Here is a 54627-nt window from a genome sequence, read left to right as displayed (position 1 = left end):
TGGTCCGGAGTTTCGCGGCGCAGCGCCCGGCGGCCCGGACGCGGGGGAGCGGGCGGCTCGGCCTGGGCGGCGGGCTGGGGTGCCGGCGGCTCCGGCACCGGCAGCACGCCGGGCACCTCGGGCTGGGTGATCATGGTCGGCGGCCCGGGGTCGAACGCGGCCTGCTCCCGCCGGGGCGGCTGGAACGGGGGCTCACCGTCCGGCCGGCCGGGCTGGCCCGGGGGCTGGAAGGCGTGCTCGTCCTCGTGCCGCGGCGGCTGGAAGGCGGCGTGCGACGGCTCCTCGTCGCGCTGCGGCCGGTCGGCTTGGAAGGCGTGCGAGGGCTCGTCGTCCTGGTGCGGCGGCAGGCCGGCCTGGAAGGCGTGCGACAGCTCGTCGTCATGCCGCGGCGATTGGCCCGATGAGAAGTCGGGTTCGTCCTCGTTGCCCGGTGGCTGGAAGGCGGCGTGCGACGGCTCGTCCTGGTGCGGCCGGCCCGTGTCGAACCCGTGCCCCGCCTCGTCGTCCGGCCCGGGCGGACCGGAGTCGAACGCCGCGTGCGCCGGCTCGTCCTCCCGGTGGTCCGCCGGTTCCTCGTCGTGCCGGGCCTGACCCGGCTCGAACGCCTGCTCGGCCGGGAAGGCGTGCTCGTCTTCCCGCGGGGGCTGGAAGGCGGCGTGCTCGTCGTCGCGCCGCGGGAAGGGCTCGCCGTCCCGCGGCGGCTGCTGTTCCTGCCCGATCGGCTGGTCGGGGACGTATTCCGCGGTCTCTTCCAGGTCGGGTACCCGGCCCGCTTCCGGCGACGAGCCGTTCGCCCCGGCCGCGTGCTCGGGCTGCTGCGCGTACTCCTCGTCGCCGTACTGGTGGTCCTCTTCGGCGAAGCGGTCTTCGAACTCCTGCTCGTCGAAGCCCTCTTCGGCGTATTCGTGCTCTTCGGCCGGCGCCTCCGGTTCGGCCGGCGCGTGCACCGAGAGCGGTGCTTCCACCGGCGGGGGCGGTTCCTGGGGCTGCTGCTGCGCGACGGGCGGGGGCGCGACGGGCGGCGGGCCCGCGGGCGCCTGCTGCTGCGGGGAGCCCTGGGGCGGCGGCCCCTGCGGGGGCGGTCCCTGGGGCGGCGGCCCGGCCGGGCGCTGCTGCTGCGGTGGCGGCTGGTTGCCCCGGGTGAGGTACGCGGCGGCGGCCTGCAGCGTCGGCTCGTCCACCGGCGGCAGCGCGAAGCCGACCGCGCGGACGTGCTCGACCAGGTCCGGTTCGGGCGAAACGCCGTACTTGTGGAGGTAGAAGTTGACGGCGGCGGGCCAGATCCACTGGCCGTCGCTGTGGAAGGCGACCGGGACGGTCGCTTCCGGCGTCGCGGCCAGCCGGTCGATGTCGTAGCCGCGCTCGGGCACCACCAGCGGGGCGTGCTCGAGGTACTCCAGCAGCCGGTCCTGCTCGTCGACCTCGAGGTCGGGCCGGTTGATCACCGGCCGGCCGGCCGGGCCGACGGTGTCGAAGATCCGGGCGATCCGGAAGTGCGGCCCCGGCTGCTCCGGGCCGAGCCCGGACATCCGCCGGATCAGCCATTCGGGGACGTTCTCCTCGGTGCGCGGGAACATCCGCAGCTCGTCGGAGTAGGCCTGCGGCGGCGGCGCGAGGTTCCACACCGGTTCGTCGCGGTTGTACTCGAGGTTGTAGCTGGACGGGTGGTCGAGCTGGTAGCGCGCGTTGAACCACGTTCCGCGTCCGTCGCGGTACATGCCACCGCGGAGCCTGCCGAACAGGGTCGCGATGTCGTGGGTGGCGAGCCACTCGTGCACCGTGCCGTCCTCGGTGACGATCTCGCCGGTCAGCTCGTGGTACCTGCCGACCGCTCGGTACTCCGCGGTGACCTTGCGCCAGTCGCGCGGGGCGGCACGGAGCAGGGCAAGTCCGATCTGCTTGACCAGGGTGTCCTGCTCGGTCGCGTTCAGCTGCGTCGTCGGTTGTGCCACCCGCACATTTTGACTGCTCGCGCGCGTGAGTGCACCCCGCATGTGGGTTTTGCCGCCCGGCAACCCGGCGGCACCGGGCCTGACCTCGGGTGATGCGACGTGCGGTACATCACAGCTTGATCGCGGTGATCGTCGCGAGTGGACCGTGTGGGGTAGCGATCACTCTACGGGCTGCGACCACCCGCGCCTGGAAGCGACGCGCGGGGGCCGCTTTGCCAGAATGGGGCCCGTGACGGCGAAGATTCTCGACGGCAAGGCCACCAAGAACGCCATTTTCGCGGAGCTCGAGCCCCGCGTCGCGGCCCTCGCCGCGAAGGGGGTGACGCCCGGTCTCGGCACCGTCCTGGTCGGCGACGACCCGGGGTCGCACTCGTACGTGCGGATGAAGCACGCCGACAGCGGCAAGATCGGGATCAACTCGATCCGCCGCGACCTGCCGGCCGACATCACCCAGGAGAAGCTGGAAGCCGTCATCGACGAGCTGAACGCCGACCCGGCCTGCCACGGCTACATCGTGCAGCTGCCGCTGCCGAAGCACCTCGACGCGAACCGCGTGCTCGAGCGGATCGACCCGGAGAAAGACGCCGACGGCCTCGCGCCGGTCAGCCTCGGCCGGCTAGTGCTGGGCCAGCGGGGCGCGCTGCCGTGCACGCCGTACGGGATCATCGAGCTGCTCAAGCGGCACGGCGTCGAGCTGAACGGCGCGCGGGTCACCGTGGTCGGCCGCGGCATCACCGTCGGCCGCACGCTGGGCCTGCTGCTGACCCGCCGCAGCGAGAACGCCACCGTGACCCTGTGCCACACCGGCACCCGCGACCTCGCCGCCGAGGTCCGCCGCGCCGACGTCGTGGTGGCCGCGGCCGGGGTGCCGGGGATCATCACGCCGGACATGGTGGCGCCGGGCGCCGCGGTGCTCGACGTCGGCGTGTCCCACGTGGACGGCAAGCTCACCGGCGATGTTCACCCGGACGTGGCCGAGGTGGCCGGCTGGATTTCGCCCAACCCGGGCGGAGTCGGCCCGATGACGCGGGCGATGCTCGTCAGCAACGTCGTCGAGGCGGCGGAACGCTCGGTTCAAGGCTGATGACCATGACCGAAGACCGGCGGGACATCGGCGACCGCCGGAGCGGGCGAGGCCGGTTCAGCCAGCTGCCGTTCGCGGTGGTGCTGCTGGTGGTGGCCGTCGCGGCGCTGCGGATCTTCCAGTACCACTGGCGGGAGGGCGCGGCGCTGATCGGCGCCGCGCTCCTCCTCGCCGCGGTGTTGCGGGTGGCGCTGCCGACGGCCAGGGCGGGCCTCCTGGCGATCCGGGGCAAGCTCGTCGACGTCGTGACGTTCACATGCTTGGCGGTGGCGGTGCTGTACGTCGCCCTGACGATCATCGGCGGCCCGCTCGGCTCCTCTTAGGACGCCAGGGCGAGTTCCCGCCGTTCGGCGCGGGCTTCCCGGCGGTCCAACGTGCCCGAAACGATCGCCAGCGTGAGCCCGAAGACCGCGAGCAGCGCGCCGACCCAGTTGGGAGCGACCAAGCCGAGCCCGCCGGCGATCACCAGGCCGCCGAGGTAGGCGCCGATCGAGTTGGCGATGTTGAACGCGGACTGGACGGCGGCCGACACCAGGGACGGAGTGCCGCCCGCCTTTTCCATGATCCGCGCCTGCATCATCGGGCCGATCATGAACCCGGCGACGCCGACGAAGAAGATCGTGATCGCCGCGCCGACCTTGCCCTGCGCGGTGATGGTGAAGATGCCCAGCACCGACGCCAGCGCCAGCAGGGCGATGTACAGGCTCGGCATCAGCGCGCGGTCGGCCAGCCGGCCGCCGAGCAGGTTGCCGATCGTCATACCGACCCCGGCCAGCGACAGCAGCAGGGTGACGTTCGACGGTGAGTAGCCGGCGACGTCGGTCAGCATCGGCGTGATGTACGACAGGCAGGCGAACACGCCGCCCAGCCCGAACGTGACGATCGCCAGCGCCAAGTGCACCTGCGGGCGCTTGAAGGCGCTGATTTCGTTCTTGAGCGACGCATCGGCGGTGGGCTTGCCCTGGTGCGGGACGAGCTTCGCGATGGCGGCGATCGCGGCCAGCCCGATCACGGCGACGACGCCGAAGGTGGCGCGCCAGCCGACCTGCTGGCCGAGCAGCGTGCCCAGCGGCACGCCGATGACGTTCGCCAGGGTCAGGCCGAGGAACATCAGCGACACGGCCTTGGCGCGCTCGCCCTGGCCGACGAGGCTGGAGGCGACCACGGCCCCGGCGCCGAAGAACGCGCCGTGGGGCAGGCCGGCCAGGAACCGGAACGCGATGCCGAACTCCTGGTTCGGGGACAGCGCGAAGAGGGCGTTGCCCACCGTGAACAGGCCCATCATGGCCAGCAGCATGGTCTTGCGCGGCAGCCGGACGGCGACCGCGGTGAGCAGGGGGGCGCCGACTACGACGCCGAGGGCGTAAGCGGAGATGAGGTGGCCGGCGGTCGGGATGTCGACGCCGAAGTCGGCGGCCGCCTGGGGCAGCACGCCCATCATGACGAACTCGGTGGTCCCGATGCCGAAAGCTCCGATGGCGAGCGCGAGCAGCGCGACGGGCACGGCACTCCTTCCAGGGTGGGTAAACGATTACCGAGCCGATCTCTGGATCGGTTCAGTACGGGGGCATAAAGAGAGGCAGCCATTCGGCCCCAGCGCCGTGAGCTGCCTACGCCCCAGTCCAACAAGGGAGGGGGTCCGTTGTCATCCCGATATCGGGTGACGATCCGCACTCCTGGCGCGGTGATCAGCGCGGAGCGGCCAGAACGCCGTCCAGCAGGCCCGGGAACAGGGCGTCAAGATCGTTGCGGCGCAACGAATTGAGCCTGGTGGTGCCTTCCTGGCGGCCGGCCACGACCCCGGCCTGGCGCAGGATGCTCAGGTGGTGGGTGAGTGTGGACTTCGTCACCGGCACGGTCAGGCCGCTGCACGAGATCTCCTGATCGGTCGCCGCCAGCTGGCGGACGATGGCCAGTCGCACCGGGTCGGCGAGGGCGCGGAGCACGCCTTCGACGGTCATCTCTTCCCGCGCCGGGTAGTGGAGCGGCGGCAGGGTCGCGTGCTTGGCCATGGGCCCATTGTACGACGCCGGTCGAAATTGGTGGCCGAGTCGTAGTACGGTGACTGTCGAACTACGACGTTCGTCGAACCAATCCCTGCTTCGCTTGGGGGCTCAACCCATGTCCGCACCTGCTCCTTCGAGGATCTCCGTCCTCGCCTTCGGCGCGTTCGGCGTCGGGACCAGCGGTTACATCGTCGCCGGGCTGCTGCCCGCGCTGACCGGCGAGCTGCACGTCTCGGCCACGGCCGCCGCGCAGCTCGTGACCGCCTTCGCCATCGCGTACGCGATCGGCTCGCCGCTGTTCGCCGCCGCCACCGGCACCTGGGAACGCCGCACGCTGCTGGTCGCCGCGCTCGCCGTCACCGGCGCCGGCAACCTGTTCGCCGCGCTCGCGCCCGGCTACGGCTCGCTGCTGGTCGCCCGGGTGGTGACCGCGGTCGGCGCCGCGGTGTTCACCCCGGCGGCGAGCGCCGTGGCGGCCGAGCTGACCGTCCCCGAGCGCCGGGGGCGTGCCGTCGCGCTGGTGTTCGGCGGCCTGACCGTCGCGCTCATCTTCGGCGTCCCGCTCGGCAGTCTCATCTCCCAGCACCTCGGCTACCGGGCGGCGTTCGCGCTGGTCGCCGCGTTCTCGCTGGCGAGCGCACTGGCCGTGCGGATCGCGCTGCCCGTGGTCGCCGCCCCGCCGCGGGTCGGCCTGGCCGAGCGCTTCGCCGCGGGCCGGGACCCTCGGGTGCTCGTCATGCTGGCCACGACGGTGCTCGCCTGCTTGGCCGCGTTCATGGTCTACACGTTCGTCTCGCCGCTGCTGGCGGCGACCGCGGGCGTGCACGGCACGACCGTGACGGTGCTGCTCTTCTGCTACGGCGTCGGCGGCGCGATCGGCAACTTCGCGGGCGGCCGGGCGACCGACCGCTGGGGCTCGCGGAAGCCGTTGCTCGTGGTCACCGTGGCCATCACCGCGGTGATGGCGCTGCTGCCGCTGACGACGGCGACGCCGGTCGCGGCCGGCATCTCGCTGTTCGTCTGGGGGCTGGCGACGTGGTCGTTCAACCCGCCGGTGCAGCACCGCCTGATCGAGCTGTCACCGGGCCACGCCGGGCTGGTGCTCTCGCTCAACGCCTCGGCGATCTACCTCGGCGTCGGCCTGTCCGGCGTGGTCGGCGGAGCGGTGCTCGCGTCGGGCGGGCCGCTGCTGCTGCCCGAGGTCGCGGCCGCGCTGACCCTCGTCGCCCTGCTGCTGGTGGGCGCGGCGTGGGGGCGGGTCCGCGAGCCTCGGGAACAGGTCGCCGTCGGCTAGTCGGCGTGCGCCTGGACCTCGCAGTCGGGCCCGGGGTAGACGAGCCCTTCGTGCCCGTCGGCGAACCGCACCAGATAGGGCGGGGCGCCGTCGGGGCCACGGACTTCGAGGATCTCGCCGCGCTGCTCGGCCGCTCCCACCGTCCGGCCGTGCACCTGGATTTCGTCTCCCACTCCTGCGTGCATGGGGCTTCACCTCCAGGTCCAGGGTAGGAGCGGAAACTCCGCCCGTGGACCCCGCGAACGGGTTAGAATCCGCGTCATGATCAGTGGATTCGGAGGCGCCGCGCCTCGGCGCCGGTGAGCCCTTCGGTCCGGGTCCGCACGCCTCGAGAGCTGCGGAAGACCCGGCGGAGCAAGGCCCATTCCTGTTGGGGGCACCTGGTGGCCGCCCCGCTGTGGCCGTTGCACGGCGTGAACCTCGGCACTCTCCTGCGCACCTGTGACGCCGTCGGGGCGTGTCTCGCCGTCCCGCGGTTCCCGTGGGTGCCGGAAGCGCTGCGGAGGGGAAACACGTTGCGGCGTCCGGCCTGTGTGCACTGGGTGCACGACCCACCGGGCTGGCTGGCCCGCGAACGGGCGGCGGGCACCCGGGTGGTCGGCGTCGAACTGGCGGAGGAAGCCGTCCGGCTGGCCGACCTGCCCGCCGCCCGCGGCCGCACGATCGCCGTGCTCGGCCACGAGCAGACCGGGATCCCGCCGGAGGTCCTCGACCTGCTCGACAGCGTCGTCGAAATCCCGATGGTCGGCACCGGCGCCAGCCTGAACGTGGCGGTGGCGGGCAGTCTGGTGCTGTACAAACTGGCCGGCCTGCTGTGACAGGTCTGGAGTGGACGGTCGCGGAAAACGCGGCGTGGTGCGATCTGGTGTGCGGCGGGGAGTTCGGCCCGCGGGCGTGGACGAGCCCGCGCCGCACCCCGGAGTACTACCCGGACGCGGTGACGCTGACCCCGGACGCCACCGTCGCCGACATCCTCCCGTTCGTCGACGGCTCCGCGGGGTGCTCCGTCAAGGACAGCTTCGCGACCCTGGACCTGCCGGGCTTCTCGGTCCTGTTCGAAGCGACGTGGATCGCGTGCGGCCCGGGTGTGCCCCAGCCGGGCTGGCGGCGAGTGGCCGGCCACGGCTTCCCGAGCGACGACTCGGTGGCGGTGCTGTCCCGCGGCTCGGCGGTGGTCGTCGCCCACCGCGGCGACGGGGTGGTGGGGCTGTCCAACTTCTCGGGCGCGGACGACGCCTGGCCGGGTGCGGTCGCCGCGGTGGCCGGCGCCTTCCCGGGTCTTCCGGTGGTCGGCTACGAACACGGCGAGGCGCTCGGCAACGCCATGGCCCACGGCGCGGAGCCGCTGGGCCCGCTGCGCGTGTGGGTGCGTTAGCCCGCCTTGGCCGCGGCCTTGGCGGCCTTCTTGAACGCGCGGACTTCGGCGAGGGTTTCGGCGCTCGTGACGTCGGCGATCGACCGGCGCGCGCCGCGGTCGCCGTACGCGCCGGCCGTCTCGCGCCAGCCCTTCGGCTGGATGCCGCGCTGCTTTCCCAGCAGGGCCAGGAAGATCTTCGCCTTCTGCTCACCGAAGCCGGGCAGGGCCCTCAGCCGCTTGAGGACCTCCGGACCGTCCGGCTTCGGGCGGCCGTCGAGCCAGATGCCCTCGGTGCGGCCGTCGTAGGTCTCGATGATGTGCTGGGCGAGCGCGTGGACGCGGCGGGCCATCGAACCGCCGTAGCGGTGGATGGCGGGCGGGATCACGCAGAGCTCGACGAACGTCTCGACGTCGGTCGCGGCGATCTTCGCCAGGGAGAAGCCGTCCATCCGGTCGGCGATCTTCCGCGGGCCGGCGAAGGCGTGCTCCATGGGGAACTGCTGGTCCAGGAGCATCCCGACGAGCAGGGCGAACGGGTCGTCGTTCAGCAGCTTGTCGGCGGCCGGGTCGCCGGTCAGGTGCAGTTCGCGCAGCATGCGGTCATCTTGACACAGCCTGCTTCTCCGGCAGGTGGGCGACGACCAGCGCCACCGTCGCGATGAGGAAGTTCTGCAGCGCCGGCTGCAGCCCGTTCCACTTCTCCGACTGCCACATCTGGAACCACTCGCCGCCGATGGCGAGGAAGCCGACGCCGAACAGCAGCACCCACATCACCCAACCGAGCGTCGACAGTGTTCGTCCGGCGGAAACACTCCCGCGAAGCCACGCCACGAACGCGGCGATCAGCACCACCGCGGTCAGCACCTCCCACGCGATGATCACGACGTAGGCGGTGTTCAGCAGCCCCGGACTGGTGATCGCGCGCCACATCATGTCCGGTGAGCGGAACGTCGTGTCCATCGCGAGCACGTGCTGGACGAACGCCTGGTTCGTGCCGAAGTCGGTGATGTTGCCGAACGCGATGAGCGCCATCTGGAGCGCGGTCATGCCGGTGAGGACGGTGACCGCGAACCGCAGGCCGCCGATCCTGGCGAGGAACCCCATGTCCGGATCGTAACGACGCCGTCACCGGGTTTTCGCGTAGCGCGACGGCGTCGTGCCCAGGTACCGCTTGAAGTGCCGCGTCAGGTGGGCCTGGTCGGTAAACCCGGCCGCCGTCGCGACCTCGGCGGCCGGGGTGCCGCCGAGCAGCAGCCGGCGGGCCCGGTCCACCCGGCGGCCGGTCAGGTAGCGGTGCGGCGGCAGGCCGAACCGCGCCCCGAAGCAGCGCACGAGGTACGCCGGGTGCGCGCCGAGCGTCTCGCCCGCTTCGGCGAGCGTGAGCGCTTCCGGCAGCTGAGCGTCCAGCAGGTCCCGGAGATCGTCGGCGAGGCCGCGTTTCGGCTCGGGCGATGCCGGTTTCCCCAGGTGGGTGCGCAGGCGGTCGGCCACCAGCACCAGCCGGCTCTCGGCCTCGAGCGTGTCGCCGGGCTCGGCGAGGGACTCGTGGAGCTGGTGGATGCGGGTGCGCAGGAGGCCGTCGGCGAGGCTGGGCCGGTCGACCGCCGCACCGATCAGGTCCTCGCCCAGCACCGGCGTGTCCAGGTAGAGCACGCGCTTGCGGAAGCCGTGGCTGGTCGCGGCGCGGCCGTCGTGGGCGACGTTCGGCGGCAGCAGCGTCACCGCCGGGCCGAGCGCGCCGTGGTGGTGGCGGTCGAGGTCGTAGCGGATGACGCCGTCGTCGACGATCAGCAGCGTCCACGTGTCGTGCGTGTGCAGCGGGTAGGCGTGCGTGGTGAAGCGCGCGTGGAAGACCTCGGCGATCCCCGGGACCGCCGGCCGCCAAGCTTCGACGTGCGCCATGTCAAGAACGTACAAGACGCGGGCGTCGCGCCCGGGCGAGTCTTCGGGGCATGAGTTCCTTCGACACGAAGATCGCCGTCCTGCTCCGCGACGACCTGGCGTCCTGGCAGCGGCTGAACGTCACCGCGTTCCTGGTGAGCGGCATCGCCCACGTGACCCCCGAGCTGATGGGCGAGCCGTACGCCGACGCCGACGGCACCGAGTACCTGCCGATGTTCGGCCAGCCGGTGCTGGTCTTCTCCGGCACGGCGGACGTCCTGACCGCGGCGCACGGCCGTGCGCTGGGCCGCGGCCTGCGGTTTTCGATCTTCACCGACGAGCTGTTCCACACCGGCAACGACGCCGACAACCGCGCGGCGGTCCGCGAGGTGCCGGGTGAGAAGCTGGCGCTGGCCGGGCTGGCGGTGCACGGGCCGAAGAACGCCGTGGACAAGATCCTCAAGGGCGCGTCACTGCACCGCTGAGTAAAACTCCTCTATCCCCCGGCCGGGTGAGCTGGCAGCATGATCGGCAGCGCCGCGGAGAGCGGCTCGGGATGGGGAGGTTCCGTGAATTCACTTCGTCGTGCGTGTGTGGTCCTGACGGCGGCGGCCGGGCTGGGCTTTGCGCTCGTGCCGGTCGCTTCGGCGGACTCGCTGCAGACGGTCGACTACACCTCGGAGGACGGCGCCTGGCCGCTGCAGGGCAGCGCGCACTACGCGGGTCCGGGGGACGAGGTTCGCGTGTGGGTCAGCAGGGAAATCCTGAAGGTCGACGTCCAGTCCGGGTTCAGGGACCTGCGGGTGGAGATGAGCCCGCCGGCCGGCGAAACCCTGCACACGGGCACCTACTCCGGCGCGCGCTACCGCTGGAGCGAGGACCCGGCCACGGACGTGCCGGGTTTCCTGGTGGTCAGCGGGAGCTTTGGCTGCGGTGACGACTACGCCGAGTTCACCCTGGACCGGCTGGACCGCGCGGCGGACGGCAGCGTCACCGGCCTCGACGCGACGTTCGTCCAGCGCTGCGGTGCCCCGGACGGCCCGGCCACGCGCGGCGAGGTGCACTTCGACGCCTGAGTCACGGTGCCGTTGCGTGCACCAGGAACACGCTGCGGATCCGGTCGCCGCCGTCGACGGTGAACGTCCGCGCCGAAGCGTCCACGAAACCCGCCGACGAGGCCAGCGCCGCGGCGCCGGCCACGTCGACCGGGAAGGTCAGGTCCTTCGGCACGAAGTCCCCGAACGGCCCGGACGGCTTGAACCGCGCCCCCGACACGATCGAGAACGCCAGCCGGCCGCCGGGGCGCAGCACACGGAGCCAGTCGGCGAACGCGGCGGCCCCCAGGAAGTGCAGCGAAGAGGCGCACAGCACGACGTCGGCCGAGTGGTCCTCGGCCGGCATCGGCACCGCCGGCCCGACCCGCCACTCGATCCGCCCGTCCGGATCCTGCGCGGGCGCCTTCGCCTCGGCCCGCGCGAGCATGGCCGGCGACAAGTCGACAGCGAGCACGCGCGCGGGCTTCAGCCGTAACGCCGCGTACGCCGCGAAGCCCGTTCCCGTGGCGACGTCGAGAACGAGTCCCGGAGCGTCGGGGAGCGGCTCGACCAGGGCCTCCGCCACCGAGACGTGGAACGTGTCGTCGTCGTAGTGCTCAGCTGTGCCGTCGAAGAAGGCGGCCCGGGATTCGTCGCTCACGAACCCAACCTAGCCGGGACCACCAGCGGTTTTCAGCGGACGACGACCGGCGAACCCGAGGTCGGCGCGGTGGTACCAGCCCAGCTCGCGGTCACCTTCGAGCCAGCACAGGAGGACGTCGGTGCCGTCCAGCTCGGCCGGGAAGTCGACCAGCAGCGGCGCGAACCCCTTGAGCTCGGCGCCGGTGCGCTGCACCGTCGTCATCAGGTCGTCGAGGCGGGCCTGGGCGGCCTTCCACTCGGGCAGCCCGCCCAGCTCGGTGCCGCGGCCGCCCGGCCGCAGCGACGCCGCGAGCTCGGCGGCGTCGGCCCGCACGCGCACCAGTTCGTCGAGGACCGGCCGCAGGCGCGCCAGTTCGTCGCGCGCTTCCGCGACGGTGAACAGTCCCATTCGCCGATGATGCCACCGGCGTGCGTCAGGCTTCGCGCCGCCGCCGGACCAGTGCGTTGGCCAGTCCGCTGCCGACCAGCAGGAAGCCCACGCCGAGCAGGCCGCCGATGAAGAGGAAGTCCATGACGCCGTACGCGATGTCGCTCTTCGGCATCAGGTTGACCAGCCGGAACCCCCATTCGGGTACGGCCATCGCGGCGACGCCGGGCAGCACGCCGTAGATCAGGCCGCCGAGGATCGGGCCGACCGCCGACAGGGCGCCGAGCGCGGCGACGACCAGCAGCAGGATCGCCCCGCCGGCCAGCAGCGCGATGCCCAGCGGGTCGCGGTTGGTGCTCAGCGTGGCCTGGATCAGCTGCTGCTGGCGCAGCCCGCCCCAGCTCAGCAGGCCCAGGGCGACCGGCGTCAACACGAGCCCGCCGAGTGCGCTGACGACGTGCGCGGCGCCGCGGCGGGGCCGCTCGTCGAGCACGTCGGCGGGTTCGTCCTGCTCCTCGTAGTCGTTCTCGTAGTCGACTTCGTAGCCGGCGTACCGATGGGTCGACATGGGCGTCACCTCTCGCATCGAATCACGGGTGGCATCGTGCCCTGGTTCACCGCCGAACACCTACGGTCGCTCGGCGAGCGGTCGGATCGGGTTCCCGCCCGGTGATCCGGGCCACAAAGCGCGGGTGGAGACTTGATGCCGACCACTACTTGAACCATCCAGGTGCGTCAAGCAGTACGCTTGTACCGCTACCGGCGAGACGTATCGAAGAACGCGAAGATCCGCGGAAGGAGCACCGCTGCTCATGGCCAAGATCAAGGTCCAGGGCACCGTCGTCGAACTCGACGGCGATGAGATGACCCGCATCATCTGGCAGTTCATCAAGGACAAGCTGATCCACCCGTACCTGGACGTGAACCTGGACTACTACGACCTGGGTATCGAGGAGCGGGACCGCACCGACGACCAGGTCACGGTCGACTCCGCGAACGCGATCAAGAAGCACGGCGTGGGCGTCAAGTGCGCCACGATCACCCCGGACGAGGCACGCGTCGAAGAGTTCGGCCTCAAGAAGATGTGGCTGTCCCCGAACGGGACGATCCGCAACATCCTCGGCGGCGTGATCTTCCGCGAGCCGATCGTCATCCAGAACATCCCGCGGCTGGTGCCGACGTGGACGAAGCCGATCATCATCGGCCGCCACGCCCACGGTGACCAGTACAAGGCGACCAACTTCAAGGTCCCCGGCCCGGGCAAGCTGACCATCAGCTACACCCCGGACGACGGCTCCGAGCCGATGGAGTTCCAGGTCGCGCAGTTCCCCGAGGGCGGCGGCGTCGCCATGGGGATGTACAACTTCAAGAAGTCGATCGAGGACTTCGCGCGCGCGTCCCTGCAGTACGGCTTGGACCGCGGCCTGCCGGTCTACCTCTCCACCAAGAACACGATCCTCAAGGCCTACGACGGCCAGTTCAAGGACGTGTTCGAGGAGATCTTCCAAAACGAGTTCAAGGCCGACTTCGACGCCAAGGGCATTTCCTACGAGCACCGCCTGATCGACGACATGGTCGCCGCGGCGATGAAGTGGGAGGGCGGCTACGTCTGGGCGTGCAAGAACTACGACGGTGACGTCCAGTCCGACACGGTCGCGCAGGGCTTCGGCTCGCTGGGCCTGATGACGTCGGTGCTGCGCACGCCGGACGGCCGGACCGTCGAGGCCGAGGCCGCGCACGGCACGGTCACCCGGCACTACCGCCAGCACCAGCAGGGCAAGCCGACGTCGACCAACCCGATCGCGTCGATCTACGCCTGGACCCGCGGCCTCGAGCACCGCGGCAAGCTGGACGGCAACCAGGAGCTGATCGGCTTCGCGAACACGCTGGAGCAGGTCGTCGTCGAGACCGTCGAGAGCGGTCAGATGACGAAGGACCTCGCGCTGCTCATCAGCAAGGACCAGCCGTGGCAGACGACCGAGGAGTTCCTCGCGACGCTGGACGACAACCTGGCGAAGAAGATCGCCCAGGGCTGAGTTTTTTGCTTCGAAAAGCCCCTTCCCGGTTCGCCGGGAAGGGGCTTTTCCGGTTGATCACGCGGTGTCACCTCGCGCGGGCGCCGCTGGCGCCTCCGGGTGGTTGCGACGTCCGGCGCTGCCGTCCGGGTAAAGGATTGCCTACCCTTGGCGTGGGGACGGGCTCGCGAGTTGGAGGAAGGCATGTCGAAGAAGACTCTGCTCATCTTGGGCGCGCTCGTCCTGGTCGTCATCGTCTACGCCATGAACACGGGCAAGCAGGCGTCGGGGGCGTCGGCCACCGGCTGCAAGGTGACGGTGACCGCGGACGTCCTGAACGCCCGCGAGACGGCCGACGGCAACGCGAAGATCGTCGGCAAGTACCTGCGTGACGCCCAGTTCGACGCGATGCCGGGCGTGCAGAACGGCTTCCGCAAGGTGGCCGACGACAAGTGGGTGGCGGCCGAGTTCACCCAGCCCGTCGCCGGCTCCGCCTGCTGAGTCTTCAGAGACCGATCAGGTCGGCCGCGAGCGTGACGACGCCGAAGGCCGCGGCCGACAGGCCGAGCGTCCTCGCGCGTTTCGGATCGCGTTTCGCGGCGGCGCGCCAGTAAAGGCCGATACCGATCGCGAGCATCAGCAGTTCGACGACGGCCGAGACGGCGGGCAGCCGCCAGAGCCCGAAGCCGAAGACGGGCAGGTCGCCGGCGTTGCCGGGCAGGATCGGCAGGTCGGCGCGGTGCACGACGAGGTCGAGCAGCCAGTGCGAGAACACGACGCCGCCGAGGACGAGCCCGGCTTGCCGGCCGAGCCAGTGGGCGGCGACCGCGCCGAAGAGCGCGGCGAGCACGAGCGCGCCGACGAGGGAGTGCGTGTAGTCGGCGTGGATGACGCCGCCACCGTAGCCCTCGCCGTCGATCGTTTCGACACCGCTCAGGTAGAGCGGCACGAAGACGACGTCGAGCCAGGCGGTGGCGAGCATGAGCGTCCAGACGGGGATGGCGGGCCGGCCCGCTTTGACGGCGGCGGCCAGCCCGAAGTGCCCGGCGATCATCTGCGGGCCTCCGTCCAGGGGAAGCGGGCGTCGAGCACGCCGAGCCCGACGGTGAAGAGCAGTACGGCGAGGATGAAGGTCATCGGTCTGCTTTCCGTGCGTAGATCGTGAGGCCTTGGACGAGCATGGTTTTGAGGACTTCGAAGCTCTTGTCGACGTCTTCCGGGCGGCCGAACCCGCCGGAGGCTTCGAGCCCGGCGAAGCCCTGCACGGCGGCGCGGAGGCAGCGGGTCCCGTGCACGGCCTGGGCGTGGTCGAAGCCGAACGGCCTCAGCACCGCGAAGACGACTTCCGCGACGGCGTGGGTGGCCCTGCTGAGTTCGGTGTCGGTTTCGTCCGGAGCGGTGACGAGCGCGTGGCTGCGGTGCGGGTGGGCTTGCAGGTAGTGGCGGTAGGCGTCGGCGAGCGCGGCGACGGCGTCTCCCCCCTCGCGCCCGGTGGCGGCGGCGCGCAGGGTGTCGGCCATTTCCCGGACGACTTTCAGGTCGATCAGCCGCCGGAGATCGGCGAGGTTCTTGACGTGCTTGTAGAGCGAGGGCGCGGCGACCCCGGCGCGTTCGGCGATCTTGGCCAGGGTCAGCGCGTCCGGGCCGGATTCGTCGATGAGGGCCAGGGCCAGGTCGACCACGGCTTCGGTGGTCAGCCCGACTCTAGGGGACATCGTTCTGGTGGCTACTGGTCATAGCTTTAAAGCTATCGGGAGTAGCTTGTGGCGTCAAGGCGCCGTTTTTGTCGGTGGTGGGTGCTAGAACTGATCAGGTCCGAAAGCACAGGTCGGCGGGGTTGGCCGCCGGAGAGGAGGGCACGTCCGGGGGCGGGCGACAACTGAATCGCGGTCTCAGCCGAAGTGTCCGCGGGGTCTCCAGGGGGAGTCTCGCGGGCTGGTTGGGCTCGGTCGGGCGGGCATGGCGGTTGGTGGGGCATCGAGCCTGGGACCGCGCTTGGACGGGGGTCGGAGCGCGGGGCCGGGTTGAACCGGGGGACGGTTCAGCGGCGGATCTGCTCGGCGGGACCGAGGTGGTCAAGCGAGGTGCTGCGTTGCGGAGCCCGTCCCGAGCGTTGGTAGCGGCGCGCGGGACCGGGTCGGGCGTGCAGCCGGCCAGGGTCTGCGCTCCACCCGCCGTCAGAGCTCGATCGCGAAGTCCTCTTCCGCGACCAGCACCTCGCCGCCGAACCCCGCGCGGGCCTCTTCGGCGGCGGCGGTCCGGTCGGTGCCCGGCCAGAAGTGGGTGAGCAGGAGCCGGCGGGCGTTGGCGCTCTGGGCCCATTGGCCCGCCTCGGCCGCCGTCATCAGGTAGCGGGGCTCTCCCTCCTGCGGTGGGGTGCGGAGGGTGGCGTCGCAGATGAACAGGTCGGCGTCGCGGCCGAGGTCGGCCAGCAGGGGCGATGGTCCCGTGTCGCCGGTGTACGCCACCGTCAGCCCGGGTGCCGTGAGGCGCACGCCGAAGTTCGGCTGGTGGTGCGGCAGCGGGTACGGCGTCATGCGGAACGGCCCGATATCGCGCTGCTCGGCGAGGTCGTGCACCTCGAACAGCGTGTCCGGGTGCGGCCGGGGCTCCATCGCCTCGAGCCGGCGGACCGTGCCGGGCGTGCAGTGCAGCGGCAGCCGTGCCGCGGGCGCGCCGGCCTGGACGGTGTAGTGCCACGCCCGCCCGAGCGCGCTCACGTCCGCGCAGTGGTCGGGGTGCTCGTGCGTCACGACGACCGCGTCGGGCAACCCGTCGCGGCAGTGCGTGAACAGGCGTGGCGCGGCGCCGTACCCGAGGTCGAGGACCACGCGGAAGCCGTTGTGCACGAGCAGGAATCCGGCGCAGGCGCGGCCGGGCTCCGGCCACGCGCCGCAACTGCCCAGCACCGTCAACCGGCTCGCCGCTTCGCCCATGCGCGGCAGTCTGGCAGAGCGAGCCCGGCGCACCGCACCGGTTTTCCGGCTCCGCCAACGCCGCCGCGCCCGGGCCTGAGGCCGCGGCATCCCGGCCGGTAGCGTGCACGGCGTGCTGACCGTCTCCACCGTGAACGTCAACGGCCTTCGCGCCGCCGCCAAGAAGGGCTTCGTCGAGTGGCTTGCCGCCACGAAGGCCGACGTTGTCGCCTGCCAGGAGGTGCGGGCCGAAGCCAGTCAGCTGCCCGCCGCCGTTGTCGACCCCGACGGGTGGTTCTCCGTGCACGCGCCTTCAGCCGCCAAGGGGCGCAATGGCGTTGCCGTCTACAGCCGTGTCGAGCCCGAAGAGGTCCGGATCGGCTTCGGCGAGCCCGAATTCGAAGACAGCGGGCGGTACCTCGAGGTGCACCTGCCGAACGTCGTCGTCGCGAGCCTCTACCTGCCCAGCGGGGACGTCGGCACCGAACGGCAGGACGAAAAGGAACGCTTCATGGCCGCGTTCCTGCCCTACCTCGCCGAACTGCGGGGGAAGGCCGCCGCGGCCGGGCGCGAAGCCGTCGTCGTCGGGGACTGGAACATCGCCTACGACACCGTCGACCTCAAGAACTGGCGCGGCAACCGCAAGAACTCCGGCTTCCTGCCCGAAGAACGCGCCTGGCTCGGCCGCGTCTACACCGAGGCCGGCTACACCGACGTCCAGCGCCGGCTCGACCCCGAGGGCCCCGGCCCGTACACCTGGTGGTCCTACCGGGGCCAGGCCTTCGACAACGACTCCGGCTGGCGCATCGACTGCCAGCTCGCGACGCCCGGGCTCGCCGAGAAGGTCGTCGACGTCGTGGTCGAACGGGCAGCCGCCTACGACCAGCGCTGGTCCGACCACGCGCCGGTCACCGCGACCTACGACATCGACTTTCCCCGCGAGGTGTAGACCACTCACGGTCCGGCGAACAGTCCTCCCGATCGTGGCGACGCGTCCACATCGAGGGGCGACGGCGAAGACTGCGGAGAACGGGTGACGCCGATCGGGCACACTCCGAGCACGATCTACTGCGGGTAGTAGCGAGGTCACCCGGCTGAGTGGTCGAAGTGAACCCGGGGGGCGCTCGGAGCGTATCAATGGTAGAGCGCTACCCTCGCTTTCGAGTTGATCAGAACCGGCAGGTCTTGACACGCTCGGTAGTTTTCTGACCAGTAGCACGCAACGTCTCACTCGGATGGGTGAGCGTTAGTCGCGGGAGGCACTCCGGTGCGCAACCCAGGTCGAACCCTGTTGCGGTCCACCCTGCGCGGTTTCCGCGCGGCCGTGGTGGTCGCGCTCGTCCCGGCCGGCCTGCTCCTGGCCGGCGGCGGCAGCGCGTTCGCCGCCGTCACGACGACAGCGCAGGCCGACGCCAACGCCGCGAGCTTCGGCGTGCTCGGCCCCGTCGGACTGGTTGCCGTCGCGCTCGGCATCATCGGTATGACGCTGGGTGTGCTGCGCCAGCGCCGCAAGACCCGCCTGGCCGAGGCCGCCCCGGCCGTGCCGGAAGTTCCCGACCCGGTCACGGCGATGGCCGAAGCCGTCCTCGGCGAGCCCGACATGACGCCGACTCGGCCGTTCTTGACCCAGCGCCCGAACGCCTGAGGGCCCTCGGCGCCCGGCACTCGTCCCGGCCTGGAAGAATCCTGACGTGTCCGAAGAGCAGACCGTCGCAGAGCGCCGCCCGCGGGTCCTGTCCGGGATCCAGCCCACCGCCGACTCGTTCCACCTCGGCAACTACCTCGGCGCGCTGCGCCAGTGGGTGCGGCTGCAGGACACGCACGAGACGTTCTACAGCGTGGTCGACCTGCACGCGATCACCGTCGAGCAGGACCCGAAGGTGCTGCGGCAGCGCACCCGCGTCTCGGCCGCCCAGCTGCTCGCCATCGGCATCGACCCGCAGCGCAGTGCCCTGTTCGTGCAGAGCCACGTCCCGGAGCACGCCCAGCTGAGCTGGGTGCTGGAGTGCCAGACCGGCTTCGGCGAGGCCGGCCGGATGACGCAGTTCAAGGACAAGTCGGCGAAGCGGGGCTCGGACCGCTCCAGCGTCGGCCTGTTCACCTACCCGGTCCTGCAGGCGGCGGACATCCTGCTGTACCGGGCGGACGCGGTCCCGGTCGGCGAGGACCAGCGCCAGCACCTGGAGCTGACGCGCGACCTCGCGCAGCGCTTCAACAACCGGCTGGGCAAGACGTTCGTGGTGCCGGAGCCGTACATCATCAAGGACACCGCGAAGATCTACGACCTGCAGGAACCGACGGCCAAGATGAGCAAGTCGGCGTCGAACGTCAACGGGATCATCGAGCTGCTCGAAGACCCGAAGCGCTCGGCGAAGAAGATCCGCTCGGCGGTCACCGACACGGGCCGCGAGGTCCGGTTCGACACCGAGAACAAGGCGGGCGTCTCGAACCTGCTGACGATCTACTCGGCCCTGACCGACCGCACGATCCCGGACCTCGAAGCGGCGTACGAGGGCAAGGGCTACGGCGACCTGAAGAAGGACCTCGGTGAGGTGTTCATCGAGTGGGTGACGCCCATCCAGGACCGCGCGAAGTCCTATTTGGACGATGTGGCGGAGCTGGACAAGGTCCTCGCCGCGGGTGCCGAACGCGCCCGCGAGGTGGCGTCGAAGACGCTCGCGAAGACCTACCAGCGGATCGGGTTCCTGCCGCCGGTGCGGTGAAGCTGATCCTGCTCAACGGCCCGCCGGGCAGCGGCAAGTCGACGCTCGCCCGGCGCTACGCCGACAGCCACCCGCCGGCACTGGCGCTGGACGTGGACCGCATCCGCGCCATGCTCGGCGGCTGGCGCGCGTCCCCGGGCGAAGCCGGACTCCTGGCGCGGGACATCGCACTGGCGGCGGCGCGCACCCATCTCGGCGCCGGGCACGATGTGGTGGTGCCGCAATTGGTGGTTCGCGCGGGCTTTCCCGAACGCCTCGAAGCGTTGGCGAGCGAATGCGGGGCGAGCTTCCACGAGGTCGTGTTGCTGCCGGGGCGCGAGGTGGCCCGGCGCCGGTTCGCCGCCCGTGGTTCGTCGGAGGTCGAGGCCGCGGCTGCGCTGACCGAGCCGGAGCTGGATCAGGCGTACGACGCGGTCGCCGCCTTCGCCGCGAGCCGCGGGACGCCGGTGCTCACCGCGGCGGACGCCTACCCCGCCTTGGTGGCTGCCCTGGCCTGAGCTGCCCCGCGGCGGCTCGGAGGCGCGGGCAACGACAAGCGGACCACGCAAGGAAGCCGACCTCCCCCGTGCACACCGCTCGCGTTGCGGGGTTCACCAAGCGTGGTTAGCGTTTCACGGTGGCGAACGAAGAGAAGGAAAAGCTCCTGCCGCGGTTGCGGCGGAAGTACCCGTGGCTCGATCACCTCATCCGGGCCAACGACGCCTTCACCGAGCGGTACGGCAACCACTACGCCGCGGCCATCACCTACTTCAGCGTGCTGTCCGTCTTCCCGCTGTTCATGGTGGCCTTCGCCGTGGTCGGGCTGGTCGTCAACCACGACCAGACGATCATCACGAAGATCACCGACGGCATCAACAGTTCCGTGCCGGAAGGCCTCAAGGACCTGGTCAACGGCATCGTCAAGGGTGCGCTCGACTCCGGTGGCGGCATCGGGATCTTCGGTCTGCTCATCGCCCTCTACTCCGGCATCGGCTGGATGTCGAACCTGCGGGACGCGCTGACCGCGCAGTGGGGCCAGGAAAAGCAGCCGCAGCCGTTCGTCAAGCAGACGCTCAAGGACTTCGTCGCGCTGATCGGGCTCGGGGTCGCGCTCGTCGTCTCCTTCGCGCTGACCGCGGTCGGCGGCGGGGTCGGGCAGTTCCTGCTCGAACTCGTCGGGCTCGAGCACGCCACCTGGGCGATCGTCCTGCTCCGCGGGGCGACCATCGTGCTCGGACTGGTTGCGAACACCCTGGTCTTCATCTGGGTCATCGCCCGCCTGCCCCGGGAGCGGGTCGCGCTGCGCAGTGCCGTCAAGGGCGCCGTGGTCGCCGCCGTCGGGTTCGTCATCCTGCAGCAGGTCGGCTCGCTCTACCTGGCCAGTGTCACGAAGTCGCCGTCGGCCGCGCTGTTCGGGCCGGTCATCGGCCTGCTCGTGTTCGCGAACCTCGTCTCGCGCTTCCTGCTGCTCATCACGGCGTGGACGGCCACGGCGAAGGAGAACGAGCGCAAGGTCGTCGCGCCCCCGCCGCCGGTGCGGCTCGAGCAGAGCGTCACCGTGCAGCGCGGGCCGGGTCTCGGCACCGTCGCGGGTGCCTTCGGTGCCGGTGCGCTGCTGGCGTGGCTGGGTGGCCGCCGCAAGTCTTGACAGCCGGCCGGCCAGTAAAGAAACTGCACCGGTAAGAAATCTGAACCGGAGGGTTTCGTGCTGCTGGACGCCGCCCGCGAGTGTGCCGACCTCGCCAAGACCCTCGCACCCGTCACCGAACGGCAGCGTGCCTTGCCACCCGAGCTGGTCGCGAAGCTGACCGACGCCCAGCTGTTCCGCACCGGCGTCCCCGGCCACCTCGGTGGCCCCGAAGCCCCTCCCGCCATCAGCCTCGAAACCGCGGAGACGGTCGCGCGCGGGGACGCCTCGGCCGGCTGGTGCGTCTCGATCGCCGTCACGAGCAGCCTGCTCTCGGCCTACGCTCCGCGGAAGTGCGCCGAGGAAGTCTTCGGGGACCCGCGCACGGTCGCCGCCGGGGTCTGGGCACCGCGCGGGACCGGCCGGAAGGTCGACGGCGGGTACGTCGTGAACGGCCGGTGGGCGTTCTGCAGCGGCATCCCGCACGCGGACTGGCTCTTCGCCGGGTTCGTCCACGAGAAAGCGCTCTACGTCGCCGCGTTGCCGAAGGCCGAGATCGAAGTGCTCGACACGTGGCACACCAACGGCCTGCGCGGGACCGGCAGCCACGACTGCGTCGCAAGTGAACTGTTCGTCCCGGACCACCGCGTCTTCTCGGTGATGGCCGGTCCGCCGCCGGAAGCCGTTGCGCTGCACAGGTTTCCGCTCTTCGGCTTCTTCGCGCTGTCGGTCGCGGCCGCCGCGCTGGGCAACGCGCGCGGCGCGATCGACGACCTCGTCGAGCTCGCCTCGACGCGCAAACCGCTCGGTTCCAGCCGGTCGCTGGCCGAGCGGTCGGCGACCCAGGCCGCCGTCGCGGAGGCCGAGGCGGCCCTGCGCGCGGCACGGCTTCTGTTCTACAGCAGCATCGACGACGCCTGGCAGGCCGCGCAGGGCACCGAACCGGTGCCGGACGCCCTCAAGCTCGGCCTCCGGCTGGCCGCGACGCACGTGACGCGCACGGCCGCGAAGGTCGCCGCCGGCATGTACGACCTCGGCGGCGGCGCGGCGATCTACGAGACTTCGCCGTTGCAGCGCCGGTTCCGCGACGCGCACACCGCGACCGCGCACTTCCAGGTCAACCCGGCCAGCTACGAACTTTCCGGCAAACTGCTGCTGGGCGTCCCGGCCCGGACGGAGCAGCTGTGACCGGCCTCGGCCACCGGTTCACGGCGGACTCGGTCGGCCGAGCGCTCGACCTGGTCGGCGAGCGGTGGAGCCTGCTCATCCTGCGCGAGACCTTCTTCGGTGTGCGCCGCTACGGCGAGTTCGCGCGCAACCTGTCCATCCCGCGCCCGACGTTGTCCGCGCGGCTGAAGACCCTCGTCGACGCCGGTGTGCTCGAGCGCGTCGGCTCCGTGCCGGAGTACGTGCTGACCTCCGCCGGGCGGGACCTCTTCGGCGCCGTCGTCACGCTCATGCAGTGGGGCGACAAGCACCTCGCCGGACCGGAGGGACCGCCGATTCTCCTGCGGCACAACGACTGCGGCGAAATCGCCGGGACGTTCGTGGCCTGCGGGCACTGCGGTGGCGCGATCGCCACCGACCGGGTCACCCCGGAGCCGGGGCCCGGTTTCCGCTAGCTCGCGGCCCTCTTGCGCTGGTGCCCGACCACGAACCCGCCGAGGATGATCAGGAACACCACCAGCGTGATGATCCAGCCGGTGACGCCGAACGGGTCTTCCTTCGCCGCCGGGGCGGCCGCCGACGTGCCACCGTGGCCGGTGCCGCCGTCGGCGAGCACGGAGGGGTCGCCGTCCGCCGGAGTCGTGGCGGGCGGCTGGTAGGTGATCTGGCCGACCGGCACGGCGCGGTCGTCCTCCAGCGCGAAGCCGTAGTCGAGCAGCTTCGCCGCCTGGTCGACCACCTTGGTCGGCTTCTGCTCCGCGCGCAGCATGACCACCGCGAGGCGCTTGCCCTTGCGCTGCGCCGCGCCGACGTAGGTGTGGCGCGCGTCGTCGGTGAAGCCGGTCTTGCCGCCGAGGAAACCGGGGTAGACGCCGAGCAGCTTGTTGTCGTTGAAGATCGGGATGGCCGGCTTCCCGCCGGCCGGCGGGAACTCGAAGTTCTTCGTCGCGACGACCTTCGCGAATTCCGGCTGCTTCATCGCGTAGTTGAAGATCAGGCTGAGGTCGTAGGCCGAGGTCGACATGCCCGGCCCGTCCAGGCCCGACGGCGTCGCGGCGCGCGTGTCGAGCGCGCCGATCTTCGCGGCCAGCGCGTTCATCTTCGCCACCGCGGAGTCGGCCCCGCCGAGCGCCGTGGCGAACGCGTGTGCGACATCGTTGCCCGAGTGCATCAGCAGTCCGTGCAGCAGTTGGTCGACGGTGTACTGGCCGCCGGCGACGAGGCCGACGCAGGTGCACTCCTGCTCCGCGTCCTCCTTCGTCGCGACGACCGGCTGCTGCGGGTCCAGCTGGGTGACGACGACCAGCGCGAGCAGCGTCTTGATCAGCGACGCAGGCCGCTGCCGGGCGTGCGGGTCCTTCGCCGCGACGACCGCGCCGGTGTCGAGGTCCTGCACCAGCCACGACGCCGCGGTGTTGCCGTCCGGCGGGTTGAGCGCGCCGTCCGGGGTGACCAGGCCGCACTCGGCCATCCGGTTGCCGCCGACCGGGACCGCGGGCACGGCCAGCGGTGCCGGGACCTGCTTGCCCGGCGCGGGCTTCTCCGACGTGTCGACCGGCGGCGGGGGAGCCTGGCGGTTCGCGCACTGGCCCTGCTGCGGCGCGGCGGCCACCAGCGCCGGGGTGCTCAGGGCCAGCAGGGCGGCGGCGAGCGTCGTCGTGAAGACCTTGAGCGACCGGGAGACAACAGAGTGCACCCACGCAATCTAGCGCCGCGGCCCGCGTCGCATACTCAGGGGCATGCGCATGTCACGCGGCACCTCGCTGTTCCTGCTGGCCTTCGGTGTGTGGTCGTGGATCATCTGGATCACCTTCGCCAAGAACCTGTGGGACAGCGACCGGGCCTGGACCCCCGACGGCTCGCCCACGGCGTACTTCGTGGTGCACGCCGTGCTGACGGTCGTGTCGTTCGTGCTCGGCACGATCATCGGCGTGCTCGGCTGGCGCGGCGTGCGGGCCGGTTCGCGCGTCGACGCCTGAATCCCCCTCCTTGGTCGGTGGCGCGGCCCGGCAGCCCGGTTTAGGTTGGCGCCACCGAACCTGGAGGTGGAATGTCCCGTTTACGTCGAATGGCGGCCCCGCTCGTGCTGGCCGTCGGGAGCGGCCTGTTCGCGGCGGCCCCGGCCGCGGAGGCCGCGCCGGTCGCCTGCGACACGACGAGCACGCCGTACACCTACGTCGTGACGTACCAGCCGGGCACCCGCGCGTCGGCCGTCGACAAGGAGCTGGCCGCCAAGTGCGGCACGAAGGTCGCCTACTACGCCCCGATCGGCGTGGCGATCGCCAGCTCGCGCAACGCGGACTTCCAGCAGAAGATCGGCGTCTACCGGGCCTACTCCGGCGGCAAGGACGTGGCTTCCCAGGGCGCCGCGGCCTCGGCCCGCTCGCTGGGTGCGGTGCGGACCCTGGAGGACACGCGGTCCGTCGCCGCCGCGGGTGACCTGTCCGCGCAGCAGTGGGACATGAAGGCGATCCACGCGCCCGAAGCGAACAAGATCTACCAGGGCAGCCGCGCGGTGACGGTCGGCGTGCTCGACTCGGGCATCGAGGCGACCCACCCGGCGCTGAAGGCGGCCGTCGACGCTCGCTCCTCGGCGGGCTGCGTGACGGGCGCGCCGGACCTTTCCCCGGCGTCCTGGGCGCCCACGACGTCGGACCACGGCACGCACGTGGCGGGCACGATCGCCGGCAAGGACAAGGCGACGGGCTTCACGGGCGTCGCGCCGGGCGTGCGGCTGGCCTCGGTGAAGGTCGTCAACGACGCCGGCTACATCTTCCCGGAGTCGGCGGTCTGCGGGTTCGTCTGGGCGGCCGAGCACGGGTTCGCGGTGACGAACAACAGCTACTACATCGACCCGGGGATGTTCTACTGCCCGAAGCAGCCGGGCGACGCGGCGGCGTTCGAAGCGGTCCGCCGGGCGGTGGAGTTCTCGACGCACCGCGGCGTGCTGAACGTGGCGGCGGCGGGCAACTCCGGCTTCGACACGACCAAGCAGACGACGGACCCCAACCGCCCGCACCCGGTGGATTCGACGTGCGGCATCCTCCCGAAGGCGATCGACGGCGTCGTGAAGGTGTCGTCGGTCGGCTACGCGGGCACGAAGTCGTCGTTCAGCAACTACGGCGAGATCGACGTGACGGCACCCGGCGGCGACTTCGGCCAGACCCCGCCGGACGGCGCGGGCCCGTCGTGCCCGCTGTCGACGGTGGTCGGCGGCCAGTACGGCTCGAAGTGCGGCACGTCGATGGCCTCCCCGCACGCGGCGGGCGTGGCGGCGCTGATCGCGTCCCGGTTCCGCGGGATCCCGCCGCAGCTGCTGGCCAAGTTCCTGGAGGGCGAAGCCGACGTGGTGAAGTGCGCGGCCACGGAGACCGAGTGCACGGGCCCGGCGAAGAACAATTCGTACTACGGCCACGGCCTGGTCGACGCCTTGGACGCGGTGCGTTAGGAGTCATGGAAAAGGCCTCCCCGTTCGGTGAACGGGGAGGCCTTCACCGTGTCGGAGCAACGTTCCGGAGCGTTCACTTGACCGGGTGTACAGAAGAAGACGCGGGCCATGCGCCGGTGTAGCCTGACCGGACCAACAGGCCCCAAGCACAGAGCCGCGGATCTCCGCGGCTCGGGAATGGATCTCCATGTCAGGCGGCTCCGAGACGGGTGGCAACTGATCGCACGATCAGCCACCTCCGCCCGGACCGCCGTTGGGGGTCCGGGCGGTTTTTCGTCAGCTCAGCTCTGCGAGTAGTCGGCGATGAAGCCCATCCGGGTTTCCCTTTCCGGGGCCTCCGCCGAGAACTCGACCACGATGTCCTGACCGACCCGGTGTCGTTGCAGGTTCTGGGCGTTCTGGTTGCGCACCTTGAAGGCGGCGGGGGACCGGACGTTCCGGAAGACGACCCGGTGCTCGAACTTGCCGATTTCCTTGTTGAACAGCACGTCGAAACTTTCCGGGGCGGTGCCGTTCATCAGGTCGGCCGAATAGCCCGGCCAATCCCATTCGACGGTGATGAGGTCGCCGGCCTGGACCACCGTGCCCAGGTGGATGTAGATGTCCAGCTTCGGCTTTCCGTCCGCGGTGAACGTCCAGACCGACGTGCCGTCGGCCCGGGTCCGCTGGTCGACGTCGTCCTCGCCCGCGTGGTAGGCGTGGCACCGGACCTTGCGCCGGTCGCGGTTCGTCAGGCGGGTGGTGCCGTAGTAGACGAGGTTGACCGAGACGTACCGCAAGGTGCCGTTGGCGGCCGCGTCGAGCACCAGGTCGCGGCGGCAGTGCGCGTCGCCGTTTTCCTCGACGGTCACTTCCTGCCGCCATTCCCGCACCGACAACGGCGAGGTCGAATGCATGTGGTCGGCGTAGGTGTGCAGGAGCTCTTCGATGTGCTTGAGCTTGCCACGCAGCCGCTGGGTGCCCGCGAAGGAAAGCGCGCTCACCAACACGAAGAGGCCGGCGGCCGCGGTGGCGAACGTGATCCGCAGCCAGGTGAGCCCGAGGACCTGGCCGAGGAGGCCGACGGTGCCGAGTGAAGCGAGTGTCCCGGTCAGGGTGCGGAAATAGCCGTAGCGGAAGACGTGTTCTTCGAGGTCTGCGACGAGGGGGGCCAGTCTGCGGGAAACAATGCGGCGAAGATCCGAACCAGCACCCATACGCTCGCATCCTGTGATCGGTGTCGACCCTTCAGGCTAGCCGAGCCCCACACCGTTGCCCAGGACAAAAGAATGGCGAAAGGCCCTCCGGCAGAAGTCGCCGGAGGGCCTTCGGGTGGTGAGAGAAACTCAGACGCGCTTGAACAGCAGGGCGCGCTTCACTTCCTGGATCGCCTTGGTCACCTGGATCCCGCGCGGGCAGGCGTCCGTGCAGTTGAACGTCGTGCGGCAGCGCCAGACGCCCTCGCCGTCGTTCAGGATGTCCAGGCGCTCCTCGGCCCCCTCGTCGCGGGAGTCGAAGATGAACCGGTGGGCGTTGACGATCGCCGCCGGGCCGAAGTACGAGCCGTCGTTCCAGTACACCGGGCACGACGACGTGCAGCACGCGCACAGGATGCACTTCGTGGTGTCGTCGAAGCGGTCACGGTCCGCCTGGGACTGGATGCGCTCGCGCGTCGGCTCGTTCCCGTAGGTGATCAGGTACGGCTTGATCGCGCGGTACGCCTCGAAGAACGGGTCCATGTCGACGTAGAGGTCCTTCAACGTCGTCAGGCCCTTGATCGGGGCGATCGTGATCGTGGTCTTCTTGCCGCCGGACTCCAGCAGGTCCTTCATGAGGACCTTGCACGCCAGGCGGTTGATGCCGTTGATCTGCATCGCGTCGGACCCGCACACGCCGTGCGCGCAGGACCGGCGGAACGAGAACGTCCCGTCGATGTAGTCCTTGACGTAGAACAGCAGGTTCAGCAGCCGGTCGGTGCGCTGGGCCGGGACGTCGTAGGACTCCCAGTGCGGTTCGTTGTCGACCTCGGGGTTGAACCGGAGGATCTTCAGCGTGACCGTGATCGGGGTGTGTTCGTCCGAAGCGGCCGGAGCGTCTTCAGTGGTTGCCGCAGTCATCAGTACTTCCGCTCCATCGGCTCGTAGCGGGTGAAGGTGACCGGCTTGTAGTCCAGCCGGATGTCGGACGACAGACCCGAGCCCTGCTTGTAGGCCATGGTGTGCCGCATGAAGTTCGTGTCGTCGCGGGTCGGGTAGTCCTCGCGGGCGTGGCCGCCGCGGGACTCCTTGCGCGCCAGCGCGCCCACGATCAGGACCTCGGCCAGCTCCAGCAGGAAGCCGAGCTCGACGGCCTCGAGCAGGTCGGTGTTGTACCGCTTGCCCTTGTCCGACACGGTGATCCGCTGGTACCGCTCCTTGAGCGCCTGGACGTCGGTCAGCGCCTGCTTCAGCGTGTCCTCGGTCCGGTACACCGAAGCGTGCGAGTCCATCGTCTGCTGCATTTCCTTGCGGATGTCGGCGACGCGCTCGTCGCCGTGCTCCGACAGCAGACCCGAAAGCTGCTCCTCGACCAGCGCGGTCGGGTTCTCCGGCAGCTCGACGTGCTCGTGCGCCAGCGCGTACTCCGCGGCCGCGATGCCGGCGCGGCGGCCGAACACGTTGATGTCGAGCAGCGAGTTCGTGCCAAGCCGGTTCGAACCGTGCACCGACACGCACGCGACCTCGCCCGCGGCGTACAGGCCGGGGATGACGTTCTCGTTGTCCCGCAGCGCTTCGCCGTGGATGTTGGTCGGGATGCCGCCCATCACGTAGTGGCAGGTCGGGAAGACCGGCACCGGCTCCTTCACCGGGTCGACGCCCAGGTAGGTGCGGGAGAACTCCATGATGTCCGGGAGCTTCGCGTTCAGCGTCTCCTCGGGGATGTGCGTGACGTCCAGGACGACGTAGTCCTTGTTCGGGCCGCACCCGCGGCCCTGCAGCACTTCCTGCACCATCGAGCGCGCCACGATGTCGCGGGGCGCGAGGTCCTTGATGGTGGGGGCGTAGCGCTCCATGAACCGCTCGCCGGAGGCGTTGCGCAGGATCCCGCCCTCGCCGCGGACGGCTTCGGAAATGAGGATGCCCAGGCCCGCGAGGCCGGTCGGGTGGAACTGGAAGAACTCCATGTCCTCCAGGGGGAGGCCCTTGCGGAAGATGATGCCGAGGCCGTCACCCGTGAGGGTGTGCGCGTTCGACGTCGTCTTGAAGATCTTGCCCGCGCCGCCGGTGGCGAACACGATCGACTTCGCCTGGAAGACGTGCAGCTCGCCGGTGGCCAGCTCGTAGGCGACGACGCCGGAGGCGACCGGGTTGCCGTTCTCGTCCGGGGTGGTGACGAGGTCGAGCACGTAGAACTCGTTGAAGAACTCCGTGCCGTACTTGACGCAGTTCTGGTACAGCGTCTGCAGGATCATGTGCCCGGTGCGGTCCGCGGCGTAGCAGGCGCGGCGCACGGCCGCCTTGCCGTGATCACGCGTGTGCCCGCCGAAGCGGCGCTGGTCGATCTTGCCTTCGGGCGTGCGGTTGAACGGCAGGCCCATCTTCTCGAGGTCGAGGACGGCGTCGATGGCCTCCTTCGCCATGATCTCGGCGGCGTCCTGGTCGACCAGGTAGTCACCGCCCTTGATCGTGTCGAAGGTGTGCCACTCCCAGTTGTCCTCTTCGACGTTCGCCAGCGCGGCGCACATGCCGCCCTGGGCCGCGCCGGTGTGGGACCGGGTCGGGTAGAGCTTGGTGAGGACCGCGGTGCGGGCGCGCTGGCCGGACTCGATGGCCGCGCGCATCCCGGCGCCGCCGGCGCCGACGATCACCACGTCGTACTTGTGGAACTGCATCGAAAAAGTCTCCGTGGCTTCAGTTCGCGGGCATGTTCGGGTCGAAGGTGAAGATCACCATCGTGCCGACGGCCAGGATCAGCACCATCGAGACGTAGAGCAGGATCTTCAGCCAGAACCGTGTGCTGTCCTTGCGCGCGTAGTCGTCGATGATCGTGCGCAGGCCGTTGCCGCCGTGGATCTCGGCGAGCCAGAGCATGGCCAGGTCCCAGAACTGCCAGAACGGCGAGGCCCAGCGGCCGGCCACGAAGCCCCAGTTGATCCGGTGCACACCGCCGTCGAGGATGTTCATGATCAGCAGGTGGCCGAGCACCAGGATGACCAGCGCCAGCCCGGAGATCCGCATGAACAGCCAGCTGTAGAGCTCGAAGTTGCTCCGGCGCGCGGCCGGGCGCTTCGGGGCGCGGGGGTTGGCGAGCGCGAGGTCGGCCATGTCAGTTACCCCCGAAGAGCATCTCGGCGGTGCGCTTCAGCATGAAGAACGCACCGGGGACCATCACGACGACCCAGACGACGCCGATGACCCACGTCATGGCCTTCTGCAGCTGGGGGCCCTTCGACCAGAAGTCGACCAGCATGACGCGGATGCCGTTCAGCGCGTGGAACAGCACCGCCCCGACCAGGCCGACCTCGAGGAGGTTGACGATCGGCGTCTTGTAGGTCTCGATGACCTGGTCGTAGGTGTTCGGCGACACGCGCACCAGCGCGGTGTCGAGCACGTGCACGAACAGGAAGAAGAATGTGAGCACGCCGGTGATGCGGTGCAGCACCCAGGACCACATGCCGGGGTCGCCCCGGTAGAAGGTCCCCTGCCGGCGTGAGGCACCCGCCCGATCGCTAGCCCCTGCCGCAGTGTTGGTTCCCGCCCCCGGAGGGGGCGATCCCACCCCGCTGGCAGTGCTCGCCGTGGTGGACATCGGTGAACGGCCTCCAACGTCTGACTGTGCGCCCGGTGGCCGGTGAGGTCCGCTGTCGCCGCGGGAACGGCGGCTGTGCCGAGATCAACGTCATCGAGCCTGGATGAATCGGATGCTAGACCCGCACCCGAAGCGCGGCTCACCTCCGGGTTCCCCTCTGTGATGGACCAGACACCGGTGCTCCCGCACCGCCACCCGGCGGTGTGGTGCAGCGCACTCGGCGGTGCGGTGCGATCAGCCGTCCCATTCAGCGGTCATCTGACCTCTGCAAGATCTGATATCTGATGCTCTACGCCAAACGGCTGGTAGTTTCGGGCTGTCATTGACCAACTGTCAGCCCGTCCCTAGCGTCGCTCGGGCAAACATCGGATCTCTCACGATGGGGTGACGTTCTGGTGCGACGACTCGGCTTGGTGATCGCCGTCGCGGTCCTGCTGCCCGTGGTGTCGGTCACGCCCGCGCAGGCACTGCCCGACGGACTGGCGCTGACCCCGCCGATGGGCTTCAACAACTGGAACACCACCGGCTGCGCCGTCGACGAGCGGCTCATCCGCGACACCGCCGACATCTTCGTCGACAAAGGACTCAAGGCCGCCGGGTACGAGTACGTCAACGTCGACGACTGCTGGGCCGAGCCGGAGCGGGACGCCGACGGGCGCATGCAGGCGAACAAGGCCCGGTTCCCGAGCGGCATCAAGGCACTCGCCGACTACGTCCACTCGAAGGGGCTCAAGTTCGGCATCTACACCAGCGCGGGCACGCTGACCTGCGCGAAGACCCAGCCGGGTGCGCTCGACCACGAAGACGTCGACGCGCGGACGTTCGCGGACTGGGGCGTCGACTACCTCAAGTACGACAACTGCAACAACCAGGGCCGCCCGGCGCTCGAGCGCTACACGAAGATGCGCGACGCGCTGAAGAAGACGGGTCGCCCGATCGTGTACTCGCTCTGCGAGTGGGGCGAGAACAAGCCGTGGACGTGGGGTGCCGACGTCGGGCACCTGTGGCGGACCACCGGCGACATCAAGGACAACTGGGCCAAGATGGTCCAGATCCTCAAGGCGAACGCGCCGCTGGCGCCGTACGCCGGGCCGGGGCACTGGAACGATCCCGACATGCTCGAGGTCGGCAACGGCGGGATGGCGACCGAGGAGTACCGCTCGCACTTCTCGCTGTGGGCGATGATGGCCGCCCCGCTGCTCATCGGCGCCGACCTGCGCAAGGTGTCGGCGGCGAACTTCGACGTCCTGCGCAACGCCGAGGTCATCGCGCTCGACCAGGACCGCCGGGGCGCCCAGGCGCGGGTGCTGTCCAACCAGGACGGACACTGGGTCTTCGCCAAGCCCCTGGACGGCGGCGACGTGGCGATCGCGCTGTTCAACGAGACGACGTCCGGTGCCACGATCGGCACCACTGCGGCCGCCGCCGGGCTGGCGAAAGCCGCCGGGTACACCGCGCGAGACCTCTGGGCGCACCGCGACCTCCAGACGGCGGGCCGGATCTCCGCGGTCGTCCCGCCGCACGCGACGGTCGTCTACCGGGTCCACGCCGGCGGCTCGTGGTGGCGGAACGCGCCGCTGGTGAGCACCGGCATCGAGCTGGCGTCGCCGGTCCCGGGCGTCCCGGGCGAGATCACGCCCGCCGGGCAGCCGTTCGAGGTCACGGTGTCGGCGACCGACGAGGCCCGCGTCCCGGTGTTCGACCCCCGCGTGACGCTCACCGCGCCCGGCGGGTGGCACGTCGAGCAGGTGGCGCGGCCGCGGGCCGTCGTGCTCGGGACGGGGGAGACCGCGGCCGGCCGCTGGCGGGTCACCCCGCCCGCCGGGACCGAAGGCACGACGGCGGTGCTGCACGGCGGCGTCACCTACCGCGCGCTCGGGTTCGGGCCGGTCACCTGGACCGGTGAACAACAGCTGACCGTGCCGGCGGCGCCGCCCACCACGTCCGCGTGGGCGAGCGACCTGCGCTGGGCGGCGGAGAAGAACGGCTACGGCCCGGTCGAGCGGGACATGTCCAACGGCAGCATCCCCGCCGGCGACGGGAAGCCGCTGACCGTCAACGGCGTCGTCTACCCGAAGGGCCTCGGCGCGCACGCACCCAGCGAAGTCGTCTTCTACCTGGGCGGGCGCTGCACGGCGTTCACCGCGGACGTCGGCGTCGACGACGAGCGCGAGGCGACGAACAAGCAGGGCTCGGCGACGTTCGAGGTCTACGCCGATGGCGTGAAGGCGGCGGCCACCGGCGTCCGGACGTGGCAGGACCCCGCACTGCCGCTGGCGGCGGACCTGCACGGGGCGCGGTACCTGCGGCTGGTCGTCACCGACGGCGGGGACGGCAACTCCTACGACCGCAGCGACTGGGCCGCCGCCCGGCTCACCTGCGGCTGAATCACTTGACTTCACATTCCCGTCATCTCACAGAGTGACCGGGCTGGCCCACCCTTCGGTCAGCCCGGCACACTGAGTGACACGAACCGGCATTTTCGCCGTCCCAAAGCGAAACAATCCCCCGAAAGTCGCCTCCCCGCAGAGTCGATGATCACGTTCGGTGTCCAGTTCGTCGCACGCGCGACTCGTGAGTAAACGTTTGTGTTACGTAGCGTGCCTTTCCTATGGCGCATTCCTGTCCGTTGGGTACGGTCTGGCGGTCGACCCGGCAGTAGGGCCGGGACGCGCCCTTGACCATCCGCTGGATCAGCGGGGAGGGAGACACACGTTGCGTCGCATGCGTGGAACCGCGCTGGCCGCCGTGGCCATGGCCGGGGTGCTCACCCTGGCCGGGTGCGCCAAGGACTCGAGCGGTGGCAGCAGCAACAACAGCGCCGCGCCTTCGTCGGGTGGCTCGGACTGCGTCACCGCGCAGAAGCCGCCCGCCGCGCCCGCCGCGTCGAGCAGCACGGCCGCCGCCGGTGGCAAGGTCGACGGCAGCCAGCTCAAGATCGGCCTGGCCTTCGACGTCGGCGGCCGGGGTGACGCGTCGTTCAACGACGCCGCCGCCGCGGGGACCGACAAGGCGAAGTCCGACCTCGGCGTGACGACGGTCAGCGAAAGCACCGCCTCCGCCAGCGAGGCCGAGTCCGCCAAGCAGCAGCGCCTCGACCAGATGGCTTCGCAGGGCCTGAACCCGATCGTCGCGGTCGGCTTCGCCTACGCCGATTCGGTCAAGGCCGTCGCCGCCAAGTACCCGAACACCAAGTTCGCGATCGTCGACGACGACTCGATCCAGCTGCCGAACGTGACGCCGCTGGTCTTCGCCGAGGAGCAGGGCTCGTTCCTGGCCGGCGTCGCCGCCGCGTACAAGAGCAAGAACTGCCACATCGGCTTCGTCGGCGGTGTCAACACCCCGCTGATCCAGAAGTTCGAGGCCGGCTTCCTGCAGGGCGCGAAGACCGTTTCGTCCAAGATCAAGATCGAGGACGAGTACCTCACCCCGGCCGGTGACTTCTCCGGGTTCCAGGACCCGCCGAAGGGCAACGCGAAGGCCGCGGCCGAGATCGCCAAGGGCGCGGACGTCATCTACCACGCCGCGGGTGCCTCGGGTAAGGGTGTCTTCGACGCCGCGAAGGCGGGCAACGCGCTGGCCATCGGGGTCGACTCCGACCAGTACAACCAGAAGACCGTCGCGGCCGACAAGGACGTCATCATCACGTCCATGCTCAAGCGGGTCGACGTCGCGGTGTTCGACTACATCCAGGCCGTCGCCAAGGGCGACCTGACCGTCCTTCCGAAGCGGTTCGACCTCAAGGTCGACGGCGTCGGCTACGCCACCTCCGGTGGCAAGGTCGACGACATCAAGGACGTCCTGGAGGGCTACAAGGCCCAGATCATCTCGGGCGCCGTCACCGTCTCGGACAAGCCGCAGAAGTAACTCACAACGTGTCCGGGGCTCGGAGGGATTTCCCCTCCGGGCCCCTCGCGCGTTCCAGAGATATGGAATTCTCCCGCCCATGAGCACAGCCGAGGCCCCGGCCGAGGCCGTCCCCGACCGGGGCGCCCCCGCCGTCCAGCTGACCGGGATCACCAAGCGCTTTCCCGGCGTGGTGGCCAACTCCGACGTCAACCTCACCGTCGCCGCCGGCGAGGTGCACGCCATCTGTGGCGAGAACGGCGCCGGCAAGTCCACCCTGATGAAGATCCTGTACGGCATGCAGCCGCCGGACGAAGGCACCATCGCGATCAACGGCGAAGAGGTGAAGCTGCGCAACCCGCAGGACGCCATCCGCGCCGGCATCGGCATGGTGCACCAGCACTTCATGCTCGCCGACAACCTGACCGTCGGCGAGAACGTCTTCCTCGGCGCCGAGGCCCTGCACGGCATCGGCCGGGCCGCCCGCGCGCGGCTGGCCGAGCTCGCCGAGCGGACCGGCCTGCACGCCAAGCCGGAGACGCTGCTGGAGGAGCTCGGCGTCGCCGACCGCCAGCGCGTCGAGATCGTCAAGGTGCTCTACCGCGGGGCGAAGATCATCATCCTGGACGAGCCGACCGCGGTCCTCGTGCCGCAGGAGGTCGACGCGCTCTTCGAGACCGTGCGGGAGATGAAGGCCGGCGGCTACACGTTCCTCTTCATCTCGCACAAGCTCGACGAGGTCCGGGCGATCGCCGACACCGTCACGGTGATCCGCCGCGGCACGACCGTCGGCACCGCCGACCCGAAGACCATCACCTCCCGCCAGCTCGCCGAGATGATGGTCGGCTCGGAGCTGCCCAGCCCGGAGACCCGCGAGTCCACGGTCACCGACCGGGACGTGCTGCGGCTGACCGGGCTGACGCTGGGCGCCGAGGGCTCGGGCCGCAACGCGCTCGACGACGTCTCCTTCACCGTGCACGCGGGCGAGGTGCTCGGCGTGGCCGGCGTCGAGGGCAACGGCCAGACCGAGCTCGTCGAGACGATCATGGGCATGCGCAAGCCGTCCGGCGGCACGATCGAGCTGGTCGACGCGGAGGGTAAGGCCCGCGACCTCACCAAGGCGGGGACGCTGGCGCGGCGCGAAGCCGGCATCGGCTACATCGCCGAAGACCGCACCCGGCACAGCCTGCTGCTCACGCAACCGTTGTGGGTCAACCGGATCCTCGGCTACCAGACCCGCGAGCCGGTCTCGAAGGGACAGCTGCTCGACATCGCCGGCGCCCGCGCCGACACCGAGCGGATCGTCCGCGACTACGACGTCCGCACGCCGGGCATCGATGTCCCGGCCGCGGCGCTCTCGGGCGGCAACCAGCAGAAGCTGATCGTCGGGCGCGAGCTGTCCGGCAACCCGGTGCTGCTGGTGGCTTCGCACCCGACACGCGGTGTCGACGTCGGCGCGCAGGCGCTGATCTGGGAGCAGATCCGCCAGGCCCGCGCCGCCGGGCTCGCGGTGCTGCTGATCTCCGCCGACCTCGACGAGCTGATCGGCCTGTCCGACACGATCCGGGTCATGCTGCGCGGGCGCCTCGTGAGCGAGGCCGATCCCGCCACCGTGACGCCGCAGGAACTGGGCTCCGCGATGACCGGCGCGGGAGAGGGTGACGAAGAATGACCTCCTGGCGCACGAAACTGCTGCCGCCGCTGCTGGCGATCGTGTTCGCCGTGCTGCTGTCGGCGATCGCGCTCATCATCTCCGGGGCCGACCCGCTGCAGGCGTACGGCACGATGATCGGCCAGATGTTCAAGGGCTCGACCGCCGTCGACACGGTGAACCTGGCGACGGTGTACTACCTGTCCGGCCTCGCGGTCGCCATCGGCTTCCAGATGAACCTGTTCAACATCGGTGTCGAGGGCCAGTACCGCTTCGCCGCCGTCGTCGCGGCCATCGCCGGCGGTGCGATGAAGCTGCCGCCGGTCATCCACGTGCTCGCGATCCTGGTGGTCGCGGTCGTCGCGGGCATGGCCTACGCGGCCGTCCCGGCGGTCCTCAAGGTGACCCGCGGGGTCAGCGAGGTCATCTCGACGATCATGCTCAACGCGATCGTCGCCGGCATCATCGCGTTCCTCATCAACGCCGACCAGTTCGGCGTGCAGCGGGGCAACAACATCGGCACCCGCGTGATCGAGCCGTCCGGCCGGATCCCGGGCATCCCGCTCGGCTCGGGCACGCTGTTCGGGTTCGTCGTCATCGCCGCGATCGTCGGCGGGGCCTACTGGTTCATGCTCAACCGCACCCGGTTCGGCTTCGAGCTCAAGGCGTCCGGCGAGTCCACCACCGCGGCCGCCGCGGGCGGGGTCAGCGCCAAGAAGATGACGCTGATCGCGATGCTGCTCTCCGGTGGCGTCGCCGGCCTGGTCGCCATGCCGGAACTGCTCGGCCGCGACTACAGCTACGGCATCACCGCGACCCAGATGTACGGCTTCACCGGCATCGCGGTCGCGCTGCTGGGCCGCAACCACCCCGGCGGCATCGCGCTCGGCGCGCTGCTGTGGGCGTTCCTCGACACCTCCGCGGTGTCGCTGGAGCAGATCAACGTGTCCAAGGAGATCGCGACGATCATGCAGGGCATCATCGTGCTGTCGGTCGTCGTGGCGTACGAGGTCGTGCGCCGGGCCGACCTCGCGGCCGAACAACGCAGAGTCGGGCGCGCACTCGCCGGCCGCAAGGGTTCCTCGGTCGCCGAAGGGGGTGCGGTGTGATCACCGACGTCGCTCCCGAATCCGGCTCGACCATGCCGGTGCAGCGCAAGCGGGGCCGGGTACCCGGCTGGCTGCGCGGGGTGATCTGGGCCGTGGTCGCCATCGCCGTCGTCTCGACGGCGTCCTACTCCACCGGCGTCGCCGCGCTGACGTCGTCCAACACCGCGCAGACGGCGTTGCGCCTGGCCCTGCCGATCCTGCTGTGCGCGCTGGGCGGCCTCTGGGCCGAGCGCGCGGGCGTGGTCAACATCGGCCTCGAGGGCATGATGATCCTCGGGACCTGGGGCGCCGCCTGGGGTTCGTACTACGGCGGCGCGTGGTCCGGCCTGCTGGCCGCGCTGCTGTTCGGCGCACTGGGCGGGCTGCTGCACGCGGTGGCGACGGTGACGTTCAACGTCAACCACATCGTCTCCGGCGTCGCGATCAACCTGCTCGGCCTCGGCGTCACGAAGTACCTGGCGAACCTGATCTTCGCGCCGATCTCGGGCAACCCGCGGCAGTCGCCGGTGGTGCCGAAGTTCGACACCTACTCGGCGACGTTCCTGTCGGACTGGCTGGGCGACCTGGAGAAGCAGCAGCGCGTCGGGATCTCCGACGTCGCCGGCATCCTGCGCGGCCTGGTCACCGAGGTGGCGCCGCTGACGATGCTCGCGATCATCCTGGTGCCGGTGAGCTTCTGGGTGCTCTGGCGGACCCGCTTCGGCCTGCGGCTGCGGTCCTGCGGCGAGAACCCAGTCGCGGCCGAGTCCCTCGGCGTGAACGTGTACCTGCACAAGTACGTCGCCGTGATCATCTCGGGCGCGTTCGCCGGCATGGGTGGCGCCTCGCTGGTGCTGCTGCGCGGCGGCGCGGACTACCTGGAGAACCAGACGAACGGCCGCGGGTACATCGGCCTCGCGGCGATGATCTTCGGCAACTGGCGGCCGGGCGGCCTGCTCGGCGGCGCGGCGCTGTTCGGCTACGCGGACGGCCTGCAGCTCGCCGGCGGCGGCGAAGCGGTGCTCGCGCTGCTGTACGGCGCGGTGATCCTGGTCGCCGTGATCGTCGTCGTGCAGCTGTTCCGGAAGCAGTGGATCGCGGCCGGGCTCGGTGTCGTCGGCGCGGGCGTGCTGTACGCGATCTACTGGGCCAACGACACGCTGCCGTCGGACCTGATCCCGTACACCGCGCACTTCGTGACACTCATCGTGCTGGCCGTGGCTTCGCAGCGGTTGCGGCCGCCGAAGGCCGACGGCCAGCCGTACCGGCGGGGTGAAGACTGATGTCCACAGTAGACTGGGATGCGCTCCGCTCTCGCGCGATCGAGGCCGCTTCCCATGCGTACGCGCCATATTCTGGCCTGCACGTGGGGGTGGCCGGGATCGTCGACGACGGCCGGGTGGTGACCGGGTGCAACGTCGAAAACGCTTCCTACGGGCTCGGGCTGTGCGCGGAGTGCACGATGGCCGGGCAGCTGCGGCTGTCCGGCGGCGGGCGCCTGGTCGCCGTGGCGTGCCGCAGTGGCGCGGGTGACCTGCTGATGCCGTGCGGACGCTGCCGGCAGATCCTGTTCGAGCTGGGCGGGTCTTCCTGCCTGGTGGACACGCCGAGCGGGATCCTGCCGATGTCCGACGTCCTGCCGGACGCCTTCGGCCCGGACGACCTGCCGTGAGCGGGTTCGCGGCGGTCGACGTCATCCGGACGAAGCGGGACGGCGGCACGCTTTCCGACGAGCAGATCGACTGGGTCGTCGACGCCTACACACGCGGTGAGGTCGCCGAAGAGCAGATGTCGGCGCTGGCCATGGCGATCTTCCTGCGGGGGATGACTTCGGCCGAGACCTCCCGCTGGACGCACGCGATGATCGAGTCCGGCGAGCGGCTGTCGCTTTCCGTTTCCCGGCCCACTGTCGACAAGCATTCGACGGGCGGCGTCGGCGACAAGATCACGCTGCCGCTGGCGCCGCTGGTGGCGGCGTGCGGTGCGGCGGTGCCGCAGCTGTCCGGGCGCGGGCTCGGCCACACGGGCGGGACGCTCGACAAGCTGGAGTCGATCCCGGGCTGGCGGGCCGCACTGTCCACTTCGGAGATTCTCGCCCAGCTGGAGGACGTCGGCGCCGTGGTCTGCGCGGCGACGTCCGGGCTGGCGCCGGCCGACAAGAAGCTCTACGCGCTGCGGGACGTGACGTCGACGGTGGAGTCGATCCCGCTGATCGCCAGCTCGATCATGAGCAAGAAGATCGCCGAAGGCGCGTCCGGGCTGGTCCTGGACGTGAAGTTCGGGTCGGGCGCGTTCATGAAGACCCTCGACCAGGCGCGGGCGCTGGCTGGTGCCTTGACCTCGATCGGTGCCGACCACGGCGTCCCGACGACGGCGTTGCTGACCGACATGAACGTCCCGCTGGGCCGGGCGGTCGGGAACGCGGTGGAGGTCGCGGAGTCGGTCGACGTGCTCCAGGGCGGCGGCCCCGCGGACGTCGTCGAACTGACGCTCGCCTTGGCGCGGGAGATGCTGGCTCTCGCCGGTCTCGACGTGGACCCGGCCGCGGTGCTGGCTTCGGGTGAGGCATACGAAGTCTGGTGCCGGATGATCTCGGCCCAGGGCGGCGACCCGTCGGCGCCGTTGCCTTCGCCCTCTCACGTGCACACGGTCGTCGCTCCGGCTTCGGGCGTGCTGGCTTCGCTGGACGCGTACGCGGTGGGCGTCGCGGCATGGCGCCTCGGCGCGGGCCGGGCCCGCAAGGAGGATCCGGTCCAGGCCGCGGCGGGCATCCTGTGCCTGGCCAAGCCGGGGGACCGCGTCTCCGAGGGTGACCCGCTGCTGGAACTTCACACGGACACACCCGACGCGGTCCCGGCGGCGCTGTCCGCTCTCGAGGGCGGCTTCACGATCGCTTCGTCGGCGCCCGAGCCGGGCCCGATCGTCGTGGAGACGATCCGCGGCTAGCTCGGCTGTGATGATCGTCGCGAAGATGATCACCCGTCCGAGTGACGTCTGAAGCATGAGAAAGCCCCCGCCGGGATCCGGCGGGGGCCTTTTTCGTGCGTGAGTCCTACTCCGTGGGTTCTTCGGAGCCTTCGCCCGTCTTGCCCTTCACGTCGGCCGGCTTCGGGGCGCGGCCGTTGCGGGAGCTGCGGCGCGGCTGGCGCGGCGCCGGCGGGGGCGGGGAGATCTGCTGGACCGCCGGGCCGCCACCGAGCATCAGCTCCGCGAACGTCGCCATCGCCTCGTCGAGCTGGCCGCCGATGCGGCGGACGCTCTCGTCGTTGCTCTTGCGGACCAGCGAGTCCACCGAGTCGGTGTCCGGCTGCTTCGACAGCGTGCCCTCGACCTTCGACAGCCCCGCCTTGAGCGCGCCGTCGAGGTCGCCGATGCCGGACAGGAAGCCGTCCTCCACCTTGTCGAGGCGGGAGGCCAGGTCGTCCAGGCGGGTGGTGACCGTTTCGAGCCGGTTGCCCAGGTTCTCCAGCCGGTCGGACGCGTCGATCATCTCGCCGGTCTCGGTCAGCGCGACCTTGAGCGCCTCGGTGTTGGCGTCGATCCGCTCGTGCGTGGTGCGGCCCAGCTCGCCGACGCGCTCCTGCGTGACGCGGCTCAGCTCGTCGACCTTGCCCCGCAGTTCGTGGTCGGCGTGGTCGACGCGCTCGCGCAGCGCCGCCTCGGTCTGCTCGATCCGCTCGCGGACCGGGCCGGTGACCGACTGCGGCAGCGACTCGATCTTCGCGTCCTGCTTGTCGAGGTGCCCGCCCACCTCGTCGATCCGGCGGTGGATGTTCTGAAGCTTGTCCTCGAGCCCGTCCATCCGGCCCGCGACGCCCTCGAAGCGCGCGGCGACGCCGTCGAGGCGGCCGTCGAGCTGCGCGAAGGGCTTGGCGAGCTTGTCGACGATGCTCTCGACCGCGCGGGTCAGAGCGGCGATGGCCGCGTCCTGCGCCTCGAGGCGGGACATCGTCTCGTCGAGGCGCTCGGCCAGGACGCTGACCTCGGTGCGGTCGGGCATCTCGGAGAGCCGCTTGCGGACCGCGCCCAGCGAGTCCACCGGCGCGAGGCGGGCGTAGATGTCGTCGAGCGCGTCGAAGATCTGCTGCTGCTCGCTCTCACGCACTTCGGCCGCGCGCACCAGCATGTTGCGCATCCGGTCGAAGGACGGGGCGGCAATGTGGTTGTCAGTGGTCACTGCTGTGTGTCCTTCGTCGGCGGGGAAATGGAGGGACGTGCCACGAAGCTTATCGATTGCAAAAATTGCTGTCTGTATGGCCCCCGTGAAGAGGCTATTGCGGAGGCTGCCCCCGGATGGCCGATTCGGGACGTGATCCTCAACGCTGAGGGTTAGCCCGAGCCTGAGAGTTACGGCCATGTAGGGGAATGACAACGAGGTTACCGTTGGGGGATGCCTGACGAAAGCCCTGTTCTGCCCACCGAGACACTCCGCCGCGCGCCCAAGGTGCTGCTGCACGACCACCTCGACGGCGGCCTGCGCCCGGCGACCGTCGCCGAGCTCGCCGACACGACCGGTTATGCCGGTCTGCCCACCACCGACCCGGCCGAGCTGGGCACCTGGTTCCGCCGTGCGGCCGACTCCGGCTCACTCGTTTCCTACCTCGAGACGTTCGCGCACACCTGCGGAGTGATGCAAACGGAGGAATCCCTGGTCAGGGTCGCCGCGGAGGCGGTGGAGGACCTGGCCGCCGACGGCGTCGTCTACGCCGAGGTGCGCTACGCACCGGAGTTGTTCGTCGAACGCGGTCTGTCACTCGATGCGGTGGTCGAGGCTGTCCAGGCGGGGTTCACGGAGGGCACCCGGCGAGTGGCCGCGAACGGGGGCACCATCCGCGTCGCGACGTTGCTCTGCGCGATGCGCCAGCACGCCCGGGCGCTCGAGATCGCGAACCTGGCCGTCCGCTACCGGGACGCCGGGGTGGCCGGGTTCGACATCGCCGGTCCCGAGGACGGATTCCCGCCGACCCGCAATCTCGACGCGTTCGAATATCTGCGTCAGAACAATGCGCACTTCACCATTCACGCGGGCGAAGCCTTCGGTTTGCCGTCCATTTGGGAAGCGATTCAGCACTGCGGCGCCGAGCGGCTCGGGCACGGCGTGCGCATCGCCGAGGACGTCAAGACCGACCTGGACGGCACGGTCCACCTTGGACGGTTGGCCGCGTACGTCCGCGACCGCCGCATCCCCCTGGAGATCTGCCCGACGTCGAACGTCCAAACAGGCACCGTCCGCTCGCTCGCCGAGCACCCCATCGGCCTGCTCGCCAAGCTGCGCTTCCGGGTGACCGTGAACACGGACAACCGGCTGATGAGCGGATGCACGATGACCAGCGAATTCGCCGCGCTGCACGAGACGTTCGGCTATGGTGTCGACGACTTCCGCTGGTTCACCATCAACGCGATGAAATCCGCGTTCATCGATTTCGACGCCCGGCTCGCGCTGATCGACGACGTCATCAAGCCCGGGTACGCCGCGCTGACCTGACCTCCCCGCCGAGGACCGCAACGTGGTTGCGGTCCTTAGCCGTGCCAACTATCGTTCACCATGTAGGAATAACTTCCCATAGTTTGGGACGGTGGCGAAGATGGCGCAGGTCGGAAGCGGTGCGGACGAGCAGCTTCGGACGAGTTCACAGCGGTGGCTCATCCTCGCGCTCGGCCTCGCCGCGCAGACCGCGAGCTGCTCGTTCCTCTACGGCATCCCGTTCCTGGTCCCCGCCATGCGCGCCGCCGAGGGGCTGACGCTGGCCGAGGCCGGCACGGTCGTCGCGGCACCCAGCATCGGGCTGTTGTTCACCCTGATCGTGTGGGGCGCGGCTGCGGACCGTTACGGAGAGCGCCTCATCATGGCGCTGGGCCTGGGCGTCTCGGGGTTACTCCTGGTGTACGCCGGGGTAGGAAATCACCCGGTCGGGCTCCTCTTTGGGGTGTTTTTGGCGGCCGGCGCCTGTACGGCTTCGGTGAACGCGGCGAGCGGTCGCGTCGTGATGGGCTGGTTCGCGAAGTCCGAGCGGGGCGTGGCGATGGGGATCCGCCAGACGGCCCAGCCGCTCGGCGTGGGCGTCGCCGCGTTGGGCCTGCCCCCGCTGGCCGCGCACTTCGGCTTCCGGGCGGCGATCCTGCTGCCGGCCGGGCTGGCGATCGCGGTGGCGCTGCTGGTGGCGTGGCTGGTGACGGACCCGCCCCGGCCGCCTCGCCCGGCTTCAGGGGAGAAGCCGCCTTCGCCGTACCGGCACGCGACGCTGTGGCGGGTGCACGGGGCGAGCGCGCTGCTGGTGGTGCCGCAGTTCGCGGTGTCGGCGTTCGCGCCGGTGTACCTGGTGGCGGTGCAGCACTGGAGCCCGCTGTCGGCGGGCTGGTACCTGGCGGTGGTCCAGGTGCTGGGCGCTGCCGGGCGCCTGGGGTCGGGCTGGTGGTCGGACCGGGTCGGCAGCCGCCTGCGCCCGATGCGTCAGCTGGCGGTTTCGAGCTGCCTGGTCATGTTGCTGGTCGCGCTCGGGGACGTTTCGTGGCCCTGGCTGGTGCTGCTGGCGCTGGCCCTGGCGGGGGTGATCACGGTGGCGGACAACGGCCTGGGCTTCACGGCTTCGGCCGAGCTGGCGGGCTTGGCGTGGTCCGGGCGCGCGATGGGCACGCAGAACACGGGCCAGAACATCGCGGCCTCCCTGACCCCGCCGCTGCTGGGCCTGGTGATCGGCGACAGCAGGTACGCACTCGCCTTCTGCGTGGCGGCGGTGTTCCCGGCCCTGGCGGTGCTGGTGGTTCCGGTCCGCGCGGAACGCGACGAGCCTTGACACGGCGAAGGCCGCCTCCCCGACCTGCGGGAGGCGGCCTTCGCCGGACCAAAAACTCAAGCCACCGTCAGGCGGTTCTCGAAAGTTTCGACGAGCTTGCGCCACGCGCCCTGCTCCGCGTCGAACGGCGCCGACGGCTCCAGGCGCGTCGGGTCCGGGCGGAGGACGAAGGACACCAGCCAGCCCAGGCTTTCGTTGCCCGCCAGTGCCGTCTCGGCCGTGTCGTCGCCCGCCCACTCCGCCGCGTCCGTGATCAGCTCGACCGCCAGCTCCAGCTGGGTCGGGTCGATCGCCTCCGGGCCCTCCGCGATGTCGGCGTCCAGGCCCGTCAGGACGTACGTGTTCTCCGGGTCGACCTCGATCTCGAGCTCGCCCGCCGTCGCCTTCGCCAGGACCTCGTCCCACGTGGACACGTCGGCCAGATCCGTGTCGGCCAGGTCCTTGCCGTCCGCCAGGGCCCGGGCGAGCGCGCCCGTCGACGTGAACACGTCGATCTCGCCCTCGCTGCCCAGGAACACCGGGGCGTCGTCGAGGTAGCAGCGCAGCGTGTAGTACTCCGCGCCGGACGTGATGATCTTGATCGGGTCGATGCCGACCTCGGCCCAGAAGCCGACCGGGCCCTCGTCCTCGACCGGGTCGTCGTCCGACTCCGGAGAATCGGAGTCCAGCGCCTCGAGGTCCTCTTCGCCCTCGGCGCCGGCCTCGGCCTCCGCGGACTCCTCGTGGAACGCCGCCAGCTCCTCGGCCGTCTGCTCCAGCACCTTCTCGTCGACCTCCGGCTGGGTCACCAGGCCGTCGATCGCGTCGAGCACGGTGTCCCACTTCTGCGACACCGTCTCGGACAGGTCGTTCCACACCTGGGCGCCGACGCTTCCGGTGAACGGCAGCGTGCCCTGGTCGAGCAGCGAGAAGCCCTCGGTCGAGTCGAGGATCTCGTGGACCTCTTCGAGGTCGCAAACGTCGGCGAGCGACCGCACGATGCCGACGATCTCCGCCAGCTCCGCGATGTGCCAGACGTCCGGCTCCTCGGCGACGAGCTCCGGCACGCCGACGAGGTCGTACGTGTGGTCCTCGTCCGGGATCAGCTCCGGCACGTTCAGCGACGGCACCGCGTCCCAGGCCGGGTGGTCCAGCAGGTCGTGCCTCTCGGACGTGCGGACGAACGCGGCCAGGTGAGCGGCGTCGGCGAAGGCGTACAGGTCGTCCTCGTCGCCGAGGAACGCTTCCCACTCCTCGCCGTCTTCCCGCCAGCGCGGCGCCCACAGGGTGACGACGTCGCCCTGCGGCAGGCCGAGTTCGATCGGGATGATGTCCTGTGCCATTCCTAAGCCCTCCGGATTACCGCCCGTGTGCGCGCGAGACCGGAAGTATGCTCCAGTCGATGCGCGGTACCGCGAAGCCTACGGGTTTCCCACTCGCGATGCGATCGCCCCTGCCGACTTTGCGACGAGCGGATGGCACGATGGACGCCTGATGACTCTCACAGACCTCCTGCCTGCGGATCCCGACCCCGCCGACGCTGACGCCCTCTTCGAAGCCTTCACGACCTGGACGGCCGAACGGGGCATCGAGCTGTACCCGGCGCAGGAGGAGGCGGTGATGGAGGTCGTCTCCGGATCGAACGTCATCCTCTCGACGCCGACCGGCTCCGGGAAGAGCCTCGTCGCCGTCGGCGCGCACTTCACCGCGCTCGCCCAGGGCCGCCGCAGCTACTACACCGCGCCCATCAAAGCCCTCGTTTCGGAGAAGTTCTTCCAGCTCATCGACATCTTCGGCGCCGACAGCGTCGGGATGATGACCGGCGACTCCAGCGTCAACCCGGACGCCCCGATCATCTGCTGCACGGCCGAAATCCTGGCGAACATCGCGTTGCGGTTCGGTGCGGACGCCCCGGTCGGGCAGGTCGTCGCCGACGAGTTCCACTTCTACTCCGAGCCCGACCGCGGCTGGGCCTGGCAGGTGCCGATCCTCGAGCTGCCGAAGGCCCAGTTCGTCCTGATGTCGGCGACCTTGGGCGACGTGTCCTTCTTCGAGAAGGACCTCACCCGCCGCACCGGCAAGCCGACCGCCGTGGTCACGTCGGCGCAGCGCCCGGTGCCGCTGACCTTCCGGTACGCGCTGACGCCGCTGCACGAGACCATGTCCGAGCTGCTCAACGGCGGCCAGGCGCCGGTCTACGTCGTGCACTTCTCGCAGGCCGCGGCCATCGAGCGGGCGCAGACGCTGATGAGCATCAACGTGACGTCGAAGGCCGAAAAGGAGGCCATCGCCGAGCTGATCGGCGACTTCCGGTTCGCCGCCGGCTTCGGCAAGACGCTCTCGCGGCTGGTCCGCCACGGCATCGGCGTCCACCACGCCGGGATGCTGCCCAAGTACCGCCGGCTGGTCGAGACCCTGGCCCAGTCGGGGCTGCTCAAGGTGATCTGCGGGACCGACACGCTCGGCGTCGGCATCAACGTGCCGATCCGGACGGTCGTCTTCTCCGCGTTGACGAAGTACGACGGCGTCCGCCAGCGCCACCTCAAGGCCCGCGAGTTCCACCAGATCGCCGGCCGGGCCGGGCGCGCGGGCTACGACACCGACGGCTACGTCGTGGTGCAGGCCCCCGACCACGTCGTCGAGAACGCGAAGGCGCTGGAGAAGGCGGGCGACGACCCGAAGAAGAAAAAGAAGATCGTCCGGAAGAAGGCCCCGGAGGGGTTCGTCAACTGGACCGAGAGCACGTTCGACCGGCTCATCGCCGCCGACCCGGAGCCGCTGACGTCCAGCTTCAAGGTCACGCACTCGATGCTGCTGAACGTGATTTCGCGGCCGGGCAACGCGTTCGACTCGATGCGGCACCTGCTCGAGGACAACCACGAGGACCGCGCGTCGCAGCGCAAGCTCATCCTGCGCGCCATCGCGATCTACCGGGCCCTGCTCGCTGCCGGCGTCGTCGAACGACTGTCCGAACCGGACGAACAGGGCCGGATCATCCGGCTCACCGTCGACCTGCAGTTCGACTTCGCGCTCAACCAGCCGCTTTCGCCGTTCGCGCTGGCCGCGATCGAGCTGTTCGACCTCGAGTCGCCGAGCTACGCGCTCGACGTCGTGTCCACTGTGGAATCCACGGTGGACAACCCGCGGCCGGTGCTCTCGCAGCAGCAGTTCAAGGCGCGCGGCGAGGCCGTGCAGGCGATGAAGGCCGAAGGCATCGAGTACGACGAGCGGATGGAGCTGCTGGAGAACGTCAGCTACCCGAAGCCGCTCGAGGAGCTGCTGCAGGGCGCGTTCCACAGCTACCGGCAGGGCCACCCGTGGGTCGACGACTACGAGCTGTCGCCGAAGTCGGTCGTGCGGGACATGTACGAGCGCGCGATGAACTTCGTCGAGTACATCGGCTTCTACCAGCTGGCCCGGTCCGAGGGCCTGGTGCTGCGCTACCTCACGGACGTCTACGACTCCCTGCGCCACACGGTCCCGGACGAGGCGAAGACCGAGCCGCTGCAGGACCTCATCGAGTGGCTCGGCGAGCTCGTCCGGCAGGTCGACTCCAGCCTGCTCGACGAGTGGGAAGCCCTGCGCCACCCGGACGAAGAGGGCCCGGTCTCGAAGCGGCCGCCGTCCGAGCCGCCGGCCGTCACCCGCAACGAGCGCGCCTTCCGCGTCCTGGTGCGCAACGAGCTGTTCCGCCGGGTCGAGCTGTTCGGGCGCCGGGCGTGGAACGTGCTCGGCGAGCTCGACGCGGCGTCCGGCTGGGACGCCGAGGCGTGGCAGGAAGCGATCGAGGGCTACTTCGAGGAGTACGAGACGCTCGGCACCGGCCCGGACGCGCGCGGCCCGGCGCTGCTGCTGATCGAGCAGCTGCCGGACGTGTGGAAGGTGCGCCAGATCTTCGACGACCCGGCGGGCGACCACGACTGGGGCATCAGCGCGGAGGTCGACCTGGCCGCGTCCGACGAGGCCGGGATGGCGGTGGTCCGGGTGAACGAGGTGGGTGCGCACTAGCTCCCCGGGCACCCCTCACGAAACCGGGGTCAGGATCGCCTGGGCGTCTTCGCCCGCGAACCACAGCCCGATGACGAACGCCGCCGTGGCCTCCAACAGCGCTGCCCGGTCGAGACCGCCTGCCGGCACCGGCCGCGCGCCGGCGTCACGGACCAGGGTGCTCACCGCCTCCAGCGCCGCCGGGTCGTCGCCGCACAGCGGGACCGACAGGGGGCGGCCGTCGAACACCGGTGGGGTCATCCGCCAGACGTCGACGTGGGCCAGGTTGAACGCCTTCACCACGGCGGCTTCGGTGGTGATCCGCGACGCCACCGGGGTGCCGGTCAGGCTCGGGTCGTTGGTGCAGTCCACCAGCACCTTCCCGGTCAGCGGGCCCGCCTCGGCGAGCACCTCGCCGATCGCCGCGGCCGGAACCGCCAGGAGCAGCACGTCGGCGAAGGCGGCCGTCTCCTGCCAGGTGCCGGTGGACGCTCCGAGCCGCGCGGCCAACGGGCTTGCGTCGGACCGGCCGCTCACCATCAGTTCGTGCCCCGCCCGCGCCCACTGCGTGCCGAGCGCGTCCGCCATCCCGCCCGTGCCGAAGATCCCGATCCGCATGCGTCCTCCTTGTGCTTGGCTGGTACCAGTACGACGGTAGGAACCCGGGAAGGAACCGAACGGTAACCATGGACTTCCTCGCGGATTGCCGGACGCGGCTCGCGTTCGACCTGGTCGCCAACACGTGGAACCCGGTGGTGGTCTGGGCGTTGCGAGATGGTCCGCGGCGGCACGTCGACCTGCGGCGCGCCATCGGCGGGATCAGCGCGAAGGTGCTGACGGAAACCCTGCGGCGCCTGGAATTCGACGGTCTCGTCGAGCGGCGCGAAGGCGCGTACGCGCTCACGTCGTTGGGGAGGACGCTGCTGGGGCCGATCGAGGGCTTCGGGCGCTGGGCCGCCGAGCACGGCGACGACGTCGTCGCCGCTCAAACCCGAGCAACACGATCAGCATGACCAGCTCCGCCGCGGGCAGCGGGTAGCCGAGGGCGATCCCGGCGGCGACGTCCACGGCCGGTGCGCCGATGCCCGCCACGAACACCCAGGTCGGTGCGGTGGGCGGCTTCGCGGCCGGCGACCACGACGTCTTCTTCCACGGTTTCGCGACCGAGAGCCAGGCCTGGAAGGCCAGCGCGCTCGCCATGAGCGAGGTCCCGGCGACCTGCACCCACGTGCCGGTCGCGGTGTCCACGGACTCCCGCAGGGCGGGGGAGAGCAGGAAGATCCCGGCGTAGAGCTGCGCCAGCGTCAGGACGAACTTCGTGAGCACCCACCAGTGCCGGAAGAAGCCCCACGCCGTCGCGCCGGCGAGCAGCAAGCCGGTGAACGCGGAGACGTTCGCCATCGGCGCGAGCAGCACGGAGTCGAGTTCTTCGGCCATCGACGTCGCGGCCGGTGCTTGGGCGGCGTGGGTGAGGGTGAGCGACATCAGGACGACGAGGGCGAGGGCCTGGCTCATCCAGGCCACCGAGGACACGACGTGCAGCCAGACGACGGCCTGGCGCCAGCGGGGAGAAGTCTTGGAGGTCACGGGATCCAGGCTCGCCGGGCGCGGCCGCGGGCACATCGGGCGCGACCCGGGTTTCGCCCCGGACCCGCCGAGACCGGGTTTGCGCCCGCCGGAGTACACCGAGGAGGCGGCCGTACGCCCGGGGGAGTAGGGCCGCAACCCGGAACTCGCGTGATCAAGGGCGGAACTCGCGTGATCGGAGGCGGGTCTCGCGTGATCAGCGGGGCGGGTTCTTCGCCGCCAGAGCCAGCAACGGCACTGCCGCCGCGGCGTCGGTGATCAACGTCGAGACCATGCCGGACCGGAGAACCGCGTCCACCGCCGCGGCTTTCGGCCTGCTGTAGCCCAGGGCGATCACCTCCGGGACCGCCATCAGCTCCTCGTGGCTGATCGCCAGGACGTGGTGGGCCAGGCCGGTCGACAACGCGTTGCCGGACGCGTCGAACAGCCGCGCCGCGACCTCCGCCGTCGCGCCCCGAGCCGCGATCGCCGCGCGCTCGGCTTCGTCCAGCGCGTCGTACACCGTCGACTCGCCCGGCTGCCACGCGCCGATGCTGACCACCGCCTTCGTCAGGTTGCGGAACTGGCCGAACGTCTCCGCGATCCCCGGCTGACGCCGGAGCGTCTCGGTCGTCCGGCGGTCGGGGAGCACCAGCGGGCCGAAGATCGGGTACGCGTCGCCGCCGGAGACCGAGGTCACGCGGCTGACCGTCTCCACCGAGCGGCCGCGCATGTCCATCCCGGCCTGCACCCCGCAGAGCTGGACGATCGGGCACCGCGGCAGGGCCCGGACCGCCTCCGCCATGGCGTTCACCGACCGCGCCCACGACAGCCCGATGACGTCCGACGGCGCCGCGATCTCCTCCAGCAACCGGGCCGCCAGCGAGCCGATCTTCGCCCGGACGACCTCCTTCGGCTCGCGCTCGGTTGAGCGTTCGAGCACCAGGGCGCGCTCCAGGCCGTACGCCGAGCGCACCTCGTCGGACAACGCCAGGTCCACCGGTGCCGGTAGCGAGAACTCCACTCTGACCAGGCCGGATTCCATGGCCGTGTCGAGCATCCGTGCCACCTTGAACCGGCTGACGCCGAACTCGTCGGCGATCTCCAGCTTGGAGCGTCCCTGCACGTAGAAGCGCCGGGCGACGGTGGCGAGCAGTAACGCCTCAGTCAACGACGGCTGCTTCTTAGTGGCGCTCATATGAGCATAATAGCGCGAAATCCAGCCGAAAGGTTGACGTAATACCGACGTCAGACCTGTAATGCCTTCACATGTTCTCGACGCCATAGGTCAATGTTGCTCATTTGAGCGCGAGGAAGGGGCAAGGCATGCGCGCCGCCATCGTCGACCGGCCCGGTGAGATCAGGGTCGGCGAGGTGCCCGATCCGAAACCCGGGGAACGTCAGGTCGTCGTCAAGGTCGGAGCGTGCGGCATCTGCGGCACCGACCTGCACATCGCGGACGGGCACTTCCCGCCCACGCCGTACCCCATCGTCCCCGGGCACGAGTTCGCCGGGGAGATCGTCGAGCTCGGCGCGGACGTGCCGGGCGAGTGGAAGGTCGGCGACCGCGTGGCCGTCGACCCGTCCCTGTTCTGCGGCTACTGCGGCCCGTGCCGCGCCGGCCACGGCAACCTCTGCGCGAACTGGGGCGCCACCGGCGACACCGTCAACGGCGCCTTCGCCGAGTACGTCGCCGTGCCGTCGTCCACCTGCTACCGCATGCCCGACACGATGAGCTGGGAACAGGGCGCGCTGGTCGAGCCGGTTTCCTGCGCCGTGCACGGTGTTCGCCGTGTCGGTGTCGAAGCCGGTGAACGCTTCCTCGTCGTCGGTGCCGGGACCATGGGCCTGATCATGCAGCAGCTGCTGCAGCGCTCGGGCGCGCAGGTCACGGTGGTCGACCGCAACGAAGCCCGGCTGCCGCGTGCGCAAAGCCTCGGCGCCGTCGCCACCGCGAAGGACGTCAGCGACCTGAACGGCGAGAAGTTCGACGTCGCCGTCGACTGCACCGGCGCCGCCCCTGCCATCGAAGCGGCCTTCGACTCGATCCGGCGCGGGGGACGGCTGCTCGTCTTCGGTGTCGCCCCGGCCGAAGCCCGCGTCGCGCTTTCGCCGTTCCGCATCTACAACGACGAGATCACCGTCGTCGGCTCGATGGCCGTGCTGCACAGCTTCGGCGCCGCCCTCGACCTCGTCGCGAGCGGCGCGATCGACACCGGCGCGCTGCTCACCGACACCCTGCCGCTGGAGCAGTACCCCGAGGCGCTGGCCAAGATGCGCAGCGGCTCGGGCCTCAAGGTGCAGGTACTCCCCGGAGGTGGCCGTGCGTAAGCTCCTCACCCTCCTCGCGGCGACGTCGCTGCTGGCCACCGGCTGCGCGGGCGCCGGCTCGATCGGCACCGGCAGCAGCACGCTCGTCATCGCCATCGTCGCGAACCCGCAGATGAAGGACGCGATCGCGCTCGCGCCGGAGTTCGAGAAGGCCACCGGCATCGGGCTGAAGTTCGTGTCCCTGCCGGAAAACCAGGCCCGCGCCAAGATCACCGCGTCGACCGCCACCGAAGGCGGCGAGTTCGACGTCGTCATGATCAGCAACTACGAGGCCCCGCAGTGGGCGGCCAACGGCTGGCTCGAGAACCTCGAACCGCACATGGCGGCCACCCCGGGCTACGACGAAGGCGACTTCATCCCCAGCATCAAGCAGTCGCTGTCGTACCGGAACCAGATGTACGCGGTGCCGTTCTACGGCGAGTCGTCGTTCCTGGCCTACCGCAAGGACCTCTTCGACAAGGCCGGGATCACCATGCCGGCCAAGCCGACCTGGCCGCAGATCGCGGACTTCGCCGCGAAGCTCGACGACAAGGCGAACGGCGTGGCCGGCATCTGCCTGCGCGGCAAGCCGGGCTGGGGTGAGAGCCTCGCGCCGTTCACCACGGTGGCCAACACCTTCGGCGCTCAGTGGTTCGACAAGGACTGGAACGCCAAGCTGACGTCGCCGGAGTTCAAAGAAGCCGCGAACTTCTACGTCAACCTGATCCGCGACCACGGCGAGGTCGGTGCCTCCAGCGCCGGGTTCTCCGAGTGCGGCACGCGCTACACGCAGGGCAACGCGGCGATGTGGTACGACGCCACGGTCATGGCGGGGACCAACGAGGACCCGTCCAGCAGCAAGATCGTCGGCAAGTCCGGCTACGCACCCGCGCCGGTCGTCAAGACCCAAGCCAGCGGCTGGCTCTACACCTGGGCCCTCGGCATCCCGAAGGTCGCCAAGGACAAGGACGCGGCCTGGAAGTTCATGGCCTGGATGACCGACAAGGCCTACGTGCAGAAGGTCGGCCACACCTACGGGTGGAACCGCGTCCCGCCGGGCGTCCGCCAGTCGACGTACGCCATCCCCGAGTACGCCGACGCGGCGAAGGCTTACGCGAAGCCCACGCTCGACGGTATCGCGGACGCGAACCAGCAGAAGGTGATGGCGAACCCGGTGCCCTACCCCGGCATCCAGTTCGTCGGCATCCCCGAGTTCCAGGACCTGGGCACCCGGGTGAGCCAGCAGCTGTCGGCCGCGATCGCCGGCCGCGAGTCCGTCGAAGACGCCCTGAAGCAGTCCCAGGACTACGCCCAGACGGTGGGCGACTCCTACAAGGCGGTGCAGTGATGTCCACGCTCTCCGTAGATGCCCCCACGTCCACCTCCCACGCGAAGGTCGAAGAGAAACGCGGCCTGAGCACCGCGGCCAAGCGGCGGCTGCCGCTGCTGCCCGCGCTGATCTTCGTCATCGCGGTGACGCAGCTGCCGTTCCTGCTCACCGTGTTCTACTCGTTCCAGTCGTGGAACCTGGTCCGGCCCGGCTCGCGGCACTTCGTCGGCCTGGACAACTACATCGACGTCTTCAGCGACACGACGTTCCTGGTCGCGCTGCTCAACACGGTGGTACTGACCGTGGTGTGCGTGTTCGTCGCGCTTCTGCTCGGCCTGGGCCTGGCGATCCTGCTCGACCGCAAGTTCCTCGGCCGCGGCGTGGTCCGGACGCTGCTGATCACGCCGTTCCTGATCCTGCCGGCGGCCGGCGCGCTGCTGTGGAAGACGACGATGTTCGACCCGACCTACGGGCTGCTGCACTTCGTCTTCGGCACCGACACCGACTGGCTTTCGGAGTTCCCGCTGGCCGCGGTGATGGCGCAGATCGTGTGGCAGTGGACGCCGTTCATGATGCTGCTCATCCTGGCCGGGCTGCAGAGCCAGGCCAAGGACGTCCTCGAAGCGGCCAATGTGGACGGTGCGGGCCGCTGGCGGACGTTCGTCTTCATCACCCTGCCGCACCTGTCCCGGTTCCTGCAGCTGGCCACCCTGCTGGGCGCGATCTACATCGTGAACAGCTTCGACGCGATCTTCCTGATGACCCAGGGCGGCCCGGGCACGGCGAGCACCAACCTGCCGTACTACATCTACCAGCGCGCGTTCGAGGGCTTCGACGTCGGCCAGTCCTCGGCGATGGGCGTGATCGTGGTGATCCTGACGATGATCGTCGCGACCTTCGCGCTGCGCCTGATGTTCCGGACGTTCTCGGTGAGCGGAGGGATCAAATGACGACTGTCGCCCCGCGCAAGCGGGCTTACGGCAAGGGGTCGCTGACCGTCGCGACCTGGATCATCGCGATCCTGTTCGTCTTCCCGCTGCTGTGGATGATCCTCACCGCGTTCAAGCAGGAGGCGGACGCCTACACCGACCCGCCGAAGCTGTTCTTCACCCCGACGTTCGAACAGCTCGGCAACGTCCTGAGCGGCGGGTTCCTGCCGTACCTGTCCAACTCGGCGTTCGTCACGATCATCTCGACGGCGTTGGTGCTGCTCTTCGGCGTCCCGGCGGCGTACGCGCTGTCGCTGGCGCCGGTCAAGGGCACGTCGAACGCGCTCGGCTTCTTCCTCTCGACGAAGATGCTGCCGATCGTGGCGGCGATCATCCCGCTGTACGTGATCTCGCAGAACACCGAGCTGCTCGACACGGTGTGGGCGCTGGTCATCCTGTACACGTCGATGAACCTGCCGCTGGCCATCTGGATGATGCGGTCGTTCTTCCTCGAGGTACCGCACGAGATGATCGAGGCGGGCCGGATCGACGGCGCCAACCTGCCGACGCTGCTGCGCAAGATCATCATGCCGGTGGTCGCGCCCGGGATCGCGGCGACCGCGCTGATCTGCGTGATCTTCTCCTGGACGGAGTTCTTCTACGCGGTCAACCTGACCGCGGCCCGGGCCGGCACGGTCCCGGTGTTCTTGGTCGGGTTCATCACCAGTGAAGGCCTGTACTGGGCGCAGCTGTCCGCGGCCGCGCTGCTGGCTTCGCTGCCGGTGATGATCGTCGGCTGGATCGCGCAGAACCACCTGGTCCGCGGCCTGTCGATGGGCGCGGTCAAGTAGCGAGCAGCGGCGAAGGC

56 protein-coding genes and 1 pseudogene (1 of these 57 only partly in view) are annotated in these 54627 nt (G+C 70.2%); 33 read left to right on the top strand and 24 right to left on the bottom strand.

All coding sequences use genetic code 11. The features are described 5' to 3' along the window. A protein-coding gene (locus ACFVYA_RS06715; protein ID WP_387043146.1) for a glycohydrolase toxin TNT-related protein crosses the window boundary here: on the bottom strand, nt 1-1958 show its 5' portion. 1024 nt of this gene lie to the left of the window's left edge; 1958 of the gene's 2982 nt are visible here — the first part of the coding sequence; its start codon is at nt 1956-1958; its stop codon lies beyond the left edge, outside the window. 223 nt (nt 1959-2181) lie between these two features. Between ACFVYA_RS06715 and ACFVYA_RS06710 the strand changes: the two genes are divergently transcribed. After that, complete coding sequence (locus ACFVYA_RS06710) at nt 2182-3036, top strand: bifunctional methylenetetrahydrofolate dehydrogenase/methenyltetrahydrofolate cyclohydrolase (protein WP_285988204.1); 855 nt, start codon at nt 2182-2184, stop codon at nt 3034-3036. Further along, nucleotides 3036-3359: a DUF3017 domain-containing protein gene (locus tag ACFVYA_RS06705; protein ID WP_387043144.1), complete on the top strand. Its 324-nt coding sequence runs from the start codon at nt 3036-3038 to the stop codon at nt 3357-3359. The genes ACFVYA_RS06710 and ACFVYA_RS06705 overlap by 1 nt, the downstream gene beginning before the upstream one ends. Here the strand turns inward: ACFVYA_RS06705 and ACFVYA_RS06700 are convergent. Both ACFVYA_RS06700 and ACFVYA_RS06695 read right to left on the bottom strand, forming a co-directional pair. Continuing rightward, complete coding sequence (locus ACFVYA_RS06700; RefSeq protein WP_387043142.1) at nt 3356-4540, bottom strand: MFS transporter; 1185 nt, start codon at nt 4538-4540, stop codon at nt 3356-3358. The two genes, ACFVYA_RS06705 and ACFVYA_RS06700, sit on opposite strands and share 4 nt — an antisense overlap. A 184-nt stretch (nt 4541-4724) precedes the next feature. Further along, nucleotides 4725-5048 carry an ArsR/SmtB family transcription factor gene (locus ACFVYA_RS06695; RefSeq protein ID WP_387043140.1) on the bottom strand — a complete coding sequence of 108 codons (324 nt, stop codon included), beginning with the start codon at nt 5046-5048 and terminating at the stop codon, nt 4725-4727. A 109-nt stretch (nt 5049-5157) separates the two neighbouring features. Here ACFVYA_RS06695 and ACFVYA_RS06690 point away from each other — a divergent pair, with 109 nt between their 5' ends. After that, a complete protein-coding gene (locus ACFVYA_RS06690; RefSeq protein WP_387043138.1) occupies nt 5158-6336 on the top strand; it encodes an MFS transporter in 1179 nt (392 codons plus the stop codon). On the opposite strand, the gene ACFVYA_RS06685 is transcribed toward ACFVYA_RS06690, so the two are convergent. After that, complete coding sequence (locus ACFVYA_RS06685) at nt 6333-6521, bottom strand: DUF1918 domain-containing protein (protein ID WP_191312265.1); 189 nt, start codon at nt 6519-6521, stop codon at nt 6333-6335. The two genes, ACFVYA_RS06690 and ACFVYA_RS06685, sit on opposite strands and share 4 nt — an antisense overlap. Before the next feature lie 198 nt (nt 6522-6719). Between ACFVYA_RS06685 and ACFVYA_RS06680 the strand changes: the two genes are divergently transcribed. Both ACFVYA_RS06680 and ACFVYA_RS06675 read left to right on the top strand, forming a co-directional pair. Continuing rightward, on the top strand, nt 6720-7154 hold the full coding sequence (locus ACFVYA_RS06680) for a TrmH family RNA methyltransferase (protein WP_387043135.1): 435 nt from the start codon (nt 6720-6722) through the stop codon (nt 7152-7154). After that, nucleotides 7151-7711 carry a hypothetical protein gene (locus ACFVYA_RS06675; protein WP_387043133.1) on the top strand — a complete coding sequence of 187 codons (561 nt, stop codon included), beginning with the start codon at nt 7151-7153 and terminating at the stop codon, nt 7709-7711. Before ACFVYA_RS06680 ends, ACFVYA_RS06675 begins: the two co-directional genes overlap by 4 nt. Here the strand turns inward: ACFVYA_RS06675 and ACFVYA_RS06670 are convergent. Genes ACFVYA_RS06670 through ACFVYA_RS06660 form a run of 3 tightly spaced genes read right to left on the bottom strand, consistent with a single transcriptional unit; the run spans nt 7708 to nt 9595 of the window. Then, nucleotides 7708-8289 carry an HhH-GPD-type base excision DNA repair protein gene (locus ACFVYA_RS06670; RefSeq protein WP_387043131.1) on the bottom strand — a complete coding sequence of 194 codons (582 nt, stop codon included), beginning with the start codon at nt 8287-8289 and terminating at the stop codon, nt 7708-7710. The two genes, ACFVYA_RS06675 and ACFVYA_RS06670, sit on opposite strands and share 4 nt — an antisense overlap. A gap of 4 nt (nt 8290-8293) precedes the next feature. Next, a complete protein-coding gene (locus tag ACFVYA_RS06665) occupies nt 8294-8797 on the bottom strand; it encodes a DUF2165 domain-containing protein (RefSeq protein WP_387043129.1) in 504 nt (167 codons plus the stop codon). Between the two features lie 21 nt (nt 8798-8818). Beyond that, nucleotides 8819-9595: a helix-turn-helix domain-containing protein gene (locus tag ACFVYA_RS06660; RefSeq protein WP_387043127.1), complete on the bottom strand. Its 777-nt coding sequence runs from the start codon at nt 9593-9595 to the stop codon at nt 8819-8821. Between the two features lie 50 nt (nt 9596-9645). Here ACFVYA_RS06660 and ACFVYA_RS06655 point away from each other — a divergent pair, with 50 nt between their 5' ends. Next, on the top strand, nt 9646-10059 hold the full coding sequence (locus ACFVYA_RS06655; protein WP_285988213.1) for a DUF2000 domain-containing protein: 414 nt from the start codon (nt 9646-9648) through the stop codon (nt 10057-10059). An 84-nt stretch (nt 10060-10143) separates the two neighbouring features. Beyond that, nucleotides 10144-10650, top strand: coding sequence for a hypothetical protein (locus ACFVYA_RS06650; protein ID WP_387043125.1), 507 nt, complete (start codon nt 10144-10146; stop codon nt 10648-10650). A gap of 1 nt (nt 10651) precedes the next feature. On the opposite strand, the gene ACFVYA_RS06645 is transcribed toward ACFVYA_RS06650, so the two are convergent. Genes ACFVYA_RS06645 through ACFVYA_RS06635 form a run of 3 tightly spaced genes read right to left on the bottom strand, consistent with a single transcriptional unit; the run spans nt 10652 to nt 12206 of the window. Further along, nucleotides 10652-11269, bottom strand: a complete 618-nt coding sequence (locus tag ACFVYA_RS06645; RefSeq protein ID WP_387043123.1) for a class I SAM-dependent methyltransferase — start codon at nt 11267-11269, stop codon at nt 10652-10654. A gap of 9 nt (nt 11270-11278) precedes the next feature. Continuing rightward, nucleotides 11279-11659 (bottom strand): DUF2203 domain-containing protein, encoded by a 381-nt coding sequence (locus ACFVYA_RS06640; RefSeq protein WP_285988216.1) that lies wholly within the window; start codon nt 11657-11659, stop codon nt 11279-11281. A gap of 25 nt (nt 11660-11684) precedes the next feature. Beyond that, nucleotides 11685-12206, bottom strand: a complete 522-nt coding sequence (locus ACFVYA_RS06635) for a hypothetical protein (RefSeq protein ID WP_285988217.1) — start codon at nt 12204-12206, stop codon at nt 11685-11687. 244 nt (nt 12207-12450) lie between these two features. Here ACFVYA_RS06635 and ACFVYA_RS06630 point away from each other — a divergent pair, with 244 nt between their 5' ends. Then, nucleotides 12451-13674: an NADP-dependent isocitrate dehydrogenase gene (locus ACFVYA_RS06630; protein ID WP_013222746.1), complete on the top strand. Its 1224-nt coding sequence runs from the start codon at nt 12451-12453 to the stop codon at nt 13672-13674. 183 nt (nt 13675-13857) lie between these two features. Beyond that, nucleotides 13858-14154: an SH3 domain-containing protein gene (locus ACFVYA_RS06625; protein ID WP_285988218.1), complete on the top strand. Its 297-nt coding sequence runs from the start codon at nt 13858-13860 to the stop codon at nt 14152-14154. A gap of 4 nt (nt 14155-14158) precedes the next feature. On the opposite strand, the gene ACFVYA_RS06620 is transcribed toward ACFVYA_RS06625, so the two are convergent. From ACFVYA_RS06620 to ACFVYA_RS06610, 3 genes are all read right to left on the bottom strand, one after another. Then, complete coding sequence (locus tag ACFVYA_RS06620; RefSeq protein WP_387043120.1) at nt 14159-14707, bottom strand: permease; 549 nt, start codon at nt 14705-14707, stop codon at nt 14159-14161. Nucleotides 14708-14786: 79 nt separating this feature from the next. Beyond that, the gene (locus tag ACFVYA_RS06615) at nt 14787-15368 is read right to left on the bottom strand and encodes a TetR/AcrR family transcriptional regulator (protein ID WP_387043117.1); all 582 of its coding nucleotides are present in this window, start codon (nt 15366-15368) and stop codon (nt 14787-14789) included. 462 nt (nt 15369-15830) lie between these two features. Beyond that, complete coding sequence (locus ACFVYA_RS06610) at nt 15831-16589, bottom strand: MBL fold metallo-hydrolase (protein ID WP_387043116.1); 759 nt, start codon at nt 16587-16589, stop codon at nt 15831-15833. 103 nt (nt 16590-16692) lie between these two features. Here ACFVYA_RS06610 and ACFVYA_RS06605 point away from each other — a divergent pair, with 103 nt between their 5' ends. The 7 genes from ACFVYA_RS06605 (at nt 16693) to ACFVYA_RS06575 (ending at nt 22519) form a co-directional block, all read left to right on the top strand. Next, complete coding sequence (locus ACFVYA_RS06605; RefSeq protein ID WP_387043114.1) at nt 16693-17517, top strand: exodeoxyribonuclease III; 825 nt, start codon at nt 16693-16695, stop codon at nt 17515-17517. Between the two features lie 318 nt (nt 17518-17835). Then, the gene (locus ACFVYA_RS06600; RefSeq protein ID WP_387043112.1) at nt 17836-18213 is read left to right on the top strand and encodes a hypothetical protein; all 378 of its coding nucleotides are present in this window, start codon (nt 17836-17838) and stop codon (nt 18211-18213) included. A gap of 46 nt (nt 18214-18259) precedes the next feature. Then, nucleotides 18260-19291 carry a tryptophan--tRNA ligase gene (trpS, locus tag ACFVYA_RS06595; RefSeq protein ID WP_387043110.1) on the top strand — a complete coding sequence of 344 codons (1032 nt, stop codon included), beginning with the start codon at nt 18260-18262 and terminating at the stop codon, nt 19289-19291. Continuing rightward, entirely contained in the window at nt 19288-19788 is a 501-nt protein-coding gene (locus tag ACFVYA_RS06590) for an AAA family ATPase (RefSeq protein WP_387043109.1), read from the top strand. Before trpS ends, ACFVYA_RS06590 begins: the two co-directional genes overlap by 4 nt. A gap of 119 nt (nt 19789-19907) precedes the next feature. Beyond that, entirely contained in the window at nt 19908-20918 is a 1011-nt protein-coding gene (yhjD, locus tag ACFVYA_RS06585; RefSeq protein ID WP_387043107.1) for an inner membrane protein YhjD, read from the top strand. A 57-nt stretch (nt 20919-20975) separates the two neighbouring features. Then, on the top strand, nt 20976-22085 hold the full coding sequence (locus ACFVYA_RS06580; protein ID WP_387043105.1) for an acyl-CoA dehydrogenase family protein: 1110 nt from the start codon (nt 20976-20978) through the stop codon (nt 22083-22085). After that, complete coding sequence (locus ACFVYA_RS06575; protein WP_387043103.1) at nt 22082-22519, top strand: winged helix-turn-helix transcriptional regulator; 438 nt, start codon at nt 22082-22084, stop codon at nt 22517-22519. The genes ACFVYA_RS06580 and ACFVYA_RS06575 overlap by 4 nt, the downstream gene beginning before the upstream one ends. Here the strand turns inward: ACFVYA_RS06575 and ACFVYA_RS06570 are convergent. Beyond that, nucleotides 22516-23760 (bottom strand): D-alanyl-D-alanine carboxypeptidase family protein, encoded by a 1245-nt coding sequence (locus ACFVYA_RS06570; protein ID WP_387043101.1) that lies wholly within the window; start codon nt 23758-23760, stop codon nt 22516-22518. The two genes, ACFVYA_RS06575 and ACFVYA_RS06570, sit on opposite strands and share 4 nt — an antisense overlap. A gap of 43 nt (nt 23761-23803) precedes the next feature. Between ACFVYA_RS06570 and ACFVYA_RS06565 the strand changes: the two genes are divergently transcribed. Both ACFVYA_RS06565 and ACFVYA_RS06560 read left to right on the top strand, forming a co-directional pair. Further along, complete coding sequence (locus tag ACFVYA_RS06565) at nt 23804-24043, top strand: SCO4848 family membrane protein (RefSeq protein ID WP_285988230.1); 240 nt, start codon at nt 23804-23806, stop codon at nt 24041-24043. A 71-nt stretch (nt 24044-24114) separates the two neighbouring features. After that, nucleotides 24115-25512, top strand: a complete 1398-nt coding sequence (locus tag ACFVYA_RS06560) for a S8 family serine peptidase (protein WP_387043099.1) — start codon at nt 24115-24117, stop codon at nt 25510-25512. Between the two features lie 281 nt (nt 25513-25793). Here ACFVYA_RS06560 and ACFVYA_RS06555 read toward each other — a convergent pair whose 3' ends face one another. From ACFVYA_RS06555 to sdhC, 5 genes are all read right to left on the bottom strand, one after another. After that, a complete protein-coding gene (locus ACFVYA_RS06555; RefSeq protein WP_387043097.1) occupies nt 25794-26708 on the bottom strand; it encodes a hypothetical protein in 915 nt (304 codons plus the stop codon). 129 nt (nt 26709-26837) lie between these two features. Continuing rightward, complete coding sequence (locus ACFVYA_RS06550) at nt 26838-27608, bottom strand: succinate dehydrogenase iron-sulfur subunit (protein ID WP_285988233.1); 771 nt, start codon at nt 27606-27608, stop codon at nt 26838-26840. Continuing rightward, entirely contained in the window at nt 27608-29362 is a 1755-nt protein-coding gene (sdhA, locus tag ACFVYA_RS06545) for a succinate dehydrogenase flavoprotein subunit (protein WP_387043095.1), read from the bottom strand. The genes ACFVYA_RS06550 and sdhA overlap by 1 nt, the downstream gene beginning before the upstream one ends. A 19-nt stretch (nt 29363-29381) precedes the next feature. Then, nucleotides 29382-29795, bottom strand: a complete 414-nt coding sequence (locus ACFVYA_RS06540) for a succinate dehydrogenase hydrophobic membrane anchor subunit (RefSeq protein WP_086839710.1) — start codon at nt 29793-29795, stop codon at nt 29382-29384. A 1-nt stretch (nt 29796) separates the two neighbouring features. Continuing rightward, a complete protein-coding gene (gene sdhC, locus ACFVYA_RS06535) occupies nt 29797-30279 on the bottom strand; it encodes a succinate dehydrogenase, cytochrome b556 subunit (RefSeq protein ID WP_387043092.1) in 483 nt (160 codons plus the stop codon). Nucleotides 30280-30674: 395 nt separating this feature from the next. Here sdhC and ACFVYA_RS06530 point away from each other — a divergent pair, with 395 nt between their 5' ends. From ACFVYA_RS06530 to ACFVYA_RS06500, 7 genes are all read left to right on the top strand, one after another. Beyond that, nucleotides 30675-32666, top strand: coding sequence for an NPCBM/NEW2 domain-containing protein (locus ACFVYA_RS06530; RefSeq protein ID WP_387043090.1), 1992 nt, complete (start codon nt 30675-30677; stop codon nt 32664-32666). A 337-nt stretch (nt 32667-33003) separates the two neighbouring features. Further along, nucleotides 33004-34146 carry a BMP family protein gene (locus ACFVYA_RS06525; RefSeq protein ID WP_285988236.1) on the top strand — a complete coding sequence of 381 codons (1143 nt, stop codon included), beginning with the start codon at nt 33004-33006 and terminating at the stop codon, nt 34144-34146. Between the two features lie 79 nt (nt 34147-34225). Continuing rightward, nucleotides 34226-35797, top strand: a complete 1572-nt coding sequence (locus ACFVYA_RS06520; RefSeq protein WP_285988237.1) for an ABC transporter ATP-binding protein — start codon at nt 34226-34228, stop codon at nt 35795-35797. Next, nucleotides 35794-36885 (top strand): ABC transporter permease, encoded by a 1092-nt coding sequence (locus ACFVYA_RS06515; RefSeq protein WP_387043087.1) that lies wholly within the window; start codon nt 35794-35796, stop codon nt 36883-36885. The genes ACFVYA_RS06520 and ACFVYA_RS06515 overlap by 4 nt, the downstream gene beginning before the upstream one ends. A gap of 32 nt (nt 36886-36917) precedes the next feature. Next, complete coding sequence (locus ACFVYA_RS06510; protein ID WP_387043247.1) at nt 36918-38147, top strand: ABC transporter permease; 1230 nt, start codon at nt 36918-36920, stop codon at nt 38145-38147. Beyond that, on the top strand, nt 38147-38536 hold the full coding sequence (locus ACFVYA_RS06505; RefSeq protein WP_176173152.1) for a cytidine deaminase: 390 nt from the start codon (nt 38147-38149) through the stop codon (nt 38534-38536). Before ACFVYA_RS06510 ends, ACFVYA_RS06505 begins: the two co-directional genes overlap by 1 nt. Further along, the gene (locus ACFVYA_RS06500; RefSeq protein ID WP_387043085.1) at nt 38533-39810 is read left to right on the top strand and encodes a thymidine phosphorylase; all 1278 of its coding nucleotides are present in this window, start codon (nt 38533-38535) and stop codon (nt 39808-39810) included. Before ACFVYA_RS06505 ends, ACFVYA_RS06500 begins: the two co-directional genes overlap by 4 nt. Before the next feature lie 106 nt (nt 39811-39916). On the opposite strand, the gene ACFVYA_RS06495 is transcribed toward ACFVYA_RS06500, so the two are convergent. Continuing rightward, the gene (locus tag ACFVYA_RS06495) at nt 39917-41041 is read right to left on the bottom strand and encodes a PA containing protein (RefSeq protein WP_285988241.1); all 1125 of its coding nucleotides are present in this window, start codon (nt 41039-41041) and stop codon (nt 39917-39919) included. Nucleotides 41042-41254: 213 nt separating this feature from the next. Between ACFVYA_RS06495 and ACFVYA_RS06490 the strand changes: the two genes are divergently transcribed. After that, complete coding sequence (locus tag ACFVYA_RS06490) at nt 41255-42349, top strand: adenosine deaminase (RefSeq protein ID WP_387043083.1); 1095 nt, start codon at nt 41255-41257, stop codon at nt 42347-42349. 100 nt (nt 42350-42449) lie between these two features. Continuing rightward, on the top strand, nt 42450-43658 hold the full coding sequence (locus ACFVYA_RS06485) for an MFS transporter (RefSeq protein WP_387043081.1): 1209 nt from the start codon (nt 42450-42452) through the stop codon (nt 43656-43658). A 56-nt stretch (nt 43659-43714) separates the two neighbouring features. On the opposite strand, the gene ACFVYA_RS06480 is transcribed toward ACFVYA_RS06485, so the two are convergent. Further along, nucleotides 43715-44980: a primosomal protein gene (locus ACFVYA_RS06480; protein WP_387043079.1), complete on the bottom strand. Its 1266-nt coding sequence runs from the start codon at nt 44978-44980 to the stop codon at nt 43715-43717. 151 nt (nt 44981-45131) lie between these two features. Between ACFVYA_RS06480 and ACFVYA_RS06475 the strand changes: the two genes are divergently transcribed. Beyond that, the gene (locus ACFVYA_RS06475) at nt 45132-47645 is read left to right on the top strand and encodes a DEAD/DEAH box helicase (RefSeq protein WP_387043077.1); all 2514 of its coding nucleotides are present in this window, start codon (nt 45132-45134) and stop codon (nt 47643-47645) included. 15 nt (nt 47646-47660) lie between these two features. Here the strand turns inward: ACFVYA_RS06475 and ACFVYA_RS06470 are convergent. Beyond that, a pseudogene (locus ACFVYA_RS06470) lies at nt 47661-48251 on the bottom strand (NADPH-dependent F420 reductase); the annotation flags it as partial. A 59-nt stretch (nt 48252-48310) separates the two neighbouring features. Between ACFVYA_RS06470 and ACFVYA_RS06465 the strand changes: the two are divergent. Next, nucleotides 48311-48637, top strand: coding sequence for a winged helix-turn-helix transcriptional regulator (locus tag ACFVYA_RS06465; protein WP_387043075.1), 327 nt, complete (start codon nt 48311-48313; stop codon nt 48635-48637). On the opposite strand, the gene ACFVYA_RS06460 is transcribed toward ACFVYA_RS06465, so the two are convergent. Together ACFVYA_RS06460 and ACFVYA_RS06455 are read right to left on the bottom strand one after the other, a co-directional pair. Beyond that, the gene (locus tag ACFVYA_RS06460; protein WP_387043073.1) at nt 48525-49211 is read right to left on the bottom strand and encodes a hypothetical protein; all 687 of its coding nucleotides are present in this window, start codon (nt 49209-49211) and stop codon (nt 48525-48527) included. The two genes, ACFVYA_RS06465 and ACFVYA_RS06460, sit on opposite strands and share 113 nt — an antisense overlap. A gap of 196 nt (nt 49212-49407) precedes the next feature. Beyond that, nucleotides 49408-50388: a sugar-binding transcriptional regulator gene (locus tag ACFVYA_RS06455; RefSeq protein WP_285988248.1), complete on the bottom strand. Its 981-nt coding sequence runs from the start codon at nt 50386-50388 to the stop codon at nt 49408-49410. Between the two features lie 128 nt (nt 50389-50516). Between ACFVYA_RS06455 and ACFVYA_RS06450 the strand changes: the two genes are divergently transcribed. The 4 genes from ACFVYA_RS06450 to ACFVYA_RS06435 are packed head-to-tail and all read left to right on the top strand — an operon-like array spanning nt 50517 to nt 54610. After that, entirely contained in the window at nt 50517-51521 is a 1005-nt protein-coding gene (locus tag ACFVYA_RS06450) for a zinc-dependent alcohol dehydrogenase family protein (RefSeq protein ID WP_387043071.1), read from the top strand. Continuing rightward, nucleotides 51508-52848, top strand: coding sequence for an ABC transporter substrate-binding protein (locus ACFVYA_RS06445; RefSeq protein WP_387043069.1), 1341 nt, complete (start codon nt 51508-51510; stop codon nt 52846-52848). Before ACFVYA_RS06450 ends, ACFVYA_RS06445 begins: the two co-directional genes overlap by 14 nt. Further along, nucleotides 52848-53780, top strand: coding sequence for a carbohydrate ABC transporter permease (locus tag ACFVYA_RS06440; RefSeq protein WP_285988251.1), 933 nt, complete (start codon nt 52848-52850; stop codon nt 53778-53780). The genes ACFVYA_RS06445 and ACFVYA_RS06440 overlap by 1 nt, the downstream gene beginning before the upstream one ends. Continuing rightward, nucleotides 53777-54610 carry a carbohydrate ABC transporter permease gene (locus tag ACFVYA_RS06435; protein ID WP_285988252.1) on the top strand — a complete coding sequence of 278 codons (834 nt, stop codon included), beginning with the start codon at nt 53777-53779 and terminating at the stop codon, nt 54608-54610. Before ACFVYA_RS06440 ends, ACFVYA_RS06435 begins: the two co-directional genes overlap by 4 nt. Nucleotides 54611-54627 lie beyond the last annotated feature (17 nt).

It is taken from the genome of Amycolatopsis sp. NPDC058278 (genome assembly GCF_042881395.1).
Taxonomy (GTDB): Bacteria; Actinomycetota; Actinomycetes; order Mycobacteriales; family Pseudonocardiaceae; genus Amycolatopsis.
Note: the sequence above shows the minus strand (reverse complement) of the source record. Positions and strands in the feature narration are given on the sequence as shown.

What these genes read in the sequence shown, in the direction of transcription:
- ACFVYA_RS06685 (WP_191312265.1), bottom strand. Translation starts at nt 6,521, where the DNA reads ATGCACGCAGGAGTGGGAGACGAAATCCAGGTGCACGGCCGGACGGTG.
- ACFVYA_RS06450 (WP_387043071.1), top strand. Translation starts at nt 50,517, where the DNA reads ATGCGCGCCGCCATCGTCGACCGGCCCGGTGAGATCAGGGTCGGCGAG.
- ACFVYA_RS06485 (WP_387043081.1), top strand. Translation starts at nt 42,450, where the DNA reads ATGGCGCAGGTCGGAAGCGGTGCGGACGAGCAGCTTCGGACGAGTTCA.
- ACFVYA_RS06695 (WP_387043140.1), bottom strand. Translation starts at nt 5,048, where the DNA reads ATGGCCAAGCACGCGACCCTGCCGCCGCTCCACTACCCGGCGCGGGAA.
- ACFVYA_RS06610 (WP_387043116.1), bottom strand. Translation starts at nt 16,589, where the DNA reads ATGGGCGAAGCGGCGAGCCGGTTGACGGTGCTGGGCAGTTGCGGCGCG.
- ACFVYA_RS06690 (WP_387043138.1), top strand. Translation starts at nt 5,158, where the DNA reads ATGTCCGCACCTGCTCCTTCGAGGATCTCCGTCCTCGCCTTCGGCGCG.
- ACFVYA_RS06670 (WP_387043131.1), bottom strand. Translation starts at nt 8,289, where the DNA reads ATGCTGCGCGAACTGCACCTGACCGGCGACCCGGCCGCCGACAAGCTG.
- ACFVYA_RS06525 (WP_285988236.1), top strand. Translation starts at nt 33,004, where the DNA reads ATGCGTGGAACCGCGCTGGCCGCCGTGGCCATGGCCGGGGTGCTCACC.
- ACFVYA_RS06540 (WP_086839710.1), bottom strand. Translation starts at nt 29,795, where the DNA reads ATGGCCGACCTCGCGCTCGCCAACCCCCGCGCCCCGAAGCGCCCGGCC.
- ACFVYA_RS06705 (WP_387043144.1), top strand. Translation starts at nt 3,036, where the DNA reads ATGACCATGACCGAAGACCGGCGGGACATCGGCGACCGCCGGAGCGGG.
- ACFVYA_RS06635 (WP_285988217.1), bottom strand. Translation starts at nt 12,206, where the DNA reads ATGTCGACCCATCGGTACGCCGGCTACGAAGTCGACTACGAGAACGAC.
- ACFVYA_RS06625 (WP_285988218.1), top strand. Translation starts at nt 13,858, where the DNA reads ATGTCGAAGAAGACTCTGCTCATCTTGGGCGCGCTCGTCCTGGTCGTC.
- ACFVYA_RS06435 (WP_285988252.1), top strand. Translation starts at nt 53,777, where the DNA reads ATGACGACTGTCGCCCCGCGCAAGCGGGCTTACGGCAAGGGGTCGCTG.
- ACFVYA_RS06490 (WP_387043083.1), top strand. Translation starts at nt 41,255, where the DNA reads ATGCCTGACGAAAGCCCTGTTCTGCCCACCGAGACACTCCGCCGCGCG.
- ACFVYA_RS06640 (WP_285988216.1), bottom strand. Translation starts at nt 11,659, where the DNA reads ATGGGACTGTTCACCGTCGCGGAAGCGCGCGACGAACTGGCGCGCCTG.
- ACFVYA_RS06475 (WP_387043077.1), top strand. Translation starts at nt 45,132, where the DNA reads ATGACTCTCACAGACCTCCTGCCTGCGGATCCCGACCCCGCCGACGCT.
- ACFVYA_RS06515 (WP_387043087.1), top strand. Translation starts at nt 35,794, where the DNA reads ATGACCTCCTGGCGCACGAAACTGCTGCCGCCGCTGCTGGCGATCGTG.
- ACFVYA_RS06630 (WP_013222746.1), top strand. Translation starts at nt 12,451, where the DNA reads ATGGCCAAGATCAAGGTCCAGGGCACCGTCGTCGAACTCGACGGCGAT.
- ACFVYA_RS06520 (WP_285988237.1), top strand. Translation starts at nt 34,226, where the DNA reads ATGAGCACAGCCGAGGCCCCGGCCGAGGCCGTCCCCGACCGGGGCGCC.
- ACFVYA_RS06550 (WP_285988233.1), bottom strand. Translation starts at nt 27,608, where the DNA reads ATGACTGCGGCAACCACTGAAGACGCTCCGGCCGCTTCGGACGAACAC.
- ACFVYA_RS06440 (WP_285988251.1), top strand. Translation starts at nt 52,848, where the DNA reads ATGTCCACGCTCTCCGTAGATGCCCCCACGTCCACCTCCCACGCGAAG.
- ACFVYA_RS06560 (WP_387043099.1), top strand. Translation starts at nt 24,115, where the DNA reads ATGTCCCGTTTACGTCGAATGGCGGCCCCGCTCGTGCTGGCCGTCGGG.
- ACFVYA_RS06465 (WP_387043075.1), top strand. Translation starts at nt 48,311, where the DNA reads ATGGACTTCCTCGCGGATTGCCGGACGCGGCTCGCGTTCGACCTGGTC.
- ACFVYA_RS06665 (WP_387043129.1), bottom strand. Translation starts at nt 8,797, where the DNA reads ATGGGGTTCCTCGCCAGGATCGGCGGCCTGCGGTTCGCGGTCACCGTC.
- ACFVYA_RS06615 (WP_387043117.1), bottom strand. Translation starts at nt 15,368, where the DNA reads ATGTCCCCTAGAGTCGGGCTGACCACCGAAGCCGTGGTCGACCTGGCC.
- ACFVYA_RS06660 (WP_387043127.1), bottom strand. Translation starts at nt 9,595, where the DNA reads ATGGCGCACGTCGAAGCTTGGCGGCCGGCGGTCCCGGGGATCGCCGAG.
- ACFVYA_RS06655 (WP_285988213.1), top strand. Translation starts at nt 9,646, where the DNA reads ATGAGTTCCTTCGACACGAAGATCGCCGTCCTGCTCCGCGACGACCTG.
- ACFVYA_RS06555 (WP_387043097.1), bottom strand. Translation starts at nt 26,708, where the DNA reads ATGGGTGCTGGTTCGGATCTTCGCCGCATTGTTTCCCGCAGACTGGCC.
- sdhC (WP_387043092.1), bottom strand. Translation starts at nt 30,279, where the DNA reads ATGTCCACCACGGCGAGCACTGCCAGCGGGGTGGGATCGCCCCCTCCG.
- ACFVYA_RS06565 (WP_285988230.1), top strand. Translation starts at nt 23,804, where the DNA reads ATGCGCATGTCACGCGGCACCTCGCTGTTCCTGCTGGCCTTCGGTGTG.
- sdhA (WP_387043095.1), bottom strand. Translation starts at nt 29,362, where the DNA reads ATGCAGTTCCACAAGTACGACGTGGTGATCGTCGGCGCCGGCGGCGCC.
- ACFVYA_RS06455 (WP_285988248.1), bottom strand. Translation starts at nt 50,388, where the DNA reads ATGAGCGCCACTAAGAAGCAGCCGTCGTTGACTGAGGCGTTACTGCTC.
- ACFVYA_RS06510 (WP_387043247.1), top strand. Translation starts at nt 36,918, where the DNA reads ATGCCGGTGCAGCGCAAGCGGGGCCGGGTACCCGGCTGGCTGCGCGGG.
- ACFVYA_RS06620 (WP_387043120.1), bottom strand. Translation starts at nt 14,707, where the DNA reads ATGATCGCCGGGCACTTCGGGCTGGCCGCCGCCGTCAAAGCGGGCCGG.
- ACFVYA_RS06480 (WP_387043079.1), bottom strand. Translation starts at nt 44,980, where the DNA reads ATGGCACAGGACATCATCCCGATCGAACTCGGCCTGCCGCAGGGCGAC.
- ACFVYA_RS06505 (WP_176173152.1), top strand. Translation starts at nt 38,147, where the DNA reads ATGTCCACAGTAGACTGGGATGCGCTCCGCTCTCGCGCGATCGAGGCC.